The sequence below is a fragment of the Luteibacter sp. ME-Dv--P-043b genome (assembly GCF_030209605.1).
GTDB lineage: Bacteria > Pseudomonadota > Gammaproteobacteria > Xanthomonadales > Rhodanobacteraceae > Luteibacter.
Map to the genome: position 1 here is coordinate 1 of NZ_JARVRT010000018.1, position 57671 is coordinate 57671.

At 67.8% G+C, this 57671-nt stretch carries 45 protein-coding genes, 1 pseudogene and 1 riboswitch (1 of these 47 running past the window's edge); of the genes and pseudogenes, 29 read left to right on the forward strand and 17 right to left on the reverse strand.

The window, feature by feature from the left end; genetic code table 11:
• Positions 1–290: 290 nt before the first annotated feature.
• On the reverse strand, positions 291–710 hold the full coding sequence (locus QRN34_RS11435) for a rhodanese-like domain-containing protein (protein ID WP_285404593.1): 420 nt from the start codon (positions 708–710) through the stop codon (positions 291–293).
• A gap of 62 nt (positions 711–772) precedes the next feature.
• On the opposite strand from QRN34_RS11435, the gene ftrA reads away from it, so the two are divergent.
• Positions 773–1807, forward strand: a complete 1035-nt coding sequence (gene ftrA, locus QRN34_RS11440) for a transcriptional regulator FtrA (RefSeq protein WP_285404594.1) — start codon at positions 773–775, stop codon at positions 1805–1807.
• A gap of 43 nt (positions 1808–1850) precedes the next feature.
• Positions 1851–2615, forward strand: coding sequence for a DUF4339 domain-containing protein (locus tag QRN34_RS11445; protein ID WP_285404595.1), 765 nt, complete (start codon positions 1851–1853; stop codon positions 2613–2615).
• On the opposite strand, the gene QRN34_RS11450 is transcribed toward QRN34_RS11445, so the two are convergent.
• The 4 genes and pseudogenes from QRN34_RS11450 to QRN34_RS11465 form a co-directional block, all read right to left on the reverse strand.
• The gene (locus QRN34_RS11450) at positions 2608–4476 is read right to left on the reverse strand and encodes an asparagine synthase-related protein (protein WP_285404597.1); all 1869 of its coding nucleotides are present in this window, start codon (positions 4474–4476) and stop codon (positions 2608–2610) included. The genes QRN34_RS11445 and QRN34_RS11450 overlap by 8 nt on opposite strands.
• Before the next feature lie 114 nt (positions 4477–4590).
• Complete coding sequence (locus QRN34_RS11455) at positions 4591–6060, reverse strand: hypothetical protein (RefSeq protein WP_285404598.1); 1470 nt, start codon at positions 6058–6060, stop codon at positions 4591–4593.
• Positions 6061–6117: 57 nt separating this feature from the next.
• Positions 6118–7275 carry a glycerophosphodiester phosphodiesterase family protein gene (locus QRN34_RS11460; protein ID WP_285404600.1) on the reverse strand — a complete coding sequence of 386 codons (1158 nt, stop codon included), beginning with the start codon at positions 7273–7275 and terminating at the stop codon, positions 6118–6120.
• Between the two features lie 201 nt (positions 7276–7476).
• A pseudogene (locus QRN34_RS11465) lies at positions 7477–8274 on the reverse strand (class III extradiol ring-cleavage dioxygenase); the annotation flags it as partial.
• Positions 8275–8402: 128 nt separating this feature from the next.
• On the opposite strand from QRN34_RS11465, the gene QRN34_RS11470 reads away from it, so the two are divergent.
• Entirely contained in the window at positions 8403–8654 is a 252-nt protein-coding gene (locus QRN34_RS11470; RefSeq protein WP_285404602.1) for a hypothetical protein, read from the forward strand.
• Positions 8655–8662: 8 nt separating this feature from the next.
• Here the strand turns inward: QRN34_RS11470 and QRN34_RS11475 are convergent, their stop codons facing one another.
• The gene (locus QRN34_RS11475) at positions 8663–10537 is read right to left on the reverse strand and encodes an alpha-amylase family glycosyl hydrolase (protein ID WP_285404603.1); all 1875 of its coding nucleotides are present in this window, start codon (positions 10535–10537) and stop codon (positions 8663–8665) included.
• Between the two features lie 97 nt (positions 10538–10634).
• Positions 10635–10940 carry a DUF3761 domain-containing protein gene (locus QRN34_RS11480; RefSeq protein ID WP_285404604.1) on the reverse strand — a complete coding sequence of 102 codons (306 nt, stop codon included), beginning with the start codon at positions 10938–10940 and terminating at the stop codon, positions 10635–10637.
• A gap of 175 nt (positions 10941–11115) precedes the next feature.
• Positions 11116–11222, forward strand: a riboswitch (TPP riboswitch).
• 65 nt (positions 11223–11287) lie between these two features.
• On the opposite strand from QRN34_RS11480, the gene thiC reads away from it, so the two are divergent.
• Genes thiC through QRN34_RS11500 form a run of 4 tightly spaced genes read left to right on the forward strand, consistent with a single transcriptional unit; the run spans position 11288 to position 15063 of the window.
• Positions 11288–13111 (forward strand): phosphomethylpyrimidine synthase ThiC, encoded by a 1824-nt coding sequence (gene thiC / locus QRN34_RS11485; RefSeq protein ID WP_285404605.1) that lies wholly within the window; start codon positions 11288–11290, stop codon positions 13109–13111.
• Complete coding sequence (locus QRN34_RS11490; protein WP_285404606.1) at positions 13095–14090, forward strand: FAD-dependent oxidoreductase; 996 nt, start codon at positions 13095–13097, stop codon at positions 14088–14090. Before thiC ends, QRN34_RS11490 begins: the two co-directional genes overlap by 17 nt.
• Positions 14087–14281, forward strand: coding sequence for a sulfur carrier protein ThiS (gene thiS, locus QRN34_RS11495; RefSeq protein WP_285404607.1), 195 nt, complete (start codon positions 14087–14089; stop codon positions 14279–14281). Before QRN34_RS11490 ends, thiS begins: the two co-directional genes overlap by 4 nt.
• A 2-nt stretch (positions 14282–14283) precedes the next feature.
• The gene (locus QRN34_RS11500) at positions 14284–15063 is read left to right on the forward strand and encodes a thiazole synthase (RefSeq protein WP_285404608.1); all 780 of its coding nucleotides are present in this window, start codon (positions 14284–14286) and stop codon (positions 15061–15063) included.
• A 16-nt stretch (positions 15064–15079) separates the two neighbouring features.
• Here QRN34_RS11500 and QRN34_RS11505 read toward each other — a convergent pair whose 3' ends face one another.
• The 7 genes from QRN34_RS11505 to QRN34_RS11535 all read right to left on the reverse strand — a co-directional run bounded on the left by QRN34_RS11505 (position 15080) and on the right by QRN34_RS11535 (position 25409).
• Positions 15080–16183, reverse strand: a complete 1104-nt coding sequence (locus tag QRN34_RS11505) for an endo-1,4-beta-xylanase (RefSeq protein ID WP_285404609.1) — start codon at positions 16181–16183, stop codon at positions 15080–15082.
• On the reverse strand, positions 16170–17396 hold the full coding sequence (locus QRN34_RS11510; protein ID WP_285404611.1) for a TCR/Tet family MFS transporter: 1227 nt from the start codon (positions 17394–17396) through the stop codon (positions 16170–16172). The genes QRN34_RS11505 and QRN34_RS11510 overlap by 14 nt, the downstream gene beginning before the upstream one ends.
• A 28-nt stretch (positions 17397–17424) precedes the next feature.
• Complete coding sequence (locus tag QRN34_RS11515; RefSeq protein WP_285404612.1) at positions 17425–18813, reverse strand: alginate lyase family protein; 1389 nt, start codon at positions 18811–18813, stop codon at positions 17425–17427.
• Positions 18814–18876: 63 nt separating this feature from the next.
• Positions 18877–20136: an MFS transporter gene (locus tag QRN34_RS11520; RefSeq protein WP_285404613.1), complete on the reverse strand. Its 1260-nt coding sequence runs from the start codon at positions 20134–20136 to the stop codon at positions 18877–18879.
• A gap of 52 nt (positions 20137–20188) precedes the next feature.
• On the reverse strand, positions 20189–21352 hold the full coding sequence (locus QRN34_RS11525; RefSeq protein WP_285404614.1) for an ROK family transcriptional regulator: 1164 nt from the start codon (positions 21350–21352) through the stop codon (positions 20189–20191).
• A gap of 48 nt (positions 21353–21400) precedes the next feature.
• Positions 21401–22657 (reverse strand): phosphodiester glycosidase family protein, encoded by a 1257-nt coding sequence (locus QRN34_RS11530; RefSeq protein WP_285404615.1) that lies wholly within the window; start codon positions 22655–22657, stop codon positions 21401–21403.
• A 22-nt stretch (positions 22658–22679) separates the two neighbouring features.
• Positions 22680–25409: a TonB-dependent receptor gene (locus tag QRN34_RS11535; RefSeq protein WP_285404616.1), complete on the reverse strand. Its 2730-nt coding sequence runs from the start codon at positions 25407–25409 to the stop codon at positions 22680–22682.
• 222 nt (positions 25410–25631) lie between these two features.
• Between QRN34_RS11535 and QRN34_RS11540 the strand changes: the two genes are divergently transcribed.
• The 10 genes from QRN34_RS11540 to QRN34_RS11585 all read left to right on the forward strand — a co-directional run bounded on the left by QRN34_RS11540 (position 25632) and on the right by QRN34_RS11585 (position 38592).
• Positions 25632–26717 (forward strand): glycerophosphodiester phosphodiesterase family protein, encoded by a 1086-nt coding sequence (locus QRN34_RS11540; RefSeq protein ID WP_285404617.1) that lies wholly within the window; start codon positions 25632–25634, stop codon positions 26715–26717.
• A gap of 78 nt (positions 26718–26795) precedes the next feature.
• Positions 26796–27569, forward strand: a complete 774-nt coding sequence (locus tag QRN34_RS11545) for a hypothetical protein (protein WP_285404618.1) — start codon at positions 26796–26798, stop codon at positions 27567–27569.
• 35 nt (positions 27570–27604) lie between these two features.
• Positions 27605–28525: a peptidylprolyl isomerase gene (locus QRN34_RS11550; protein ID WP_285404619.1), complete on the forward strand. Its 921-nt coding sequence runs from the start codon at positions 27605–27607 to the stop codon at positions 28523–28525.
• Between the two features lie 171 nt (positions 28526–28696).
• Positions 28697–29836 (forward strand): metallophosphoesterase, encoded by a 1140-nt coding sequence (locus QRN34_RS11555; protein WP_285404620.1) that lies wholly within the window; start codon positions 28697–28699, stop codon positions 29834–29836.
• A gap of 29 nt (positions 29837–29865) precedes the next feature.
• Positions 29866–31110: an MFS transporter gene (locus QRN34_RS11560; RefSeq protein ID WP_285404979.1), complete on the forward strand. Its 1245-nt coding sequence runs from the start codon at positions 29866–29868 to the stop codon at positions 31108–31110.
• Complete coding sequence (locus QRN34_RS11565) at positions 31107–32351, forward strand: arsenic transporter (protein WP_285404621.1); 1245 nt, start codon at positions 31107–31109, stop codon at positions 32349–32351. Before QRN34_RS11560 ends, QRN34_RS11565 begins: the two co-directional genes overlap by 4 nt.
• A 405-nt stretch (positions 32352–32756) precedes the next feature.
• Positions 32757–35456 (forward strand): TonB-dependent receptor, encoded by a 2700-nt coding sequence (locus tag QRN34_RS11570; protein WP_285404981.1) that lies wholly within the window; start codon positions 32757–32759, stop codon positions 35454–35456.
• A gap of 60 nt (positions 35457–35516) precedes the next feature.
• Complete coding sequence (locus tag QRN34_RS11575; protein ID WP_285404983.1) at positions 35517–36431, forward strand: glycerophosphodiester phosphodiesterase family protein; 915 nt, start codon at positions 35517–35519, stop codon at positions 36429–36431.
• The gene (locus tag QRN34_RS11580) at positions 36421–37233 is read left to right on the forward strand and encodes a DUF1868 domain-containing protein (RefSeq protein WP_285404622.1); all 813 of its coding nucleotides are present in this window, start codon (positions 36421–36423) and stop codon (positions 37231–37233) included. The genes QRN34_RS11575 and QRN34_RS11580 overlap by 11 nt, the downstream gene beginning before the upstream one ends.
• Positions 37234–37356: 123 nt before the next feature.
• Entirely contained in the window at positions 37357–38592 is a 1236-nt protein-coding gene (locus tag QRN34_RS11585; RefSeq protein WP_285404623.1) for a GGDEF domain-containing protein, read from the forward strand.
• Positions 38593–38608: 16 nt separating this feature from the next.
• On the opposite strand, the gene QRN34_RS11590 is transcribed toward QRN34_RS11585, so the two are convergent.
• The 3 genes from QRN34_RS11590 to QRN34_RS11600 form a co-directional block, all read right to left on the reverse strand.
• On the reverse strand, positions 38609–39661 hold the full coding sequence (locus QRN34_RS11590) for a LacI family DNA-binding transcriptional regulator (protein ID WP_036141736.1): 1053 nt from the start codon (positions 39659–39661) through the stop codon (positions 38609–38611).
• A 71-nt stretch (positions 39662–39732) separates the two neighbouring features.
• The gene (locus QRN34_RS11595; protein WP_285404624.1) at positions 39733–39912 is read right to left on the reverse strand and encodes a CsbD family protein; all 180 of its coding nucleotides are present in this window, start codon (positions 39910–39912) and stop codon (positions 39733–39735) included.
• Positions 39913–40019: 107 nt separating this feature from the next.
• The gene (locus QRN34_RS11600; RefSeq protein WP_285404625.1) at positions 40020–41543 is read right to left on the reverse strand and encodes a helix-turn-helix transcriptional regulator; all 1524 of its coding nucleotides are present in this window, start codon (positions 41541–41543) and stop codon (positions 40020–40022) included.
• Positions 41544–41665: 122 nt separating this feature from the next.
• On the opposite strand from QRN34_RS11600, the gene QRN34_RS11605 reads away from it, so the two are divergent.
• From QRN34_RS11605 to QRN34_RS11660, 12 genes are all read left to right on the forward strand, one after another.
• Complete coding sequence (locus tag QRN34_RS11605) at positions 41666–42631, forward strand: hypothetical protein (protein WP_285404626.1); 966 nt, start codon at positions 41666–41668, stop codon at positions 42629–42631.
• A 184-nt stretch (positions 42632–42815) separates the two neighbouring features.
• The gene (locus QRN34_RS11610; RefSeq protein WP_285404627.1) at positions 42816–44654 is read left to right on the forward strand and encodes a protease modulator HflK; all 1839 of its coding nucleotides are present in this window, start codon (positions 42816–42818) and stop codon (positions 44652–44654) included.
• Positions 44651–45607, forward strand: a complete 957-nt coding sequence (locus QRN34_RS11615) for an SPFH domain-containing protein (protein ID WP_285404628.1) — start codon at positions 44651–44653, stop codon at positions 45605–45607. The genes QRN34_RS11610 and QRN34_RS11615 overlap by 4 nt, the downstream gene beginning before the upstream one ends.
• A gap of 5 nt (positions 45608–45612) precedes the next feature.
• Positions 45613–46644, forward strand: a complete 1032-nt coding sequence (locus QRN34_RS11620) for an SPFH domain-containing protein (protein ID WP_285404629.1) — start codon at positions 45613–45615, stop codon at positions 46642–46644.
• Positions 46641–48530, forward strand: a complete 1890-nt coding sequence (locus QRN34_RS11625) for a cation-translocating P-type ATPase (protein WP_285404630.1) — start codon at positions 46641–46643, stop codon at positions 48528–48530. Before QRN34_RS11620 ends, QRN34_RS11625 begins: the two co-directional genes overlap by 4 nt.
• Before the next feature lie 56 nt (positions 48531–48586).
• Entirely contained in the window at positions 48587–49111 is a 525-nt protein-coding gene (locus QRN34_RS11630; RefSeq protein WP_051938834.1) for a DUF2796 domain-containing protein, read from the forward strand.
• Entirely contained in the window at positions 49108–50403 is a 1296-nt protein-coding gene (locus QRN34_RS11635; RefSeq protein WP_285404631.1) for a GTP-binding protein, read from the forward strand. Before QRN34_RS11630 ends, QRN34_RS11635 begins: the two co-directional genes overlap by 4 nt.
• Positions 50404–50670: 267 nt before the next feature.
• Positions 50671–51795, forward strand: a complete 1125-nt coding sequence (locus tag QRN34_RS11640; RefSeq protein ID WP_285404632.1) for an efflux RND transporter periplasmic adaptor subunit — start codon at positions 50671–50673, stop codon at positions 51793–51795.
• On the forward strand, positions 51792–54881 hold the full coding sequence (locus QRN34_RS11645) for a CusA/CzcA family heavy metal efflux RND transporter (protein WP_285404633.1): 3090 nt from the start codon (positions 51792–51794) through the stop codon (positions 54879–54881). The genes QRN34_RS11640 and QRN34_RS11645 overlap by 4 nt, the downstream gene beginning before the upstream one ends.
• On the forward strand, positions 54878–56278 hold the full coding sequence (locus QRN34_RS11650; protein ID WP_285404634.1) for an efflux transporter outer membrane subunit: 1401 nt from the start codon (positions 54878–54880) through the stop codon (positions 56276–56278). Before QRN34_RS11645 ends, QRN34_RS11650 begins: the two co-directional genes overlap by 4 nt.
• 127 nt (positions 56279–56405) lie before the next feature.
• Positions 56406–56963, forward strand: coding sequence for a DUF4142 domain-containing protein (locus tag QRN34_RS11655; protein WP_285404635.1), 558 nt, complete (start codon positions 56406–56408; stop codon positions 56961–56963).
• Between the two features lie 226 nt (positions 56964–57189).
• Positions 57190–57671, forward strand: the 5' end (the start) of a protein-coding gene (locus QRN34_RS11660; protein ID WP_285404985.1) for a histidine kinase famiy protein. Its footprint extends 1081 nt past the window's final position; only the first 482 of its 1563 coding nucleotides appear in the window; it begins with the start codon at positions 57190–57192; the stop codon falls past the right edge of the window.

A 57671-nucleotide genomic window follows, 5' to 3' on the forward strand; every position in this document is an offset into this window, starting at 1 on the left:
GAGCGAGTTCGGCCGCTTGCGGCCGCTGCTCGAGCGCAGAGTGTGACCACCCAGCGCCTCGTCGCCGTGCCATCCGAGCCACGATTGCTTCGGCTTCGGCTTCGACTTAAGGCGAGCAGGCCCGGTCATGGCGAGCGCCCATTAAAAAGCCCGCGGAGGGGACCGCGGGCTCAGGGACATCCATCGATGCAAAGGCAGCAGGGGAACTGCCAGATATGCGTGGGACCGGTGCCTCTCGGCAACCTTGGGAGTAAATTTAAACCCCCGCAGATGAATCGGTCATGAGCCGATTAGATCGATTGAGTCCGGTCCATTTCGGCGGTGACCAGGGCGAACCCTTCGTCCAGCCAGCCCGTCACGCCGCCCGCGAGCAGCTTGACCGGCCGGCCGAGTCCGGCAAAGCGGATGGCGGCGCGTGTCGCCCCGTTGCAGTGCGGTCCGGCGCAATAGGTGACGAACAGCGTGTCCGCGGGAAACGCGCCGAGGCGAGATGCGATGATTTTTCCGTGGGGCATGTTGACGGCACCGGGCAGGTGGCCCCTGGCGTACAACGTGGGGCTGCGCGCGTCGACGAGTACGAAGCCCGGCTGGCCCGATGCGATCGCCTCGTGGACATCCCAGCAGTCGGTCTGGAAGGTCAGTTCGACGGAAAAGTGGCGAAGCGCCTCGGCGGAAGCGGCGGCGGGTAGGGCGGTGACGGCGTTGGACATGGCCTGCTCCTTGGGTGTGGCCGTATTGTTTACGCGTGGCGGGGTTGCCACAATTGGCGGATATGCCACCCATCGATCAGATCACGCCAAAGCAGGCAAGCTCCTCGAACACGACGCTCGTTCCCAGCTCCCCTGCCGGCCCGCTCGTCGTGGCCCTGGTCTACGACGGGCTGTGCACGTTCGAGTTCGGCTGTGTCGCCGAGGTGTTCGCGCTGCCACGTCCCGAATGTGGCCCCGACTGGTATCGCTTCGCCACGTGCGCGGTCTCGCCCGGTCCGCTGCGCGCGCTGGGTGGGCTGATGGTTACCGCCGAGGGTGGCCTCGCATTGCTTCGACGGGCCCACACCATCGTGGTGCCGGGCTGGCAGGGGATCGATGTCGAGGTACCGCCTGCGCTGGTCAGGGCGCTGAGGCGTGCGCATGCCCGTGGCGCGAGGCTCGTCTCGATCTGTTCCGGAGTCTTCGTGCTCGCGGCCACCGGTCTGCTGGACGACACGTCGGCGACGACGCACTGGCGCTACGCGGAACGGCTTGCCGAGCGCTATCCGCGGATCGACGTGAAGCCTGACGTACTCTACGTCGACGAGGGCAGGATCCTGACCTCGGCCGGCAGTGCGGCAGGGCTGGACCTCCTGCTGCATGTGGTACGCAGCGATTTCGGTCCCGACCGGGCCAACGAGGTGGCCCGGCGACTCGTCATCTCGCCCCACCGGGACGGCGGGCAGGCGCAGTTCATTTCGCAGCCCGTGGTCCGGCGCGAGGCGGACCACCGCTTGCCCTCGCTGCTGGACCGGCTGATGACGCAACTGGACCGGCCTACGACGGTGAGCGACATGGCCGCCTCGGTCGCCATGAGCGAACGGAGCTTCCTGCGCCGCTTCCGCGAGTTCACCGGCGTCTCGCCCGCCGACTGGCTGGTGCGTGCCCGCGTGGAGCGGGCCAGGGTGCTGCTCGAAGGCAGCACGTTGCCGGTGGAGGTCGTTGCGGCCCGGAGCGGCTTCGGCAGCGCGATCACGCTGCGCCATCACTTCCGGCGCCGGATGGGGGTCAGTCCGCTGGTCTACAGGCGGCGTTTTTCACTGGACGCCTCTGTATAGTATCGGCGCGGTGTGACGCATCACACGGACTAGGGGGAACGCATTGGAAGACGCACAGACCTGGCTTGGCCTGAATGGCCAGCGTTTCGGGCCGTACGCGATGGACACCGTCCGGCGCTGGCACCGGCAGGGCACGCTCGACAGTGCCGCGCTGTGCTGGCGAGAGGGCATGAGCGAGTGGCTGCCGCTGGACACCTTCCTGAGAGAGCATCCCGCACCTGACGCCGCCTATGCCGAACCGCCCTCGCTGGAGATGCCGCCGCCGGGCCTGACGCCCCGCGCCACTACCGTGGCGGCAGCCTCGCCCCGCAACGCCGACCCCATCGCACCGAGCCTCCACTGGGGCTGGGTCGCGGTGCTGACTGTCGTCACGCTGGGCATCTTCGCGCTGGTGTGGATGTTCGTGCAGTCGGTGTGGGTGAAGAAGATCGATCCGCGCAGCAAGGTCACCGTCTACTTCATCATCGCGCTCGCGTGCGGGTTCGCCGCCGGTTTCATCGGCGACCGCTCGCCGATCGCGTTCCTTCTGCAGGTGGTCGACATCGTCTTCATCTACATGGGCTATTACTCCATGTCCGCCTCGCTGAAGCGCTTCGGCGCCGAGCGCGGCCTGCCCATGGAGATCGGCGGGGTCACCCTGTTCTTCTTCACCACCTGGTACCTGCAGGGGCAGATGTCGCGCATCGCCCGCTGGCAGCAGACCGGCGTGATCGAGGACGCGCCCAAGGGCATCTTCTGGGCGATCTACGGCGTGCTCATGGTCCTGCTGGTCCTGGGGATCATCGTGGCGGTGCGCCTGTTCAGCTGAGCCGGGTCGTCATCCAGGCCTGAAACATCAGGATGGGCCACAGGTGGGTGTGCCATTTGTTGCAGCCGGACTGGAAGTCGCGCCACAGCGCGGTGACCTTTCCCGCATCGAAGATGCCCTGGCTTTCCAGCGTCACCGGATCGAGATGATGTTCCGCCCAGTCGCGCAGCGGGCCACGCAGCCATCGCGACACCGGGGCGCCGAAGCCCACCTTCGGGCGGTAGACCAGTTCGCGCGGCAGGTAGTTTTCCAGCACCGCCTTGAGCACGGCCTTGTGTTCGCCGCCGGCGAAGAGGTGCCGGGCCGGGATGCGCCATGCCGCCTGCATCACGTCCGCATCCAGGAAGGGGTGGCGCGCGACGATGCCGTAGGCGGCCGCGCAGCGGTCCACCTTGGTCATCAGCCCTTCGGCGAGGTCCATCTTCAGGTCGAGGTACATCACCCGCTGCATGTCGCTGCCGCCGGCGAACTGCCGGACGGGATCGGTAAACACGGTGCCGGGCTCCGTGCTGTTGCGCACGACCTGCTCGGGATGGCGCCATTTCGACACACGCTGCATGTAGCACTGCTCCAGCGTGGACAGCGACGCTTCCGCGATCACCGCCGGCACGCCACCCAGCCGCGAGCGTTCGCCGCGTGCCGAGGTATACCGCCCGGCGGCACGCCGTAGCGGACCCGGTATGCGTTGCGCCATCCGCGCGTTGCGCATGGCGCGGCTGTAGGACGAATGGCCGAAGAACAGCTCGTCGCCACCGTCGCCGGTCAGGACCGCGCCGACGTCGGACGACGCGAGCTGGCAGGCCAGCAGGGAGGGAATCTGCGAGGAGTCGGCAAAGGGTTCGCAGAACGCCGCGGGCACCTTGCCCAGCAGGTCCAGTACCTGGTGCCCCGCCAGCGTGGCATGTGTGTTGCGCACGCCCAGGGCGGCCACGACCTTGGCCGCCCAGGCGCTCTCGTCGTGGCTAGGATCGTCGAAGCCCACCGTGAAGGTGTCCACCGGCGTGGCGCTGTGCGATTGCAGGACAGCGGTGACGATGCTGGAATCCACGCCGCCGGACAGAAACGTGCCTGCCCCGAACGACCGCCGCGCGACGGACTGGTCGATGGCGCGGTGCGTGGCACCGACGCTTTCGTCGAAGGTGAGCTGCCGGCCTTCCTGCTCGGAGCGGGCGATGTGCTCTCGCGTATCCCAGTAGGGGATCTCGTCGACCTGCGCCAGGTACGCATGCCCCGGCGCACCGGTCGGCTCGAACCGTTTCAGCGTCCCCGGCTCGAGTTTGTAGACGTCACGGTAGATGGACAACGGCGCGGGAACGTAGCCGAAACGCAGATAAGCGCATACCGCATCCGGTGAAATCGTCGCCATGTCGCCCGGGCATTCGGCGATGGAGCGCAGGCAGGACGACACGGTGAAATGCCCCAGGCCGGGCCTGTAGTAGAGGCTTCGCTCGCCGGCGCGATCGCGGAACAGCCACAGGCAGCGTTCGTCTTCATCCCACAGGCAGCCGACACCGCCGGCGTCCATGCCCCGCACGGCATCGACGATGCCAAGGCGATCCAGTGCCTCGGCGAAGGTCTTCAGGCGGCAGCGATAGGGCACTACGCCACCGTCGGCCGGGTGCCCGCGCCGGCCGTAGATATCGCCGGAAAGGGTAAACAGGTACCGTCCACTGGGGGAGCGCAGCGTTCCCCCGTCGGCCCGGCGAGACGACGAGAACGACGACAGCGACAGCGATCCGCAACGGGACAGGACCTGGGGTTCGCGTGTCGTCGACGCATCGGCATGCGTCCTTGCAAGGATGCCGTCGGCGTCTTGTGCGGACGACCCGAGCGACTTCCAGCATCCCAGCAAGCCAGACATGTAACACCTTCCCGTTGAGGAGAAGTAACGCCTTCTCCGTGAGCGGGATCACGATATGGCGTCGTCGCTTTCGCGCTCCTTACGAAATTGCGGATGTCGGCATGGTTCTTGCGATCACTGCGCGAGCAGCCCCGCCGCCCCCAGTTGCGCGTAGACGGACAGCCGCAGGTCGGGATCGCGTGCCAGACTGGCGAGGCGTTGGGCACCGTCGGGCCACGCGCCCATGCCGCGCAGGAGGCCCAGGGTCTCCCCCCACCACAGGTCGTCGTCCTGTTCGATGGCGGGGCTGACGATGGCCTTTCGTACGAGCCCGAAGGCGCGGTCGCGTAACGCACCGGCAGGCATCGATTCCAACGCCGGCGCCAGTTCGTGCAGCACGGTCCGCGGCATGCGCGCTTCGGCATCGTGTTCGTCGGCCTGGGCTAGCGCCGCCTCGCTGCGATCCAGCAGCGCCACGATGGCCGACGTCGTCGCCGCGGTGCTTATGGGCGGCGTGCCGTCCGTGGAAACGAGCGCCTGGCGCACGACAAATCCGGCCTTGCGCAGTTCGCTGGCGTCACGATTGTGTGCATCCGGTGCGGGAATCGCGGTGTCGGCATCCGGCGTGCCTTCCACGCCGGCCATGAAACGTTGCTCGAGCAGCCAGTGCTCGCCCTTCGTGCTGGATTCGCAACGCGACGATGCGAGGTGATCGGTGACATAGCGGATGTACGCGTCGTTGAGCCGCTTCTGCAGCTCGGGTGTGGCGTCGAGCCGGGCGACGACCAGGGGAAGGTCACCGGCCATGCTGAGCGACGTCAGGGAGAACGAGGCATCGTCGCTGCGGGCACGATCCATCAGCGCGACGAGGGCGGGCACCATGCGCGGCACGGCGGCTTCGGGCACCTTGGTCAGCACGTGCAGGGCGGCCGCGGCTTCCGTTTCGCGCCGCGCGGCGGCGAGGCGTGCATCCCATGCCTGCTGCAGCGGGTCGCCCGGGGATGCGCCCGCCGTGATTGCCTCGAAGGCGGGTTGTGGGTCGTCGGCGTAGTAGGCCGTGCAGGTGGTGGCGTCGGGAAGGGGCAGGGCGCGCCACGCATCGGCGAGTGCGGCGCCCTGCAGTCCACGCTGGTGCGCGTTGCGCAGCATCAGGTGGGTGGTGTCCAGGCCGGCCGTGAACGGGCGGTGCAGTGGGTCCGCGGTTTCGTCGTTCACATAAGCCAGCGTGGCCAGCCCGGGCAGGCGGCGCTGCGCATGGGCCGCGGCGATTCCCGCGCGGTCGAGCAGGCGGTCGATACGCACGGTGTCGCCACCGGGCAAGGCGGCGGCGAGGCGAAGCAGCACATCGGCTTCGAGGCCGGGGGGCAACTGGCGGGCCCGCGCGGCGAGATCGTCGGTCCAGGCGCCCAGGCGATCGGCCGCGATGCCTGCCACGGGCCGGGCTGGCGAGGCATCCCAGGCGGGCGGGGTCTGTGTCGCTTGCGGGCTTTGCTTCGACGCGGGGCCGGCTTCGGCGGCAACGGCAGCCGACGGGTGATGGAAGACGATAAGACCGGTGATGATCAGCGCGGACAGCAGTCCGGCGGCCATGAACGAATAGCGCATGAGGGGGCATCCGGTGGGGGGTGGCCGGGAGCACGTGTTCCCGGCCACCGGTAACGCTTACTGGTAACGCGACGTATCGCGGTGAACCGCCGGGATGACGCTCAGCGGATCGTCCGTGATGACGTTGGTGGCGCCGGCGAACACCTGCGCCGTGAAGTTGGGACGGTCGTCCCGCGTTTCGTTGCCGAAGTAGCGGGTGCGGCTCAGGTAGTCGTTCAGCGCCGCGCAGCAGGTACCGTTGCTACGGACGAAGTGGTACCCGTCGTGCATGTTGACGCGGTACTCGATGACGGGCGAGAACGCACCCACGGGCCGCTTCAGGCCAGCCTCGGCACGCAGTAGCCCGAAGGTCGGGTCACCCGAGACGGGCTGCTTGTTGCCGATCTCGACCCAGGAGGCACCGATGCCCTTGGCCTCGTTGACCCATGCGTTCACGCGGCACTGCGCCGATTCCGGTGAGATCGCACCGCACAGCCCGTTGTAATGCGTCGCGATGTTGTCTTCGTCACCCGCGTAGACCGTGGGGGCGAAGGCGACGCCCTTGGTCGCGCCGAGCATGGCGTTGGGATTGCTGGCGAACAGCGACGAGCTGAACTTCAGCACGACCTGGTTCTGCATGCCCAGCTGCTTGGCGAGGTTGGCCGCCTGATTCACCGCGGTCACGGTCTTGATGTCGAGCACGACCAGCATGTGGTTGGCCTCGGTCTTCACCGTCGCCAACGCGCGCGCCACCGTGACCGGGTGGTACCCGGTCTTGGAGAAGTTGCGGTCACGGAGGAAGGAGCCGAGCAGCTCCTGCGATGACAGGGTGCGGATGTCCGGGTCCCAGCCCTTCGGGTTCTGCGCGGGCTGGAAGATGTCGAAGTTGGGCAGGTGGAAGAGCATGCGGCCGGCATTCTGGTCGTGGAACAACCAGAGCGCACCGTCGGCGTCTTCCTTCACGTCCAGTTCGATGGCTTCGACGTTGTGGTTGTACGTGTTCAGGATGGAGCACGACGAGTTTTCGGGGCAGCCGTTGTCGACGATGCCGCGGTGGGAAATGACCCCGACATCCTTGGTGTTGCCGACGTAGGGATTCTCGAACGCTGCGAGGATGCGGCTGGGGTTCCAGTTGTTGGCGGCCATGGCCGTGATGGGGGCGACCAGTGCGGCGACCGAGAGGGCGACGCAGAGGGGAAGGGTGGAGCGGCGTAGCGATCTGCTGAAACGACTCATGTGTGTGTGTCCTAAAAGGCAGAACGAAGACCGTGGGGCATGCGCCGGCACGGGTGTATCCATGCGGAAGCACCGCAGGATGCGTGGCGGCGGATGTCGGTCGTGGATGCCGGATCGCGCCAAAAGCCCTTATGCAATCGTTTGCATAGTAAGCCAGAGCGATATGACATCCAAGCGACCGCAGAGTTACCGGGGCGGCGCGCCGAAGCGGAAGCTGGACACGGTGATCGCACCCATGAAGTCGCGCTCGTGATAGATGCGTGTGCCGGAATCGTCGCCGGCGGCGCCGATGGCGACCATGAGCGGCAGCAGGTGGTCTTCGCGTGGATGGGCCGCGCGTGCCGCCGGTGCATCCGCCCAGTGCAGCAGTTGTGCATGTCGCATGGCGGGCGGCGCATCCACCAGGACATCGTTCAACCATCGGTCGAACAGGGCCGACGCGGTACCGCCCCTGCCGTTCATGAAGTTGCGCAAGTCATGGAAGCTGAGGCCACTGCCGACGATCAGCACGCCCTCGTCACGCAGCGGGGCAAGCAGCTCGCCCACGCGCAGATGCATCGCCGGGTCGAAGTCCGCCCGTAGCGACAATTGAACCACGGGCAGCGCCGCTTCCGGATACAGCGTGTGCATCAGGGAAAACGTGCCGTGGTCGAAGCCACGGTGGGGATCGAGACCCGAAGGCACGCCACCATCCGCCAGCAGTCGATACACGCGTTCGGCCAGTACCGGATCGCCCGGCGCGTCGTAGCGGATGCGGTAGGTATGCTCGGGAAAGCCGTGGTAGTCGAAGATCATCGGCGGCTGGGTGCCCGAAGACACCAGGAACCGGCTGGCTTCCCAGTGGCCGGAGACCATCAGGATGGCGCGGGGCGCGTCGCCCAGTTCACCGCGAACGGCGAGCAGCGAGGCTTCCAGGGCGTCGTAGGCTCCGCGTTGGTCGTCCTTGAGCCAGGGCCAGGGGCCGCCGCCGTGGGAGAGGAAGTAGGTGGGAAGTCGCATGCCGGCCGTCTCGCGTCGAGGCTGATCGGGCTATCGTAATCCCCGCGCTGCACCCCACGTAGCATTTCCCTTGACGCGGGTTGTGGCCCACTCCGGTCGGCAGCACAGCCAAGACGAGGTAGACCAGGATGGAAGCGCGCGATTTAGGGAACACCATTACCCTGTACCTGCCCCAGGGCGGCACGGGAGCGGAAGCGTACGCAGTGCTGCAGGAACGCGAGCGCATAGGCGGCTTCGCCAGCCGTGCCGAGTCGGTTCAATTCGCACTGGCGCTCGCCCTGACCCTGCACCGCAGCCGCAACGTGCCGGTGCGCATGCGGGTGGAGGACGATTCGGGCATCTGGCAGACCACGGATGCGCTGGCCGGCGCGATGCCCTGACGCTGGCTCTAGCTACCCCTTACGACCCATAGCATGCCGCAAGGCATCAATCCCGCCCCTCGCTGGCCGTGCAGCACTTCGTCGCGCGCCTTCAGCCGAACCGGCAGATCGTCCAGCGGGATACGCGATGCGCTGAAGTTGAACACCGCCCAGGCATCCGGGCCACGCTGCAAGGCGAGTACGGCGGGGTGACCGCTGTCGATCACCGTGACCGGTGCCAGTGGGTCCAGTCGTGTGTCGGCGCGTGCATCGAGGATGGCGCGTATGGCGGAGAAGCTCGATGCCGGCAGACCGTCACCGATCTCCATGTCACGCAGACGGGTTTCGTCGAAGCGGGGACGCCCGGTCCATCGGCTGTCCGCCATGATGGAGTCGACATCGCGCGCATCCTCGTTGTTGCCTTGGGCCAGTTCGTCGCCCATGAAGATCATCGGCACGGCGCCCGCCCAGCAGGCCAGGCCGTAAAGCAGCTGGAACCGGGCGAGGGCCAGGCGCTGCGCCGCGGGATCGTTGCCGGGCAGGCCCACGAGCGCGGCGGTCATACCGTTGGTGCCGTGCAGGGTGCGCTCGCGTCCGCGCTGGAACGCGACGCCGCGTGCATAGCTGCCCGGCACGCAACCTTCGAGGAAATCCGCGACGAAACCGATGCGTTCGCGAAAGCGCCGGCCACCGGCCGCCACGTCCTGCTTCAGCACGCTCCACACGATGTCGTCATGGCAACGCACATAGGTCATCCAGCCGGTACCGGGCGGCGGTGGCGGGGTGGCCTTCATGACCGTTTCCACCATGTCCGCGCGCTGTTCCACCAGCGCCGTCCACGAGGCGGCCATGAGGCCGCTGTGGTATGCCAGATGACATTCGGGATGCTGCGCGTCGCCCAGGTAGCGCGACACATCGGCCGGCGGCATCACCGCCTCGGCCTTCAGCAGCACGCCCGGTGCAACCAGCTCGATGACCGCGCGCAACGCCTGCAGGATGACGTGTACTTCCGGCTGGTTGGTGCACGCGGTGCCGGCGCGTTTCCACAGGAACGGCGCGGAGTCCAGGCGAAACACGTCGACGCCACGGTTGGCCAGGCCCAGCATGGTCTCGGCCATCGCGGCGAACACGGGGAAGTGGGCGTAGTTGAGGTCCCACTGGTAAGGATAGAACGTGGTCCAGACCCAACCGCCCATGGCCGGCACGTGGGTGAAGTTGCCCGGCGCGGCTTCGGGGAACACCTGGTCCAGCCCGACCTCGTAGGCGTCGCATGCCTGCCGGTCGGGCAGAGTGTGGAACCAGGCCTGGTAACGTGTGTCGCCCGCGGCGGCGGCGCGTGCCCATGCATGGTCGTCCGCGACATGGTTCAACACCAGGTCCGAGCACAGCATGATGTCCGCCGCATGCAGGTCGGTGCACAGCGCTTCCAGGTCGGCCATCGTGCCCAGCCGCGGTTCGATCTCGTCGAACGCGCGCACGGCAAAGCCGCCATCGTTCTCGCCATTGCGCCCGCGCAGGAACGGAAGCAGGTGCAGGTAGGTCACGCCCAGCTTCTGCAGGTGCGGTATGCGTGAGCGCACGCCGTTCAGATCCCCGGCGAAGCGGTCCACGTAGGCCATATAGGCCACGGGGCGTTCCTCCAGGAACCCGTCGGGCCGCACGGCGCGTCGTTCGTCACGGGCACGCAGGGCCGCGGGGCGCGCGTTGGCGAGGTGGCCGAGGCGATCGCAAAGATCGGCGAAGTGGTCCGCGAACCCTTCGCTACGGCCGTAGAGTGCCTCCAGCAGCCGATAAAGACGGCGAATCACCTCCGCGCTTGCCTGCCGACCTTGCCGGGGCGTGCCGCCCAACGCTTCGTGGAACGCATCCGCACCGGCTTCCGCGGCGTCGCACAACATGCTCATCGCTACTCCGTCGGCCCCGGGCGCCTGTCGATTCAGGCGAGGCCCGTGCCGTAGCCCTCGATCGTGCCGCGAGGTGCAACCGATTGCAAGGCCGCGATCAGAGCCAGCGCGTCACACCGCCATGATGGGAGCAGGTGCCGCGGCGGTTCAGACTGAAGCTGAAGGAGCCGTCGCCGCATTGTGCGGATGCACCAGCGGGCGGCTGGTCGTTCGTGGTGTGGGCGGGGCGGTGCACCTGGATGCCGTCCCGGTTCGTGTAATAGCCGTCCTCAACCAACGCGGCACCCGGTGCGGCGCGGTGATAGGAGGAAGGTCGCGCCTGTTGGGGAACGGCCTGCTGGGCCAGCGCGGACGTGGCGAAAAGCGCGGTGGCGGCAAGGGACAGCAGTAGACGGGCAAGCATTGGCGTTTCCTTGGTCGGGCGGTGATTCCGCCCGGAACGACGAGCAAGCACCATGCCGCGCGCGTCGCGGAGGGCTGGTTCTTGTGACGACGTGCCGTATTTGCCTGCAGGTCGGCGGTGCTTACGCCGCCGCGGCAAGCACTTGTTCCCTTCCATCGAAACTGGGTAGGCTCTGACCCGTTCCGAGGGGTGTCCTGCGATGGCAGGGCTGAGATGGCAGCGGCCGGACCCTTCGAACCTGATCCGGGTCATGCCGGCGAAGGGACGGGAATGCCAGGCACGCCATGGGGCGTGCACCCCCTGTTTATCGTCGCCCCGGGTCTCCCATCCTCCAGGAGAAGAGATCCATGCTTTCGAACACGCCTGTCAACGCGGATGCGCCCGCGACCGTGACCACCGGCCCGATACGGGGCTCGCGCAAGGTCTACCTTTCCCCGCCCGGTCATCCCCACCTGCGCGTTCCCTTTCGCCAGGTCACGCTGAGCGACCCCCGCGAAGCGCCGCTCAACCTGTACGACGCCTCGGGCCCCTACACCGATGCCGAAGCGGGCATCGATCTCGCTCGTGGCTTGCCGCCCGTGCGTGAAGCTTGGCTGGCGGCCCGTGAGCTGGTCCGCATCGACGGTCGCGACGTGCGGCCCGAAGACAACGGCAACCTCAGCGCCGACGCCGTGGTGCCAGCCTGTCCCGCGCCGGTTGCGTTGCGTCGTGGGCTGCCCGGGCGCCTGGTGACGCAATACGAATTCGCCAAAGCCGGCATCGTCACCGAAGAGATGGTGTACGCGGCTTTCCGCGAAAACCTCGGCCGGGAACACGCCTTGAGCGATGCCGCGGAACGGCGCGCGGACGGCGAGAGCTTCGGTGCCCAGATTCCCGACGTCGTCACCCCCGAGTTCGTCCGTGACGAGATCGCGCGGGGGCGGGCGATCCTGCCCGCCAACGTCAACCATCCGGAACTCGAGCCGATGGTCATCGGGCGCAACTTCCTGGTGAAGGTCAACGCCAACATCGGCAATTCCGCGGTCAGCTCCGGCGTGGCCGAGGAAGTCGAGAAGCTGGTGTGGTCCACCCGCTGGGGCGCCGACACCGTCATGGATCTTTCCACGGGCCGCAACATCCACAACATCCGTTCGTGGATCATGCGCAACGCGCCGGTGCCCATCGGTACCGTGCCGATCTACCAGGCCCTGGAGAAGGTCGGCGGCGATCCGCTGAAGCTCACCTGGGAGGTGTTCCGCGACACGCTGATCGAGCAGGCGGAGCAGGGCGTGGATTACTTCACCATCCACGCAGGCGTGCGCCTGGCCCATGTGCCGCTGGCGGCACGGCGTGTCACCGGTATCGTCAGTCGCGGTGGCTCGATCATGGCGCGCTGGTGCCTGGCCGGCCATCGCGAGAGCTTCCTCTACGAGAAATTCGAGGAGATCTGCGCCATCTGCCGGCAGTACGACGTGTCGTTGTCGCTGGGCGACGGCCTGCGTCCGGGGTCCATCGCCGATGCGAACGACGCGGCGCAGTTCGCCGAGCTGGAAACGCTGGGCGAGCTGACCCGCATCGCGTGGGACCACGGCTGCCAGGTGATGATCGAAGGGCCGGGCCATGTACCGATGCACAAGATCAAGGTGAACATGGACAAGCAGCTGGCGTTGTGCGGCGAGGCACCGTTCTACACGCTGGGGCCGTTGACCACGGACGTGGCACCCGGTTACGACCACATCACCTCCGGCATCGGCGCGGCGATGATCGGCTGGTTCGGCACCGCCATGCTCTGCTATGTCACGCCGAAGGAACACCTCGGGCTGCCCGATCGCGACGACGTCAAGGTGGGTGTCATCACCTACCGCATCGCCGCGCATGCCGCGGACCTGGCCAAGGGCCATCCGGCCGCGAAGCTGCGCGACGATGCGCTGTCGCGCGCGCGCTTCGATTTCCGCTGGGAGGACCAGTTCAACCTGGCGCTGGACCCGGACACCGCGCGCGCTTACCACGATGCCACGCTGCCCAAGGACGCGCACAAGGTGGCGCATTTTTGCTCCATGTGTGGCCCGAAGTTCTGCTCGATGAAGATCTCGCAGGACCTGCGTCGCGAAGCGGAAGCCATGGAGGGCATGGCACAGAAGTCGGAGGAATTCCTGGCCGGCGGGGGCGCCTTGTATGTCCCGGCCGCTTGAGGGCAGGGAGGTCGCGGTGATCGGTGCGGGCGTGGCCGGACTGACGGCCTCTCTGGCGCTGGCCGAACGTGGCGCGAGGGTGGTGCTGTACGAGCGATCGGCGACGTTGGGTGCGCAAGCCTGCTCGTGGATGGCAGGTGGCATGCTGGCGCCGTATTGCGAGCGTGATGGCAGCGAGCCGCGCGTGAGCGAGCGTGGCATGGCGGCGCTGGACTGGTGGCCACGGCATGTGCCGGGCGTGACGCGCGGCGGTTCGCTGGTGGTGGTGGTGCCGCGCGATCGTGCGGACCTGGCGCGCTTCGCCGCGCGCACCGAACGCCACGAGGCGCTGGATGCCGACGCCCTTGCTGCGCTCGAACCCGACCTGGCCGGCCGCTTCGGACAGGCCCTGTGGTTTGCCGATGAAGCCCATCTCGATCCGCGGCACGCCCTGGAGGCACTGGCTCTTGCCCTGCGCCGCCTCGGTGGCCGCCTCGAAATGGACGCTGACGTGCGTTGCGACGACTTCGCCGACCGGCCGGTGATCGACTGCCGTGGGCTGGGTGCGCGCGACGCGCTGCCCAGCCTGCGTGCCGTCCGCGGCGAGATGATCCTGCTGCGCAGCAGGGATATCCGCCTGCATCGACCCGTTCGCTTGTTGCATCCCCGTACGCCGGTCTATGTCATTCCCCGCGCGGACGGGCTGTTGATGCTCGGCGCCACCTCGATCGAGAGCGAGCACGCAGGCCCGGTGAGCGCGCGTTCGGCCATGGAACTGCTCAACGCCGCTTACCTTTTGCACCCGGCCCTGGCCGACGCCGAGATCGTCGAGCTCGGCGTCGGCCTTCGGCCAGCGTTTCCCGACAACCTGCCGGCGGTGGTGCGCGACGGCCAGGTGCTGCGTTTCAACGGCCTGTACCGGCACGGTTTCCTGCTGTCGCCGTGGTATGCGGAACACCTGGCGGATGGCCTGGCCGATCACTATGCGGAGGCGGCATGAGCATCACGGTCAATGGAGAAACACAGGACGATGCCGCCGACCTGCTTGCGCTGCTCGCGCGGATGGGTCTGCGCGAGGCGGTCGTCGCCACGGCGTTGAACGGCACGTTCGTGCCGGCGGCGCAGCGCGGCTCAACGCTGTTACGCGCGGGGGACCACGTCGAGGTCCTTGCGCCGATGCAGGGAGGCTGAGCATGGATACCCTTGTGCTCTACGGGCACGAACTGCACTCGCGGCTGCTGCTGGGCACGGCGCAATACCCGTCGCCCGCGTGCCTGGCCGAGGCGGTGCGTGCCGCCGGCAGCGAGGTCGTCACGGTGTCGCTTCGCCGCGAATCGGCCAGCGCGCAGAGCGGTCAGCAGTTCTGGCAGCTTGTGCGCGAACTCGGCTGCCGGGTACTGCCGAACACGGCAGGCTGCCATTCGGTGAAGGAGGCGGTTACCACCGCGCGCATGGCACGCGAGCTGTTCGACACGCCGTGGATCAAGCTGGAGGTGATCGGCGACAGCGATACGCTGCGCCCCGACGTCTTCGGCCTGGTGGAAGCGGCACGCATCCTCGCGGCCGAAGGCTTCGAGGTGTTTCCGTACACCACCGACGACCTGGGCGTGGCCGAGCGCCTGCTCGATGCCGGCTGCCGCGTGCTGATGCCTTGGGCGGCGCCGATCGGCAGCGGGCGTGGCCTCAGCCACCCCTACGCCCTGCGCACCCTGCGCAGCCACTATCCCGGCGTACCCCTGATCGTCGATGCCGGCATCGGGCTACCGTCGCAGGCGGCCGCCGCCATGGAGATGGGTTACGACGCGGTGCTGCTCAATACGGCCGTGGCCAAAGCCGGCGATCCCGTCGGCATGGCCGGGGCCTTCGCCCATGCGATCACCGCGGGCCGCGCCGCGTGGCGGGCCGGGCCCATGGAAGCACGCGACATGGCCACACCGTCCACGCCCGTGTTGGGGATGGCGCAGTGGGGGTAAGGGTTTACCTGTCCGGCTAAGCGGTCCGTCGTGCCAGGCAATGCGCCACGACCCAGCTTGCCGGCTTGATCTGTCCTTGCGGCCCGAACACCAGCGGCCGTTGCGCGGCCGGCCCTGCGGCGGGCGTGGCACCGGTACGGTGTGCGGTGTCCCACACGCCCCAGGTCAGCACGGCCGATACGGTGCCCGTGCCCAGCACCAGGTCGAGGTAGCGCTTGTAGGTACCGGCGACGATGGCATCGCGCTCGGTGACGGTGCCGGTCAGGTGGCTGTCGTCCACGTCCAGTTCGGTGACGTAGACGCGAAGACCGAGGTCGTGCACCTGCCGCAGGAACGCGGCGAGGCCGGGACCGAAGCTTTGGGCGTCCGCGGCACGCAGGTGGGACTGGATACCCAGCGCATGCACCGGCACGCCGCGTCGCTTCATCTCCCGCAGCAGGGTGAGCACGGCGGCGCGCTTGCGCATGCCGGACGGGGAGTCGCTCTCCAGGCCGTAATCGTTGTAGCAGAGTACGGCGTCCGGATCGGCGCGATGCGCTGCCCTGAAAGCCACGTCGAGGTAGCCGGGGCCGAGCATCCGGTACCAGAACGCGTTGCGCAAACCGCCGGGCTGGCCGTCGTCCACCTGGATCGCCTCGTTGACGACGTCCCACGACACGATCCTGCCCCGGTAGCGACTGACCACCGCGGCGATATGTTGCGTCAACACGCTTTCCGCGTTGGCGGGCGTGACGCTGCGCTCGACCCAGTCGGGCAAGGCGCGATGCCAGCACAACGTGTGACCGCGCATGCCTTGATGGTGGGCGGCGGCGAACGCGGCGATGCGGTCGGCCGGTGCAAAGTCGTAGCGGTCCTGCGCGGGATGGACCTGGGCCCATTTCAACGCGTTTTCCGGGACCACGATGCCGGCTTGTTTCGCCACGATGTCCTGGTAGGCCGGGTCGTTCGCGAGCGGGGCAGGGTCCACCGCGAAGCCGAACGACAGCCCGTGCTCCGCGGCCACGGTGCGCAACGGACGGAAAGCGTCGTCCGCGACGGCGGGACCCACACGCAGCAGCGGCGCAACTGCCAGGGCCCGCAGGGCGGTGGTGATGAAGCGGCGTCGATCAAGCGGTGTCATGCGTGGGCTCCGGGGGTATGGCAGTAACGCGCACGCGCGTCATCACGATCACGGCACAGGCCAGCGCGAGTACGCCGGCGATGAGGAACGACACACCCGGGAAGCGATGGTCGATACCCCAGGCGAGCACCTGTGTCAGCAACAGCGGACCGATGATTTCCGTCACGCTGCCCATCGCGCCCAGGCCACCCTGGAGTTGCCCTTGCCGCGTCGCATCGACCATGCCCGACAGCATGGCCTGCATCGCGGCCATGGCGAGTCCGGACAGCGCGCTGGTGCAAAAAAGTACATAGACCTGCCAGCTGGCCGTGACCACGGAAAACGCCAGGAACGACAGGCCGCCGGCAACCACGCCGATCAGCACCGCCTTGCGTTCGCCGAAGCGTGCGATCGCCGGCCCGGTCAACCCGCCTTGCACGATGGTGGCCGTCAGGCCGACGAATGCCAGGCTCCAGCCGATGGCCGTGGCATCCCAGCCGAAGCGTGCCGTCGCCCAGAAGCTCCACGTGGCCGGGTAAACCATCTGCGCCAGTTGCCAGAGGAAAACGGCCACCAGCAGGGGTGCCGCATGGCCCGCATGGAAGAGCGGCCGGAACGCTCCGATGACATGGGCGTCGCGCAGGCGGAAGGGACGGCGATGCTCGCGGGCCAGCGTTTCCGGCATCGCCACGAGCATGACCAGCGCGTTGACCAGTGCCAGCGTCGCGGCGGCATAGAAGGGCGCGCGCGGCCCCCATACCGAGAGCAAGCCTCCAATGGCCGGACCGATGATGAAGCCCAGGCCGAACATCGCGCCGATGAGCGCAAAGGCGCCGCCACGTTTTTCCGCCGGCATCACGTCCGCGACCACCGATCCTGCCGGACCGTACACCGCACCTGCGGCGCCGGCGATCACGCGCCCCAGGAAAAGCCATGCGATGCTCGGCGCCAGCGCCATCACCGCATAGTCGATACCGAAGCTCAGCATCGAGGCGATCAGCACCGGTCGCCGTCCGAACCGGTCCGACAGGTTTCCCAGTATGGGACCGGCGATGAACTGCGCTCCCGCGTAGGCGACAAGCATGTAGCCGGCGAGTCGCGTCGCGTGCTCGATATCCGTGTGGCCGAGGCTCGTGAGCAGGGCAGGGAACACCGGGATGACGATGCCGAAGCCGATCGTGTCGATCAGCACCGCCGCCAGGACCATGCCTATCGCCTTGTTCTCGATGCGCATGCGGTCTTCCGGTAACGGTGCGGGTCGATCAGCGCTGAACGGAGCACGTGGCGCCGGCGGTCGCGGGAGCCGGACCGAAGGACGCGGCGGAGCAGTCGACCACCTGCCCGACGCCCACCTCGCGGTAGTGCCACAACCCCCTGGCCCCATACGCTACCAGACCCGTCCCCTCGGCGACGTGGCAGACCGCGCCCTCCGAGGCGCAGGCGGCAAAGCCCAGCGGTACGTCACCCGTGCCCCTCGGCGCCATCTTGCGCGTGAGATCCTGGGAGAACATCAAGGTGCCGAATCCGTTATTGTCGGCATTGGGCGTGCGCCCCTCCGGGCGAAGCTTGAGCGCGGCCTTCTGCGTGTACGGTGCGGCCACGTCGCTTCGGTGGAGGTAATGATTGGCCACCATCTCGTACACGGGGCGCAGGTCGCCCCGGTCGATGTTGGAGATCGTGTCGTGGCGGTATTTGCCGGTGGTATCCACCATCGGGGTGAAGATCACCTCGTTGAAGAGGTTGTACGACGCGACGTATTCGAAGCCGGCGAGCAGTCGGTTCCCGTGCGCGGCATACAGGTCGAAGCCCTGGGCCCAGGCCACTTCGGCCACCTCGGCGAGATTGCCGATGCCCAGCTGGGTATGCGTCTGGTCACGCCCGCTCTCCTGGGTCTCGCCCTTTGTGTCGATGACGTAATGCGTCAGCGATCCGTTGGACGGTCCGTTGTAGTAATAGTCCAGCGCGCGGTTGAACATCGGCCAGTCGTTCGTATACACGCCGATGGCCATCATGGTCTTCATGCAACTCGAATCCCAGTTGCCGTTGGCATAGGGAGCGAAGTTGCCGATGACCGGATAGAAGACGCGGCGGAACATGTCTTCCGACGCCTTGACGTCGGCGGCCGACCAGTGGGCGTCGCTGTGGCGAATCAGTTCCGCGGCGGCAACGAACTTGAAACCGTCCAGGCCGGCCGCCAGCGGCGCATCGGCACCCTCGATCGAGACCAGGTTGCCGGACCACGCGTTCAGGATGTTGATGGCGTTGGTGGCGTAGCGCGGATCGTCGCTGAGCACCCACATCACCGCTTGCTGATAGGCCGCATTGGCATCGTCGTCGAACTCGATCATGCACATCGCCTTCGCCGGCACGTCGCGCACCACATGTGGACAATGGCCGCCCCGCGCACGGTAGGTCGGCGACGAAAGCCTGTCGTCGCGCAACACCGCATAGCCGCTGGCCCACGGCTCCTGCGAAAGATGCGATTTGATCCGCGCGATGTCGCTCGCGGTGTGCATGACGCCCGGGTGGACGAAGGTAGCTGCGGCCTGGGCCTGCGCGGTGCCGGCGGCGCAGGCCAGCAACACGGCGGTCAGCGAGGCGAGGTATCGCGGGGCGTCGCTAGGGAAACCGTTGGAACGGTGGCGAGTCATGATCTATCCGATGGGATCGCTGGAAAGTTGCGGAAAATCGTTGTTTATTGCGCTCGCAGCCGTCTAAATCGCAAGGGCGTGCCGGCGTGTCTTCACGGTCAGGCAGGCGAGGGCGCCGACAATGACAGCGCCGGTCATCGCCTGCAAGACGCCGTGATTGTTCGCGGCGTGGTAATCCGATCCATGCAGCACCCAGCCGCTGGCCAGCGCGGAAGCTACCAGGCCGAGCTTGGCGGTGAAGGTCAGCCACGCCATCGTCGTTGCCGGAGCGACACGGGTCGCTCGTTCCGCCGCCATGCCCGCGGCCAGGGACCATAACCCCAGTAGCACGCCGCCGCACGCCGAGCCGTAGACGAATCCGGCCAGCAACAGCGCGTCGCCACCCTGGGCGGCAACGCCACGAAAGACCAGGACGGACGCCAGCATGGCGCCGGCAGCGATGCGCAGCATGCCGGCCAGCGTGGTGCGGCGGGATAACCAGACCCACGCCGGTTGCGAGATGGCCGTTCCGGCCGCGATGGCCAGCAGCAGGTAGGCCACGTGCCCCTGATCGGATGATGCGACGAAGTAAACCTCGAGACGGCCAAACAGTGAGGTTCCTGCGGAGACGACGAACATCGCCGCCAGCATGCGTGATGGTTGCATGCCATAGCGCGTGGGCGACATCGCCGGTCGCGACGTCAAGGGCACGGCCGCCCCGCCGACCTCGGGTATCCGCGCATCGAGGTGCCGACGCAGCAGCATGGCGGTCAGCGTGGCGACCAGGGACACGGCGACGGTGAAGCAGGCGAAGATCGCGCGTGCCGATGCTTTTTCGTGGACCAGTAACGGCGCAAGCACCCCGGTGACCAGCATGGCCGCAACGCCGCCGGTCACGTAGCGGGTCGAGGCCAGCGCGGTGCGCTCGCGGTCGTCGAGGGTCAGCATGGCCAGCAACGCGTTCTGCGGCACGTCGATGAAGACGTAGGCGAGACGAACGCAGACGACGCCTGCGACAGCCAGTGCGCCGTGGGCGAAGGGCGGCAGCAGCCCCGACAGGCCGAACGCCACGAAGGCGGCACCGCAGGCGAGCGTGGCCCACGCCTGGACCTGGCCGGCCTGTCGCACACCCAGACCCCATCGGGTCAGGAACCGCGCGGCGACGATATCCAGAACGGCAGACAAAGCCATGCTGACCGCGAGGACGCGCCCGGCATCCAGCGGGGGCATTTGCCATGCCTCGGTCAGCACGTAGCCGAAAAGCAGCTCGGCCGCGTGCCAGAACAGGCTTTTGCCGCCATGCGCCCCGCCGTAGGCGATCAGCCGCTGTCGATCCTCGTGCACCCGACACCCCACTTGCCGTGTGGAAAGGTGACCATGTTAGGGCCCTAGTGTTTCACCAGAAAAAACATTCCTTGAAGGGCAGGCTGGCCGCACCGAGCGCCACGGGGTCGTGGGGGGCATCGGCCAGCACCACGGCCGGCAATGGGCGCCCATGGCCGCGGCGCGACACGTTGTCGATGACGATGCGCGCGGCCAGCCGTGCCGCCAGGTCGGCCGGGGCACGTCCACCGAGCACGATGGCGGCGGGGTCCGCGATGGCGACCACGGCCGAACTCACGGCGGAAAGGCCCGGCGCCACGCGGTCCAGCCAGTGTTCGATGCCGGGCCACGCCGGGTCGTAGCCGTCGATCAGGGCCTGCACGGTGGGCAGGTCGTGGCCGTCCTCGACCAGCATGCTTCGCAGGGTTTCCAGGGCGGCGCGCTCGTGCCCCAGCGCGGGCAGCATGCCGGCAAATTCACCCGAGTTGCCGTGATGACCGCGGTAGCAGCGCCCATCGAGGATCATGCCGCCGCCGAAACCGTGGCCGAAGAAATAATAGGCGAAGTCCCGATAATCACGGCCGACGCCGTAAAGGCTTTCGCCGATGGCCGCCACGCTGCCGTCGTTGTCCAGCCAGACCGGATAGCCGGTAGCCTCCGACAACAACACGTCCAGTTCGATCAGCGCGATATCGTCGAGCGCCGAGGGCGGGTTCATCCGCGATCCCTCGCCGATGAAGAAGCCCGTGGTGCCCACGCCCACGCCCAATACCCGTTCGACCGGCACGCCCGTGCGCCGCACCAGCCGGCCCAGCAAGGTGTCGATGCGTTTGACCAGTGCTTTCCGGCCGGTCGTGGCTAGCGTCTCGTCGTGGCGGATCAGCACGTTCCCCGCGAAATCGATCAGGCACAACGACATCGAGTCGGTGGTGATCGATACGCCGACCGAATAGGCGAACGCCGGGTCGAGGGTTATGGCCACCGCCGGCTTGCCACGTCCTACCGAGATGGTTTCGCCCATGCACAGCATGCCGCGCTCGACCAGTTCGTCGACCAGCCGCTTGATCGACTGGGCCGTGAGTCCCGTGGCCCGGCCGAGATCCGCCCGCGTGGTGGTGCCATGGTGGCGGACGAGGTCGAGCAGGTCGCGCTCGTTGTGGGAAACCGTATCGGCGGAGTCCGGCGCACGCAGGAACTGCGGCGCCACCTGGCTGGCAAGGGGAGTGGGAGCGGGCATGGGTGGGCAGGGTTCCTCGTTTCGGCGGCGCTGGCCGCATCGATTATGTCACTGCGGATCGAAGCGCAGGCCGAGGTGGTTGCCCACGGGTCGCTCGCGACCGGGAATGCCGGTGTGGATGGGACTGTTGACGATCGCGGCCGCGCCGTTCCGGCGCAGCACCATCGTCGACGAACCTCCCCCGTCCAGGTTCATGGCCGAGCTGGCCCCGAGGTCGCGGAGCAGCGCGGTCATTTCCTGCAACGGCATGCCTTCGCTGTAGCCGGTCTGGCGACCGTCGACGATCACCAGCCACAGGCGTCTGGCGGCCTTGTCGATACCGATCGCCGTACGTGGCTCGTTGTCCCTGTAGTAGTCCAGGCGGGGGCCTCCCAACGGACGTGCCTTGCCGTCCAGCATCAGGATCGGCCCGGCACCGACCGCCTCGGTGGTGCCTGCGGGACACGTCTTCGCCGCGATGGACAGATGGGCGCCATGGATGCACAGCGAGCCGTCGGAGCGCGCGTCCGTGCTGGCGTAGCCGGAATCCAGGTGACCCTGCGACATCGACACGCCATCCACCGTCACCGGCTGGCCGGGCTGTGCGACATACGGTTTATCGAGCAGGTGGCCGCCATCGAAAGGCAGGAAATAGGTGGCGTTTACCGCGGCGTCCAGGTGCTCGCGCTCGGCGAAGTCCGATGTCCGGGTGGCGACGAACTCGGTCGGCTTACCCTCGTCATCGTGTCCCGGTTGCCCGGGCGTGACGACGAAACGCAGGCCGGGCCGGGTCAGGTCGACCTCGAGGATATGGACCATCATCGGTCGCGGCGACGACAGCTGCCGGCGCGTGTAGACCAATCCGGGGCGTATCGTGGTCGGCGCCACGTCGCCTGCTGGTCGGTCGATCATCGGCTGGACGATCACACGATCGGCCGCGGCGTGCGCCGCAACGATGCGCTGGACCCTGTCGAGCAGGTCAGGCGACACCTGGAGCACGACATGCGGCGCATCGGTCAGGTCGAGTACGTCGCCCAGCGGTACGCACGCGGCACCCTGCGCGCATGTCGCCGTGGCGCGGTTGTCGGTGGCCATGGGCTCCCCGTTGGCGTCCGCGCGCACCGGCAGCACCAGCCAGGGCACGTGGCGGTGGCTGCACTCGGCGACAGCGGCACGCACGTCGTCGGGCTGTGCGCCCCAGCACCCGGCCGTGGCCAGGGTGGGTAACGGGACGAATGGCACGGCGGGGGCGCTACCGGCAAAGGCCACGCCGGCGCCGGCAACGCAGGCCACGGCCATCGACACGGCAAGCGCCCGTTGGGCCATGCCATGGCCGGGTGAAACACGCTTAGAAGACATAGTTGACGCCCACGAAATACGCACGACCGTTATCCAGTTCTTCCTTGACCAGGTCCTGGCCCGGCCCGATCAGGCGCGTCGGTCGTGCATTGGTGAGGTTCTTGCCCTGGACCAGTGCGCTGAGGTGCGGCGTGAAGGCATAACGCACCTGGGCGTCGTAGGTCAGTGTACGGGCGTAGTACACGTCGTTCACCGCGTTGTCGGTGGCGAAGCTGATCGGCATCTTGCCGGTGCGGTTCGCGCTCAGCTGGGCGTTGAACGCGCCGGCCGTGTACAGCAGCGAGGCGTTGAACACCGTTTTCGCGGCACCGGTGAGTGCGGGCAAGGTGCGCTGGCTGCCGTCACTCATGGTGATGGACGGGCCGGTCATGTCCAGCAGCGTGGCATTGAACGTACCGCCCAGTCCCTGCAAGGGCTCGGGCAGGAAGTCGAAGCGCAGGTCGACCAGGCTGAACTCGAGGCCCTTCACCCGCGCGCTGGCCGCGTTCTGCGCCTGCGTGGTCGTGACCAGGTAGGTACCGGCCAGGCCGGCCGGATTCACCTGCGACTGCGTACTGGAAAGGTTGATGATCTCGTTGCGGATGTGCTTGTCGAAGGCGGCCAGGGAGAGCATGGCGTCGGGCGTGGCGTACCACTCCAGCGACAGGTCGTAGTTGCTCGACTCACGCGGTACCAGCGACGGATTGGCGAGGGTTTGCGAGATCGTTCCGCCGGCCAGGCTCACCGTCGGCACGCCGTTCTGGGCCAGCGCGGCGTAGGAGGGCCGCGCCAGCGTCTTGCTGGCCCCGCCACGCAGCACCAGCGTCGGGTCGATCTGGTAGGTGAATACGGCGGACGGCAGCCATTTACCGTAGCTGCTGTCGCTGGTCTGCCGCACGGTATGGGTCAGGCTGTTCGCCGGCTGCGGCACCGCGTTGACGATGGTCTGCGCGGTGTGTTCGTAGCGCACGCCCGCCGTCGCGGAAAGTGCGTCGCCGCGATAGCCCGCCATGCCGTAGGCATTTTGCGTGGTCTCGTCTAGGTCGAAATCGCTGAGGGCGCTGTTGCGCGCATTGGTCGAGGCCAGGGCGTAGTTGCCGGGATGGGCGAGGAAATAGGCGGTCGCCTTCGCCGGATCGATCAGTAGCATGGTCTGTCCCGCGCCGTCATAGGGACGGTACAGCGTGTCTTCGACGCCGAGGGTGCCGAGCGTGACCGGGCGGGTCGGGACATAGCCCAGTTCGTCCAGATCGTAGCGCTGCTGGCGATGGATGGACTGCACACCGGTCTTGTAGCCCCAGCCGCTCGCATCCTCCTGCAGGTTGTGCGTGAAATCCGCCTTGAGTGTGCCGGTGCCCAGGCGACTGTGCTCGTCGCGCGACAGGTAGCTGGTCTGCGCGTAGTTGGATGGGTTCATGAAATACGTGGTGTTGGTCGGCGTGAACAGTGCCGTGTCGCCGGGCGACGCGTCGTAGCCGAAGCCGAGATTGGGCGACGAGGCGCTGGTGAAGACATCTTCCTGCGTGGTCTGCCGGTAACTGCCCGCGGCGTAGTTGGCCGTGACATCCAGCTGGCTGCGTTCCGCCGGTTCATACGTGCCGCCCAGCTCCGCGTACTTGAGGCGACGCACCTGGTCGTAGTGGTCGTAATCCGCCTGGGCCGCACCGCGCGCAAAGCTGCCGGTGGTCGGTGAGGTGAGTGTGGCGGGGCCCACGCGGGAAAGGAACTGCGAGCGCCGCTGCTCGTCGTTCTCGTGCTGGAAAAAGCCGCCGGTGAGGTGGGCGCGGGCGTTTTCCAGGTTGTCCCACTCCAGCTTGCCGAACACCGACTCGCGCGTGCGGACGTTGTCGTAGCTGAGCCAGCGGTGACGGTCGGGCACGGCGACCAGATCGTCCACGTTGTCGGACGGCCGCAGCACCGAGCCCGTGCCGGCGGCGTTCTGGCGCAGCGAGGCCAGCCGTTGCGTGCCGCCCGTGTACGGATAATAGCCATTGCTGTCCATGGCCGTATCCAGCGAGGACGAGTCCCGCCGGAAGTAGCTGGACGACAGCACGAAACCGAAGTGCTTGTCCGGACCGAAGCGATCGGTCACGGTGACCTCTGCCTGGCCCGAGGGCTTCGAACTGCCGACGACACGCTGGTTGTCCCAGCGCGACAGGTTGGCGCGCGTGGAGGCGAACAGGCCCGGCACGTCGAAGGCACTGCGTGTGCGCAGGTTGGTAATGCCACCGATGGCGTCGGCGGGAAGGTCGGGGGTCACCGACTTGTAGATGCTGACCTGTTGCGCCAGCGACGAGGGCAGCACGTCCAGCGATACGTTGCGCGTGGTGGTTTCCGTCGAGGGCAAGGCGATGCCATCGACCGTGACCGTGTTGTAGTCCGGGTTCAAACCGCGCAGGTTGAGGAACTGCGCTTCGCCGCGACCGTTGTTGATCGTCATCGCCACGCCGGGGATGCGTTGCACCGCCTCACCCAGGCCGAAATCCGGGATGGAGCCGATCTCATCGGACGAGATGCCGTCGGAAATGACTGGCAGGGAGCGTTTTTCCGCGACGGCTTTCTGTAGCGACAGCGCCTTGCCCGTGACCTGCACGGCTTCCAGCGACGTGCTGCCCGTGTCCTGGACCGCTAGCGGCGCGCCTTGCGCGATGGCCTGCCCGATAGCGAGCGACAGCACCGTGACGACCCACGGTGCGCGCACGGGACGGCGGCGTCCCGTGCGCGAAGATGACTTGGTCATGCGATTCCCCTGTGACAGTCGGCGCAGCCAACCCGCGCCCTGAATCGAATGTTACTAACGTAAAGTTACTTAATTCTTACGGAGGGCGTGAAGGGCTGTTTCCGCGCATTCGACCAAGCGTCATGGATAGTTCTCCATAATGTAACTAAAGGTGATTAATATACGCGGGCTCGCGCTCCTGCTTCCGTCAAGGAAGCCCATCCTTCCAACCAGGTAACCGATATGAAAACAATGCTTTCCATGCTCTGCATGGCCTCGCTGGGAACCGCCGCGTTTCTCGCCGCGCCGTCGGCTCACGCACAAACCTCCGCCTGCAACTTCAACGCGCATGCGGCGGCGGTTGCCGGTGTCGGTCCCACCGGCAACATCGTCGTACTGGCTCACCGTGGCGTCTGGGGGTTGGTAAAGGGAGCGCACAACGACCCGGAAAACTCGCGCGGGGCGATCGAGACGGCCCGCGACAGTTGCCTCGACGGCATGGAACTGGACGTGAAACTGACCAAGGACCAGGTGCCCGTGCTGATGCACGACTTCAACCTGGGCCGCACCACCAACGTCTACGCACGCAACAGCCCTGCGGCACAGAAATACGATCCGTACAAAAACACCGGCGACAATCCGACGGTGTCCTTCCTGACCGCGGCGCAGGTGACCGCACTGCAGCTGCTGGACAATCGCAACCGTGACCTCACCGGTTACCACGTTCCCACCGTCGAAAGCGCGTTGGATTATTGGTCGATCAGTCCCAAGGGTACCGTCGTATTCGACGTGAAAGACGTTCTGACGATGCAGAAGGTGATCGCTGCCGCACGGGCGTCGCTGGGAACACGCCTGGCTCCCCTGGGCGCGGGACTGTTCTACAAGCTCAATGCCACGATGTTCCCAACGTATGCCGCCTATCTTTCGGCTGCAGGCGCGAATGCGCATATCACGCCGATTCCTGTGTACACGCCCAACATGCTGGTAAAAATCGATGTCCCGGCGTCGTACGCGGACTGGGCCAAGCACGTGCACCATATCGAAATCGACATGAAAACCACCAACGGTCTTCTCAGTGACATCTACAACAGCGCGGAACGGAACCCGGGCATCAAGGTAGGCGTGTTCAACGCCATTCCGGATGCCGATCGCTCCACCGGGGAGTTCTTCAAGAATAACGGCCAGTGCTGTTACAAGCTCAACGACCTGCTCGTGGTCAGCCCGACGCTGCGCGACAGCACCGACCAGCGCGGTAGCTTTGGCTACGTCACCGACAACTTCGACATCATCACCACCGACGATCCGTTCGGCCTGCTCGATACGCTGTGAGCTGACGAACCTCGCGGCACTGCAACGGCGCGAGCCGTTGCAGTGTTCCGGTGCCACCCTGCGAAGGACGAATCGACGATGTCTCCCTTGCCTGGTCGCGGCCTTGCCTTGTTCTGTCTGGGCGCCGTGGTCGTCGCCTCTTATCTCCTGCACGTCGACGCCGTCGCCGTGCACGCCACCGATCCGGTCCGGGTCCGTAACGTCGACCCTCGCCATGCTTCCTTTTCTCGCGCGAACGACACGGGGCTGGCCCGTGCCGATCGTGCCCAACGGGTATACGCCGACACCGAGCGCCTCGCCGTTTGTCAGGCCATCGCCAACCAGTCCGCCGACGACGCCGTGCCCGTGGAAACGCCGGAGCCCGCGGCACGCCGGGTCGTCGAGGGATGTCGCGCACATCTGGCCGCGAGCAACGCGGATATCGTCTCGCGCCTGCAGTCCGCCGCCGATGCGGGCAGCCAGGCGGCGTCGCTGGATCTCGCCCAGCGACGCATCGACAGCGACGCGGCCGATCTGGATGCCGTCAAGGTGGACGTCAGCCCGGAGGAACTGGCCATGCTACGGGAACGCTACGCGGCCGATGTGCGCGCGCTGAGCGACCTGGCCCTGCATGGCGATGCCGCCGCGGCCCGGCAGTTCGCCGAACTCCAGTCGGCAGGAACGCTGCTGCCCCCCGATCCCGTGCGCGCTGCCGGCTGGCAGCTTTACGCCAGCATGATCGACCAGTCCGGAACGCTGGCCGATACCGACCTGATTCGCGACCCCGCCCTCGACGACTTGGGCCAGGACGACGCGCTGGCTGCCGTGGCCTACGCGCACGCGCTCCAGGGCGCTGCCAATCCCTCGCCGTGACATTTTTTTCATTGCTACCCACAAGGATTTCCCGCATGAACCTCAAGGCCCGCACGGTCACGATGTACAGCGTAGCCATGGCCTGCGCACTGGCGCTCGGCACCTGTGTTACCGCGAAGGAACTCGCCGATGCCGCCGCAGGCACGGCGGTGCCGCATGCCGTGACAGCGTTGCCGGCGGGGCAGATGCTGCGCTTCGGCGACACGGTGATGACCGCCGATGCATATCATCGCCTGGTGTCCGAATTACCGCCCCGGTTTGCGGAATACGAGCGTCGCCGATCACCCGAATTCGCCCTGAACTACGCGAAGAATCGCGTGCTCGCCGATGCCGCACGGCAGCAGCACCTGGAGAACGATCCGGGTGTGGCGGCGCGCCTGCGCATGGCGCAGGATGAAGTGCTCGCCGCCTCCCTGGCGCAGCACCTGGCCGATGACTACCACCCTGACGACGCCACGCTGCATGGTTATTTCGACAGTCACAGGACGGACTACACGCGCTACCAGCTCAGCCACATCCTGGTTCGCTGCGATGACGGCTGCAAGGATCCGGCAGCGAAGGCCAAGGCATGGGCGAAGATCACCGAGATCCAGCGTGCCCTGAAGGCGGGAGGCGACTTCACGGCACTGGCCACCGCTCGGTCGGAAGACCCGCAGACCGCCGGGCAGGGCGGCGCGATCGACCAGACGCTGGGTCGCTTCATCGCGCCCGAGTTCAAGGCCGCGGTGCTCGCGTTGAAGGAGGGGCAGATCACCGCGCCGCTGGCCAGTGCGCACGGCTTCCACCTGATCCGGCTGGACAACATCGACGCGCCGGACTTCGCTTCATCGCGCGACTGGGTACTGAAGGAAATGCAGGATACCCATGCCAGCGACCGTCTGCGGCAGCTGGAGACGCAAGCCGATATCCGTCTGAGCGCCGAAAGTTTCGACGAGACCGCCCCGGCGTCGCGCTGACCGTGCTTGCGATGCGGTGTCCGCTTTGAGGACATCGGTTCGTCCCGGTAAGGGACACCCGTGGGAACGAGGAACGCCGCGGCGGGTGCCGGAAGGACGCCGCGGCGCCTGGCACGTTTGCTGCACTGCGATCCGGAGCGGATCCCCACCGCGTCCCAACGGAGCAAGTTCATGCGAATGCTGACCTGGATTCATGTAGGCGACCTGCACGCGTCCGACGAAGACGGTTACGAAAGCCTCTCCCACCTTTCCGCCGTCGTGGACGATGTCAACGTGCGGATGAAGCACGGCGTCGACTTCGCCTTCCTGCCTGGCGACAACGCCAACCACGCCACGGCCGAGCAATACGCGCGCATCCGCGAGGTGCTCGAAGGCATGCCGTTGCCGTTGCACGCCATTCCGGGCGACCACGATTTCGAGGATGGCGACCTGGTGGCGTTCTACGAGGGTCTGGGTGGCGAGACGTTGCCCCGTCGCGTCACGGTGAACGGTCGGGCCTGCCTGTTCCTGGATGTCGTGTCCCAGGGCACGGGCGGCCCCGACTTCCGGCTCGGCGAGACCCAGCAGGCCTGGCTGGCGAACGAACTGACGCAGGCACGGGCGACCGGTGTCGCCCCGCTGGTCTTCATGCATGCCTACCCAGGCGACCTGGCCGACGAGGGCGAGGCGCTGGGGCGCATGTTCGCCGAGGCGGGCGTGGCATTCGTCGATACCGGACACACCCATTACAACGAACTGCTCAACGACGGCACCGTGCTATATGGCGCCACGCGGTCCACCGGGCAGATCGAGGAAGACGAAGGTACGCCGGGGTATACGGTGGTGAACGTCGACGAAGGCGTGGTGAGCTGGCGCTTCTGTCGCCTGCGCGACCCACGCCCGTTCGTGATGATCACGCAGCCGGCGGATGTACGGCTGGTGACCGATCCGGCATCGCCGCAGGTCGTCGATCCGTTCGGTGTGGTGCACGTGCGCGCCAAGGTATTCGGCGAGGACATCCGTTCGGTGACGGCCGGCGTGGCCGACGGCCCGATGGTGGCGATGTCGCCGGTGGCCGGGGAGGCCTGCGTGTGGGAGGCACGGATCCACGGGCCGGCCATCGATACGCAGGTCGCCGTCAGGGTGGTGGCGACCGACCGGCACGGCGTCGTCGGCGACGATGCCATCCTCGCCGTGACCCCGACGGAAGCCGCCCGGCGCGAGCGGCAGGACGCGGCCCCGGGCAGCGATGCACATGCCGTGGAGGCGTGGCCCGCGCACGGCATCCTGGGCAGCCAGCTGGGTCCGAACAAGCACGGGCGGCACTGGTGAGCGCCGCACCAGGCGCGCCCACGGCGCGCATGCCCGGGCAGCGTCCCCTCGAAGCGCTGAACTTCTTCATTGCCGATGTGCAGGCCGGCATCGGCCCGTTCCTCGGCGTGTTCCTGCAGTCGCTGGGCTGGACCACCGGGGCGATCGGCAGCGTCATGACGATGGGCGGCGTCGCGGGGTTGCTGGTGACGGCACCCGCGGGCGCCGTCATCGACGCCACGCGTGCCAAGCGCATGGCCGTGGTGCTCTCCAGCCTGTGCACCGTGCTTGCCTCGAGCATCGTCTGGTTCACGCACTCCTTTACGATGGTGGCAATCTCGCAGGTGGCTACGGCGATCGCCGGTGCGTTGATCGGCCCCGCTATCGCCGGCATCACTCTGGGCATGGCGCGTGCGCGCGGTTTCGACCGGCAATTCGGCCGCAACCAGGTGGCCAATCACGCGGGTAACGTCATCGGTGCGGCCTTGTCCGGCTTCATCGGCTGGAAGTTCGGCTTCGGCGGGGTATTCGTCGTGGCCGGCGTGTTCGCCGCGCTGTCCATCGGCGCGGTGCTGCTGATCCCCGCCAAGGCGATCGACCACCGTGCCGCGCGCGGCCTGGAGACCGATACCGACGACGACCATGCGCCGTCGGGCTTCTCCATCCTGCTGACCTGCCGGCCCTTGCTGCTGTTGGCCGCGGCACTGGCGTTGTTCCATCTGGGTAACGCGGCGATGCTGCCCCTCTACGGCCTGGCCGTGGTCGCGGGCGGGCAGGCCGATCCCAGCGCCTTCACCGCGCTGACCATCATCATCGCCCAGCTGGTCATGGTGGTGGCTTCGCTGGTGGCGATGCGGATGATCCGGACCACGGGTTACTGGTGGGTGATCCTCATCACCTTCCTGGCGTTGCCGGTGCGTGGCCTCGTGGCCGCGTTGTTCATCGGTCACTGGGGCGTGTACCCGGTGCAGATGCTGGACGGCATCGGCGCCGGCCTGCAGAGCGTCGCGGTACCGGCGCTCATCGCGCGCCTGATGCAGGGCACTGGTCGCGTCAACGTCGCACAGGGCGCGGTCATGACCATGCAGGGCCTGGGCGCGGCACTCAGCCCGTTGCTGGGCGGCATGATGGCCCAGTCGATCGGCTACCGCGGCGCGTTCCTCGTCCTGGGTGCCATCTCGATCGGTTCCCTCGCATTGTGGTTCCTCAACCGCCACCAGCTGCACGAGGCCTGCGGTCATCCAGGTAGCGGAAAAAGCGATCCGCGGACGGTACCCGCCGGGGGTGCGGCATGAGCGCGCCGTGGCTCGCCTGGGCGATCGTCGGCATCGCGACCGCCGGCGTGGTCGGCCGTCCGTTCAAGTGGCCCGAAGCCATCTGGGCCGTGGGCGGCGCGGTGGCCGTGGTCGTCTTCGGCTGCCTCTCGCCTGCCGCGGCCGGCTTGGCGGTCATGAAGGGGATGGATGTCTACCTGTTCCTGACCGGCATGATGCTGCTGTCCGAACTGGGTCGGCGCGAAGGCCTGTTCGACTGGATCGCCGCCGTCGCGGTCAACCACGCGCACGGGTCGCCCGTGCGCCTGTTCGTGCTGGTGTACCTCACCGGCATCGTCACCACCACGTTCCTGTCCAACGACGCGACGGCGGTGGTGCTGACGCCGGCGGTGTTCGCCATCGCACGGCGGGCGAAGGCGGAGCCGCTGCCGCTGCTGTTCATCTGCGCGTTCATCGCCAACGCCGCCAGCTTCGTGCTGCCGATTTCCAACCCGGCCAACCTCGTACTGTACGCGGGCCATGTACCGTCGCTCGGCGCGTGGCTGGCACGGTTCGGCCTGGCGTCGCTGGTCTCCATCGCGGTGACCTTCGCCGCGCTGTACCTGACCCAGCGCGACAAGCTGCGCGGATCGTGCGAGGCGCAGGTGGACGTGCCTCGCCTGTCGGGCCACGGCAAGCTCACGCTCGTCGCCATCGCGGCCACGGCCGTCGTGCTGATGGCCGTATCGGCATGGGACGGCAGCCTGGGCCTGCCGACCGCGATCATGGGTGTGCTGGCCCTGGTAGCGGTGTCATGGCGGAAGCGGGAAAGCCCGCGCGCCACGATAGCCGGCGTGTCGTGGGGCGTGCTGCCGCTGGTGGCCGGCCTGTTCGTGCTGGTCGAGGTGCTGGTCGCCACCGGCGTGGTCGGCCTGCTGGCGCACAGCCTGCAAGACCTCGCCTCGCGCAGCGTCACGCTCGCCGCCTGGGCCGCCGGCGCGGCCACGGGGCTGGGCGGCAACCTGGCCAACAACCTGCCGGTGGGCCTGCTAGCCAGCGCCACGCTGGCCCAGGCGCATGCCGCGCAGCAGGTCGTGGACGCCACGCTGGTGGGCGTGGACCTGGGCCCGAACCTGTCGATCACCGGCTCGCTGGCCACCATTCTCTGGTTGCAGGCAATCCGGCGGGAAGGGGAGGCGGTGGGCTTCTGGCAGTTCCTGAAGACCGGTAGCGTGGTGATGCTGCCGGCGCTGGTGCTGACGCTCTGGTGCGTGATCCGGTGAAGCGGGCCGCCGGCGCATGATGGGTCGGCGGGGCGTGTAGGAGCGCACGTACGTGCGCGACATGTTTTCGCGTCGATCCATGGGCTCACGCGCCAGGATGGGGGCATGGCCTCAACACATGTCGCGCACGTGCGTGCGCTCCTACATCCGCTGGGCCTAATCATCCCCCGGGCGCAACGGGCACGGAAATAATTCCGCAACATCCCCTGGATAATCTTGATGCAATCGGTTGCATTACATTTCATCCAGGGGCTCTCCGTGAACGACACTCGTATCCTCCGCAAGACCGTGCTGGCCTGCCTGGTGGCTGCCTGGTGCCAGGGCATCGCCGCGCAGTCGGCACCCGTGCCGCCCACCCCCGTCGCACCGGGCGACGACACGGCCCAGGCCGGGGATGCGCAGAAGATGGATGGCATGGTGGTGACCGGTATCCGCCGCGCCAACGACGCGGCGATCGACAGCAAGCGCGCCAGCACCAACATTTCCGACGTGGTCAGTGCCACGGACGTGCGTGCGCTGCCCGATGCCACCATCGTGGAGGCGCTGCGCCGCGTGCCCGGCATCTCGGTGTTGCCGGCCACGGACAACGAGCACCCGCGCGACGAAGCGGCCACCCCGGTCATCCGCGGCCTGGGTCCGTCCTACAACAACGTGACCATCGACGGCCTGACCATCGCGTCGCCGGGTACGCCCAACGGCAACCTTGGCTCCATCACGCGCGGCGTGCGCCTGGATATCCTGCCGTCCTCCATGGTGAGCGAGTTGCAGGTGGTGAAGACCTTCACCCCCGAGCTGGACCCGAACGCGACCGGCGGCGCGATCAACCTGAAGACCCGCAGTGCGTTCGAAAACGGCGGCAAGCCGTTCTTCACGATGGAGACCTCGGCGGGACATGCGAGCGAGAACGGCCGCCCGAGCGACCAGAGCGATCCGGGCTACCGCTTCAACGCCACGGGGAGCACCACGTTCGGTGACGAGCACCAGTACGGCTTCACGCTGTCCGGCAACTACCAGACGCTGAGCAGCTACACCGAAACGCACATGACCACCGACACGATCCACGAGAGCTACTACGACAACGGCGGTCATCTGCTCTCGGGAACCAACCTGGGCAACGGCTACGCGGTGCCGCAGCAGGACAAGTACTGGTATGTTGACGACAAGCGCGACCGCTACGGCCTCACCGGCAAGTTCGAGGCGAAGTTCAGCGACGACGTGCAGGGCTATGCCACGGCGGGCTTCTACTCGTTCAAGGACGACATGCAGCGCAACGAGCTGCTCATCGATCCACGCAATCGCAACATGGTGTACAACCAGACCCCGACCTCGGGCACCTATCCGGTGGGCGATGTCGAGGTGGGCTATTCCCACCAGGTGACCACCACGCGTACCAAGCTGTTCCAGACCGGCCTGGACTGGCATGTGGACGATCGCCAGGTGCTGAGCGCGAAGGCGTCGTGGTCGGATGCGACCTACGACGAGCCGATCCAGATGTACAAGTACATCACCGGTGCCGTGCGTCCTGCCGCCGTGCCCACCGGCACCACCGGCCCCGGCGTGACCGTCAACCCGACGTCGGCCTATGGCTTCACCTACGACACCTCGCAGTTCAACCAGCGGTTTCCGGTGTCGCCGCAGTCGTTCTACAACTACGGCAACTACAGCCTGTTGTACTGGCGTCCGGACTACAAGCGCACCGCGGAGGACAAGATCCTGACCGGGCGGCTGGACTATGCCTTCAACCGCGACGAATCCGATCGCGGGTTCGGTTTCGGCGCCGGCGTGGCGTATACGACGGACAAGCCGGGCTACAGCGTGTACCGCGACGAGTTCCAGCCAAACGCCACGGCGCCCGCGCTGAACATCGCCGATGTCCTGGCACCGTCCAACGCGCCCATGCGTTACCTCGGGCTCAACCTGATCACGATCGATCCGAAGAAGGCCAATGCCGCGTTGCGTGCGGTGCCGCTCAGCGCGTTCAACGCGACCGACCAGTCGTCCTTCAGCAACCAGGACAACTTCTCGCACCAGGAGAAGATCTTCGGGGCCTACGGTGACGTGGGCTACCGCTCGGACGACCTGGATATCCTGGCCGGCCTGCACTACGACGGCACGCGCCAGTCCACGGTGGGTCGCCAGCGCCAGCTCGACCCGACCACGGGCCTGTACGGCTACGTGGATGCGCCGACCCAATCGCGATACAGCTACCTGCTGCCGTCCGCGATCATGACCTACCACATCAACGACAACCTGGACCTGCGTGCAGCTGCCAGCCGCACGCTCGGTCGCCCGCCGTACGATGCGTACGCGGCGCGCACCTCGATCGGTTTCGTCAACACGGGCGATGTCGGCAACCCGAACGCCCAGGGCATCACGGTCACCATCGGCAATCCCCAGATCAAGCCACGCGTGTCGACCAACCTCGATCTGGCGCTGGACTGGCAGCTGCCGGGCGACTACGACGGCATGCTATCGGCGGCGGTGTTCAACAAGCGCATCCAGAACGAGATCTTCACGCTGTCCAACCTGGGCACGTTCGCGTACAACGGCACCACGTACAACAACGTGTTCATCAGCACGCCGTCCAATGCGTCGAAGGCGCACATCCGCGGGCTGGAACTGTCCGGTGTGCTCAACTCGCTCGAACCGATCGTGCCGTGGCTGTCGTCGTTCGGCGTCAGCGGCAACGTCGCCATGCTGGACGGTGGCCTTGAGGTGCCGTACAGCACCGGTACGACGACCATCGCGCAGCAGAGCCGGCATATCGACCGCCTGGTCGGGCAGCCCAACTACACGGCCAACGCGTCGGTGTTCTACACCCATGACGGCCTGGAACTGCGCGCGGCCTTCAACCGGCAGGGCAAGGCGCTGCGCTCCGTGGTCAGCAACATCGCCTGGCAGGACCTGTACTGGGCGCCGCGTTCGCAGCTGGACCTGTCGGCCACCTATGCGATCACCCCGTCGCTGAGCGTCCTGGCGCAGGTGAGCAACGTGACGCATACCCGCATCACCAGCTTCGTCGGCCCCCGCGAGAACCTGCTGAAAGACAGCTACTCGGTTCCCACGACATACTGGTTCGGCGTGCGTTACACGCCCAAGCTCTGATCCCGAGGAAAGACACCCATGCATCCCATGTTTCCGGCCCTGGGCATCGCCCTGTTGGCGATGGCCCTGCCGCTGCAGGCCACCCCCACGTCCATGCAGGCGACCCAGGCGCGGCTGGCACGCCCGGACGGCGGTCTCATCGTCGTGGCCCACCGGGGTTGCCACAACCCCGCGCCCGGGCACGGGTTTGCCGGCCATGCGCCCGAGAACTCGCTGGCGGGGTTGCAGCGCTGCATCGCCATCGGTGCGGACATGATGGAAACGGACGTGCGCAAGGCGGCCGACGGCACCCTGGTGATGTTCCACGACGACACGGTGGACCGGACCACGGATGGCCATGGCAAGGTGGCCGACCTGACCTGGGCCGACCTCTCGAAGCTGCGCCTGAAGGACGACGAGGGCCAGCCGGACATGGCCCTGACCGACCTGCATCCGTTGTCGCTGGCGCAGATCCTGGCCGCGGCGAAGGGGCGCATCATGCTCAACCTCGACGTGAAGGCGGCCGTCTATGTCGAGACGGTGGACGCGGTGCGCCGCGCGGGCATGGAGCGGCAGGTGGTGGTGAAGACGGAAGTGGGCGTGGACAGCAGCCCGGTGGCGGCGATGTCGCCGTTCGACCACGTCAACTTCATGCCCATCCTCATGAATGCCCACGGCGATGCCGACCTGGCCGCGATCGCGACGAAGCAGGGCGAAGGCGGCGCTCGACCGGTGGCGTTCGAGCTGCCGCGCATGCAGGCCGCGCAGCTCGCACCCGTGGTGGCCGCCGCGCGCCGCCTGCACGTGCGGTTGTTCGTCAACACGCTGTGGCAGGGCTTCGTGGCCGGCTACGGTGGCGATGCCGATGCCCTGGCGAATCCGGATGCCGTGTGGGGACGCCTGTTCCGCGAAGGCGTCAGCATCATCCAGACCGACGAGCCCGAGGCCGTGCTGCGCTACCGCGATGGCCTGGAGGGCGCGGCCCATGCAGGCTGACACCCCGGCGGCCACGGCGGACGACCTGCCGGATGCGACGCGCCGGAACTGGATAGCCCTCGGCGGCTCGGCCCTGGCCGGGTTGTCGTTGCTGGCGCCGATGGCGCCCGTGCGGGCCACGCCGCGCACGGTGGGCCACAAGTTCCTGGCCAACCGCCAGGTGCATGCCTTCGCCGGCAATACCGTCATCTGCCATGTACCGCAGCAGGATGCCGGCTTTGCCGCGTTCGACGCGTTGCTGGATATCTACCGCGAGTTTCCCGCCCAGGCCTTCATGGAAAAGGTGGCGGTCCTGCCGCCGTCGAGCTACCACATGACCGTGCTGGGCTGCGCGGACGACGAGCACCGCACGGCCGGGGTCTGGCCCCGGGACGTGCCGACGGACGCCACCATGGCGCAGTGCGACGCGGCGCTGGCCGGGAAGCTCGCGCTGTTCGACCTGGGCTGCGCCTTGCCGCTGCGGATGCGGGTGGACACGCAGCGGGCCGGGCCCACCGAGGGCCTGCGCATCGAGATGGTGCCCGTGGATGCGGCGGAGGAGGCGAAGCTGCGCCGGCTACGCGACCGGTTGTCGGAGGCCACCGGCATCCGCGCGCCCGACCACGACAGCTTTACCTTTCACCTATCGCTCGGCTACCTGGTGGCGGACCTGACCGCCGACGAGCGCAAGGCGTTCGAGGCGGCCCGCCGGCGCTGGCATGCGGACCTGGCACGCAAGGTGCCGGTATGGAACCTGGGCGCACCGGAGTTCTGCACCTTCAGGGACATGTACGCCTTCCGGCGGCGCTTCTACATCGCCTGATGACGAAAACCATCCAGAAACGGGTACGGCGGCCGATACACGGGGTGTAGCCTTGGTAAAAAGGGCTCGCTCTATACTTCGCGCCGGGCGAACGCCCGTCACTCGTCAGGGTTGGTGATCTAAGTGGAATGGCTCGCGGCGCAGGCGCATGCCGGCACCTTGCTCATCATCAATGCGTTGTTCGCGACGCTGTCCGCCATCATGTTCGCGGCCCTGCACGTCGCGCTGCGCAAGCGTCGCTACATCCAGGGCATGCTGTGGATGGCGGCCAGTCATGCCGGCATAGCCGCCGGCTTCATCGTGTTGATCGTGCCCGCGTTCCGTGTCGTCGTGATCGGGTCGAGCGTGGTGGGCAACCTCCTGATCGACCTGGGCACGACGTTCTCGCTCGTTTCGTTCTGGCTGTATCTCGATCGCCCGTTCCGGATCTGGCCTCTGATCGTCCTGGTCTCGCTGATGGGGCTGCTCGAAGTGATCTACGTGGGCGTGGTGGGCCAGTACTACCAGTTCATGATTCCGGCGGGCACCACGCTGCGGGGCATCCTCACCGTGACGGCCGGCGTCATGCTGTGGCAATGCCGTGACGAATCCCGGCGCGTCGCGGCCCGGGTGGGCGCCGCGTTCCATTTCCTCTGGGCGCTGGCGCTGCTGGCTCGTTGCCTGTGGTGGCTGGCCCATGCCGACATGGCTTTCCGGGTCGATCCCACCGCGAACTTCGGCCTGCTGACCCGGCTGCTCCTGACCTGGGTCATCACGCCGGGCTTCCTGTGGATGCTGACCCGGCAGTTCGATGCCGAACTGGTCCGGTATGCCAGCCAGGATGCGCTGACCGGCTTGTCCAATCGCCGTGTGATCTGGGAGGTGGGCCAGCGCGCCGCCGTGGATGCAGCCCGACGGCGCCAGCGGATCGCCGTGGTGATGATCGACGTCGACCATTTCAAGGGGATCAACGATCGCTGGGGCCATGTCGGCGGCGACGAGGCCCTGGTCGCGATCGCCGACCGGCTGCGCTTGCATGTGCCGCCACCGCACCGGCTGGGCCGCGTGGGCGGCGAGGAATTCATGGTGTTGCTGCTGGATGCCGACGAGTGGGCGGCGGGACTGGTCGCCGAGCGACTGCGCCAGGCGGTGGAGGGCGAACCCATCCTGCTCAACGCGCGCGACAGCCTGGCCTGCACGGTCAGCGTGGGGCTGCACGTGGCGCAGCCGGGCGAGGCCTGGAACGACATGGTCATGACGGCCGATAGCGCCCTGTACGCGGCCAAGCGGGGCGGGCGCAACCGGGTGGTGGTGTCATCGGCCGGCGGGTCGCCCACGGTGGCGATCGAGTCGAGGACCGCGACGGGCCAGGGTTACTGAGGTCGCGGCGGCAGCTTCAACTGCTGGCGCGCGCGACCAGTTCCGTCGGCAGCATGGGCTCGTCCGCTACGGCTTCGCCGGCGATGAGCCGGGTCAATGCATCGACCAGCGCCACGCCGCCGGCATGGATGGGCTGTCGCACCGTGGTCAGCGGCGGATTGAAGTGCGCCGAGATGCCCACGTCGTCGTAGCCGATGACGGATACGTCGCCAGGTACAGAGATGCCGTGCTCGTGCAGGACGCCCACGGCCGTCATGGCCAGGAGGTCGCTGCTGGCGAAGATGGCATCGATGGCATGGCCTTCTTTCATCACCGCCTGCATGACCTCGCGCCCCGAGTCCGGCAGGAACGACGTCGCCTTGATCCGGCGCGCGCCGAGGGATGCGCCGCCGGCCTTGAGGGCCTCGGTGAAGCCCTTGAGGCGCAGGGCCACTTCCGGTAGCTCGCGGTCACCCAGGAAGATGGCCTGCGTGCGGCCCTTCGCCACCAGATGCTCGCCGGCAAGGCGGCCGCCCAGCCGGTTGTCGCCACCGATGCTGCAGTATTGCTGCCCGGGAAGGTGGGCACCCCAGACCACGAACGGTACGGACCGGGCGGCCAGTTCGTTCAGCGCCTCGTGCTGGCGCCACTGGCCGATGAGGATGACGCCCGCGGCGCGGCCGCCGTCGACGATGGCGGCGATTGAATCGATGTGGTCGGCGGGAACGCGCGTGAGCAGCATTTCCAGCCCGCGCTCGGTCAGCGCGTCGGCCAGGCTGCCGATCATGGCGTGGAAGAAGGGGTCGGCGAAGGTCTGGCGGCAGTGGTCCTCGTAGGGCACCACGACGGCGATGGTGCGGTTGGTGCCGGAGCGCAACTCCACCGCCATCCGGTTGATCGTGTACTTGAAACGGGAGGCGACCTCGCGGACGCGCTCCCGGGTTTCCTCGCTGATGAGCGCGCTGCCGGCCAGTGCGCGCGATACGGTGGACTTGGACACGCCGCTCAGGCGGGCGATGTCCGCCATCTGCATCTTCTGTCTTGCCTTCGCTGGAGCGGTCTTCTTCGGCGTGCTTTTCTTGGGCGGCATGGCGGGCGCGTAGGGAACCTGACGGGAATACCCCGGATAGTGACCGCCCAGCCCGCTAAACTCAATTGTGCTTACTTCGTGGCGTCACGAACCTTGTCGGCCACTTCGCCCGCCTTGCGCTGCACCTTGCCGACGTTCTTCTCGGCGGCGCCTTCGACTTCGGCCTGCTTGTTGCCGGTGACCTTGCCGATCGCTTCCTTGATCGAGCCCTTGGCCTGTTTGATGCCGCCTTCGACGCGGTTCTTGTCCATGCGCTGATGCCTCGTTGTGGGTGTAGGGCCATCGTCTACCGGAGCGGATGTGCAGGCCACGTGCGGATGCATCAGGCGACCTGGTGCATTCGCATCGGCGGCACGGGTCAGCGCTTGCGTGGCTCGCGCCTGGCGTCTCGCCCGTGTACGCCGCGCTCGCGTGCCCAGACGATGGCCTCGCCACGGCTGTGCACGTCGATCTTGGAATACAGCGCCGCCACGTGGTTGCGCACGGTGTTGTGCGACACGCCCAGCTCGAGCGCGATGTCCTTGTCCGCGCGGCCTTCGGCGAGAAGGCCCAGCACGTCGCGCTCGCGTGCGGTGAGTTCGGCGATGCCCAGGCTTTCGGCCTGCAGCGGGCGGTTGCCCCGTTTCACGTTGGCGAGTTTCTCCAGCAGCGTCTGGCTGAACCACGAGGCGTCCTGCATGACGGCCTCGATGGCCGCCACTAGCTCCATCTCGGTGCGCTTGCGATCGGTGATGTCCATCAGCGAGACCAGGTAGCAGCGCACGCCGTGGATGCTCACGGTGTCCGCCGAGACCAGGCAATCGAGCGCGTCGCCATCCTTGCGCTCCACCGCGTATTCGACGTTGAGCAGGCTGCCGCTTTCTTCCAGCGCCCGGCAGAACTGGTTATAGGCCTGGTGCGTGGCGAACAGGCCGATCTCCTTGAGCGACCGGCCCATGATGTCCTCGGCGGCATACCCGGTGGTCTGCGTGACCGCGTCGTTGATCTCCACCACCTGCAGGTTGTCGGCATTGCAGATCAGGGTGGGCACCGGCGCGATGCGGAACGCCTTGGCGAAACGTTCCTCGCTCTGGCGCAGGGCTTCCTCGGCGCGCCGCCGAGGTTCCAGGTCCATGAAGGTGAACAGCATGCAGGCTTCCTCGCCGATCTCGATCGGCTGGCCCGCCACCACCACGCACTTGGTCGAACCGTCGGGAAGGCTGAGCTGCGCCTGCATCTGCGGCACGGTGGCGCCCTCGTTGAGGCGCTGCAGGCCCAGTTCGCGCCGGTCGGCCAACTCCAGCACGTCCACGTCGGCGACGGTCTTGCCGATCACGTCCTCGCGCGTGTAGCCGGTCATCTCCTGGAAGCCCTGGTTGACCTTGATGTAGCGCTTGTCCTCCAGCCGGCAGATCACGGCGGGCGCCGGGTTGGCGTTGAACGTGCGCTCGAAGCGTTGCTCGGCGCTGGCCCAGTCGCTGGCATCGGCGACGATCAGGGCGAGGCAGTCCGGCGCGCCGTCCGCGTCCGTCAGCACCAGGCTGCGCACGCGATGCACCCATCGGCGTTCCTCGTCGCTGGCCAGCACCACTTCGACGACCACGTCGTCGAAGATTTCGCCGGCGATCACCCGGTCGATCGGGTAGTTGCCTTTGGTCAGCCGGTGATTGTTGCGATAGCGCAGCCGGTAACGGTCTCGGTACTCACTGACCGTGGCGCCCAGCTCGGCCACGTCGCCAGCGCCGTGCATGGCGAGGGCGGCTTCGTTCGCCCAGGTGATGGACTGGTCGGGCTCGACCAGGATCACGCCCTCGGTCAGCCCGGTGATGATCTGCTGCAACTGGCGACGGTTGGTGGATCGGGGCGGGGCGGGCGGTGCCTCGCTGGGTTCAACGACCGACATCGAAGGTTTCCTCAGGAGCGTCAGGCGAATGCACTAGGCCGCATGATGCATCCGGATCAGGCGTCAAAGCGAGGGCATCCCCAGACTTGCCAACCTTTCCCCACAGTAACGAGGTAACGGTCATGGCTCTGGTCATGCGTGACAGGCTGGTTCCCAGGATGTCCTGGGGTGCGGCAATCGCCGGCTGCGTGTTTTCACTGGTGACCTATCTGGCGCTGGGCGTGCTGGGCACCGCCATCGGTGCGTCGACGATCGACCCGCTGCGCGAGGCCAGTCCGGTCAGCGGGCTGGCGACCGGCGCCGGCATCTGGGTAGTCGTCACCTCCCTGGTTTCCGTCATCGTCGGCGCGTTCGTGGCCGGTCGCCTTGCGTCGGTCGGCGGCGGCATGCATGGTCTGCTGACCTGGGCGCTGACCTCGTTGATCACCACCTGGCTGCTGGCCAGCCTGGCCGGTAGCGCCGCGGATGCCGCGGGTGCGGTGGTCGGCAAGGGGCTGTCGCTGACGGGCGCGGGCATCGCCGCCGCGGCGCCGGGTGTGGCCGATGGCCTGAAGGACCAGCTCGACAAGCAGGGCATCCATATGGACTGGAAAGACCTGCAAGGTCAGCTGGAGACCACGCTTCGCCAGACCGGCAAGCCGGAACTGAATCCGGAGACGCTCAAGGACAAGGCCGCCGATACGGCCGATGCGGGCAAACAGGCCGCGGTCAACGCCGCGCAGACCCCGCAGGGTGCTACCGACGACCTGGCCGCCTGGTTCGATCGCGTGCGCAGCGAGGGCAAGCCGGCGCTCGAGGCCGCCGATCGCGATGCGCTGGTGAACATCATCGCCGCACGTACTGGCAAGTCGCACGACGAGGCCGCGCAGATCGCCGACAACTACATCTCCACGTATCGCCAGGCGGTGGCGCGCTACGACGCGCTGAAGGCCACCGCCGAGCAGAAGGCCCGTGAAGCGGCCGACGTCGCCGCGCGCGGTGTCTCCCGTGCCGCCTGGATGACCCTGGCGATGCTGGTGCTGGGTGCCATCGCGTCGTTCGTCGCGGGTATCTTCGGTCGCCGCAGCGCCCCGGTCGTCGATGCCTGATCGCGCGTTCGCAAGTTCCTGAGGAATGACGCGTGGGACTTGATTGCGATAGACGTTATAACATAACGTCGCGGCCGGACGCCTCGTGGGGTCCGGCCCTTTTCGTTTCCAGGCGTCGCTCATGCTCCCGTATTCGCACGCTGGTGACCGACGTCCGTCGCCATCGGTCCCCTGGATCATGCCGGTGGCCGGCACGCTTGCCTTCGTCCTTTCCCTGGTCGCCCTGTCGGCCGACGCACTGGCGCTCCGCCTGGCCGGCCTGTCCCTGCTGGCCGCCGCCACGGGGTGGTTCGCCGAAGGTCTGGTAGCACGCGTGCGTGCACGGCCGGACGGTTGGGTCGGCCCGGCCCGGGCCATGGCCTACCCGAAGCTGCCGTCGTCGCCCTGGCTCGCACAGGCCACGCTTGCCTTACGCCGGCTTCGGGCACGGTTCGACGCCATCGACTGGACCGGCGACTGGTTGCCGGGGATCGTGGCCGTCGCGGGCAACCTCGTCGTGCTGCTGGGCGTCGTCGGGTTCCTCCGCGTGCCAGGCTGGATGGATACGCCGCCGCCCCTGTGGACCGCGGTGGTTCTGCTGCTGGCCACGCTACCCGCCGTATTCCTGCAAAGGCTGGCGGCGACCTGGTCGCCTGGAGACGGGCCGGGCGTGGGCGATCTGCTGCGGGCGCCGCTGCTGTCCCTGGCCGCGGGCGGCGTCGCCAGCCTGTTCGCCGCGCAGGGCTACCTGTGGGCCAACGGCGTGCTTTACGTCGTCGGTGGCGTCATCGGCGCCTGTGCGGTCGAGTCCATCCTGCGCGCGGCGCTGCAACTGTTCATGCCGCTGGGTGCCACGTCCACGCGGCGCAATCCGGCCCTGCCGTGGCTGACCTCCGTGCTGCGCATGGCGTGGCCGCGTCCGGGCCGCGCGGCACGCTGGTTGCGCGATGCCTACGGGATCGATCTCGCGCGCAGTTGGGTACTGGCTTTCCTTGCCCGTGCCGCGCTGCCGACCGGCCTCTTCGTGCTGCTGCTGGCGTGGCTGTCCAGCGCCGTGACCGTCCTGGGCGTGTCGCAGCGCGCGGTCGTCGAGCGCTTCGGCGTGCCGGTCGCCGTCGTCGGACCGGGCCTGCACGTGCACCTGCCATGGCCGCTGGGGCGCGCACGCACGGTGGAGTTCGGGGTGATCCATCCGTTGCCCATCGTGTTTTCCGGCAAGCCGGGCGGTCGCCTCATGGCCGAACTGGCCAGCGCGGGTGCCGCCGATGCCGAGGGCGCCATGGGCGCGGAGGCGATTCCGGCCGCGACGGCGGACCGCCTGTGGGATGGCTCGCACCCGGGCGAGGCCAGCTACCTCATCGCCAGCCGCTCCGGTGACCGGCAGGGCTTCCAGGTGGTCAACGTCGACCTGCGCGTGGTGTTCCGCGTGGCCGACGACGACGAGGGCGCGATGGCCTCGGTGTACGGCGCCACCGATCCGGCCGCGCTCGTCCGGGCGGAGGCGGGACGCATGCTGGTGACCCATTTCTCGTCGTCCACGCTGGACGAACTGCTGGGCGAAAACCGCGCCGGTTTCGTCGAGCGCTTTCGCGACGACCTGCAACGGCGCGTGGCCGCTTTCCATGCGGGCATCGCGGTGGTCAACGTGGTGGTGGAGGCGATCCATCCGCCCAGCGGCGCCGCCTCGGCGTACCACAACGTGCAGGCGGCGGGCATCCGCAGCGACGCGATGCGTTTCCAGAGCGAGGCACGCGCGTTCGCCCTGCGCGGCAGTGCCGCCCAGGACGCATCACGAACGGTCAACCAGGCCCGCGCCGAGGCCAGCGAGAAGATCGGCGGCGCGCAGGCCACCTTCGCCACCTTCCAGGCCAGCACGAGAAGCCTGCATGCCGGGCCGGACGTGTTCGTTTTCGAATCCTGGCTGACGCACGTGGGCGACGCGCTCAACCGTGCCCACCTCACCATCATCGATCACCGCCTCGACAGCGAGAAGGCCACGCTCGACCTTCGACCCGTCGCGGCCGGACCAGGGGACACCTTGTGAGCATTACCGAAGCATCGGCCACCTCGTCGCCACGCGCCCGTGCCGTCCGCTGGTCCGTGGCGGCGGCCATCGTGCTGCTGGCCGCGGTCTGCGCGTGCATCGTCATCGTCAGCCCGGGCGAGGGCGTGGTGGTCACCCGGTTCGGCCGTCCGGACCGCGTCCTGCTGGCACCGGGCGCGGCCTTCAAATGGCCTGCGCCGGTGGAGGCCACCACGCTGGTGGATCTCCGGCTGCGCACTACCTCGAGCGGCCTGCAGGACGTGGGCACGCGCGACGGCCTGCGTGTCCTGGTGCAGGCCTATGTGGTCTGGTCGGTGCCGCATCGCGCCGACGACGTGCAGCTGTTCCTGCGTGCCGTGCAGAACGATCCGGACGTGGCCGCGTCGCAGCTGCGCAGCCTGATGGCGTCGTCGCTGGAAATGACGGCCAGCAGCTTCGACCTGGCCCAGATGGTCAACACCGATCCCGGTCGCATCCGCATCGATGCGTTCGAGGCGCGGCTGCGCGAGCGCGTGGGTGAGCAGGCCCGGCGTGTCTACGGCGTCGACATCCGCCAGGTGGGTATCGAGCGCCTGACGCTCTCCAGCGAAGCCTTGCAGGCGACGATCGACCGGATGAAATCCGAGCGTGACACGGCGGCCGCGCAACGTTCCGCCGAGGGCCAGCGGCAGGCGGCGCAGATCGTGTCCGAAGCCGAGCGCGACGCACGCATCGCCGTGGCCGGGGCCAAGGCCGAGGCGGCAGGTATCGAGGCGGACGCGCAGACGCAGTCCACCGCGATCTACCAGAAGGCGTACACCACCGATCCGAAGCTCTACACGATGCTGCGATCGTTCGACACGATGGATGCCGCGGTCGGGCCGGGCACCCGGATCATCCTGCGCACGGATGCCGCGCCGTTCCGCATGCTGGTGGACGGTCCGGCGGCCGGGCAGGGCGCGAAGAAGCCATGAGGGCCGTGCGTGCACCCGTCCTTGCCGACACGCTGACCTGGTCGTTCCGGTTGCTGTTCGCGCTGGTCGCCCTGCTGGCGGGCGCCTGGTTGCTGCACGGCGTGCAGCGCGTGCCGGCGGACAGCCGCGCGGTGGTCACGCGCTTCGGCCAGGTGGTCCGCACGGCGGGCCCTGGCCTGCTGCTGACCTGGCCCGCGCCGATCGATGCCGTGATCCTGCTGCCTTCGCAGGGCCGCCAGGTGCAGTTCGCGCCCGACGTGCTCGAGACGCGATCGCCCATGGACGAAGGCATGCAGGACGTGCCGGGGCAGGGTGCCGCCACGTCGCCGAACGCGCGCGACAACACGTGGTTCTTCATGACCGGCGACGGGGCGCTGGTGCACCTGCGCACCATGCTGTTCTACCAGATCGACGATCCGGTGGCCTTCGTGACAGCGGGCGACCATATCGAGCCCCTGCTGCGGCGTGCGCTCATCGCCGCCGCCGTACACCTGTGCGCCAGCCGCTCCCTCGACGGCATCCTGGTGGCACGGCCGGAGGCGGCGGGCACGCCACGACTCGCCATGCAGCGCGAACATTTCGCACTCGACCTGGTGAGCGAGGTCAACCGGCGCCTGGCCGCCGCGGCCGATACCCATGGCGGCATGGGCATCCGCGTGGCGCGCATCGACGTGGTGCCGTCGATCCCCGCCGGGGCCAAGGAGTCGTTCGACAGTGTGCTGACCGTCGGCCAGCAGGTGGAGCGCTCGCTGGCCGATGCGCGGACCACTGCCGAGAACCGGCGCCAGATGGCCGAGCAGAATCGCGCGCGTGCCCTCGACGAGGCGCATGCCCGCGCGCAGGAGACGGTGCACAAGGCCGAGGAGCGTTCGGCCGTGGTGCTCTCGCTGGGCCGCGACCCTTCGCTGGACCGGCGCACCGTGGTCGATCAGATCTATCGCGAGCGGGTCAGGTCGATCTTCGACATTGTCGGCCGGGTCGATACGGTACCGGCGGGCGATCGTACGCATGTCCTGATTTCCGGAGCGAGCCCATGAGCGCCACCACCACTGTCGCCTCGCCGGGCGCGATGCTGCTGACCGGCAGCGAGCGTCGCCGCTGGCGCCTGCGCATCGTTGCGGTGTTGCTGGCCGCGGGCCTCATCGCCTTTTCGTTCGTGCTGGCCGCACTGTTTCCCGAGCGCACGGTCGAGGTGGGCCTGCTCCAGGCCATCGCCGCCGTGCTCGTGGCGGGGCCCGCGTTCGCCTCGGCCCTGCGCAGCCTGCACCAGCCCGACCTGCATGGCGTGGTCGACCAGCTGGTGGCGCTGGCGATCCTGGCCTGCCTGGTGTCCGCCAACTTCGTCACCGCCACGCTGTTGCCGGTCATCATGCTGGTCGGGCAGATGCTGGAAGACCGCTCGTTGCTCGGCACGCGCGAAGCGGTGGAAGCCCTGACCGCCCTCACGGCCAGCACGGCGCGCGTGGTGCGCGAAGGCCAAGTAGACACGGTGCCTGCCGAGCGGCTGGTGGCCGGCGACGTGATCGAGGTGCGGCCTGGCGATCGCATACCCGCCGATGGCGTGGTGGTGACGGGAACGGCCAGCGTGGACACCGCATCGCTCACCGGCGAATCGCTGCCCGTGGAAGTGGCGGTGGGCGACACCGTGCTGGGCAGTTCGCTCAGCCTCAACGGCCTGCTGCACGTACGCGTGTCGCGCGTCGGCGCGCAATCCGCGCTCGGTCGCGTGGTGGCGCTGATGCAGGATGCCGAGCGGAGCAAGCCGCCGATCACCCGGCTGCTCGAGCGCTATGCGGGACGCTACCTCGTGCTGGTGTTGCTCGTCGCCCTGATCCTCTGGTTCACCACGCAGAGCATGGGCGCCGTGCTCGCGCTGCTGGTGGCCGCGTGCCCGTCCGCCATGGTGTTGGCCGCGCCATCCACCGCGCTGGCCGCGGTGAGCGTGGCCGCGCGCCACGGCATCCTGGTCAAGAGCAGCATCGTGTTCGAACGCCTGGCCGAAGCCGATGCGCTGGTGGTGGACAAGACCGGCACGGTCACCACCGGCCGCCTGCGTGTGGTCCGGCTGGCGCCATCGCGCGAGGACGATCGCGCCAGGCTGGCGTCGGTCGCCATGGCGCTCGGCGCGGCCAGCACCCATCCGGTCGGGCGTGCCATCGCGCAATGGCCGGGCACGCCGGCCGCGCTCGACGATATCCGGGAGGAAGCCGGCTTCGGCATGCGCGGGCAGGGCCCCTCGGGACCCGTGTTCCTGGGTCGCGAAAGCCTGCTCGGACAGCATGGCGTGTCGGTGTCCGAGCCGCCGGATCATGACGGGCCGGTGGCCGCCGTGGCCGAGGCGGGTCGTCTGTTGGGCTGGGTCTGCCTGGCCGACGAAGTGCGCGAGGGCGTGGCCGATACCTTGCTCGCGCTGCGCGGGCTGGGCATCCGCCGGCAAGCCTTGCTCACCGGCGATCGTCCGTCGGAAGCCGCCCGGGTCGCCGCCATCGCGGGCCTGGAGGATGTCGTCGCCGGGGCGTTGCCACCGGACAAGCTGGCCTTCGTCCAGGCGGTGGTCGCCGCGGGTGGCAAGCCGCTGGTCGTGGGCGACGGCATCAACGATGCCCTGGCGTTACGCGCGGGCCTGGTCGGCATGGCGATGGGCGGGCAGGGCAGCGACATCGCCCTGGCCTCGGCGGATATCGTGCTGGCGGGCGACGACTTCTCGCGTATCGCCACGGCGGTGCGCCTGGCGCGTCGCACCCGTCGCACGCTGCGGGTCAACCTGGGGCTCAGCGCGGCCTGGACACTGGCCCTGGTCGGCATGGCGCTCGGCGGCGGATGGGCCGGCAACGGCGCCCTCGCCGCCGCGATGCTGCAAAACCTCGGCGCGTTCATCGTCATCGCGAATGCAGGAAGACTGCTCAAATTCAACGAAACCTGACGCCATCGCTCGCTTCGAGTGTTATATTATAACAATACTCACCCGGAGACGAACCCATGAATATGTCGATGATGGTCTTTCCGTTCCTGCTCGCGCTGTTGCCCGCCGCCGCCGGCGCCGAGGAACGTCACCTGGGGCCCCATGTGCATGGCCAGGCCAGCGTCGGCGTGTCGATGGAAGCCGACGCGCTCGACGTGCAGTTGAGCCTGCCCGGCCATGACGCCGTCGGCTTCGAGCACCCGCCGGGCTCGGCGCAGGAGCACGCGGCGCTGGACAAGGCCCTTGCCACGCTGAAGGCGGGAACCTGGTTCGTGCCCGCCGCGGCGGCCAGCTGCACGCTCGTGTCCGCGACGGTGTCGCCGCACGGGTTCGGCGGTGCGACCGAGCCCGGCGGCCATGCCGATATCGACGCGGCGTATCACTACACCTGCCACACCGCGGCGCGGCTGGATCACGTCGACGTTCGTCTGGCGGCGGCGTTCCCGGGGCTGCAGAAGATCGTGGTCGACACCATCGGTGGCTCGGGCAGCAACCAGCAGACCCTGCAGGGCACCGCCAGCCACGTGGACCTGCAGCCATGAGCGCGCCCTTCGCCGCCACGCGCGCGAACCGGTTGCCCGTCACCGTGTTGTCGGGTTTCCTCGGTGCGGGCAAGACCACGTTGTTGAACCACGTGCTGCATAACCGAGACGGACGACGGGTGGCGGTGATCGTCAACGACATGAGCGAGGTGAACATCGATGCGTCGCTGATCCGCGACGGCGGTGCCGATCTCAGTCGCACCGAGGAAAAACTGGTCGAGTTTTCCAACGGCTGCATCTGCTGCACGCTGCGCGACGACCTGATGCAGGAGGTGCGCCGGCTGGCCGATGAAGGCCGCTTCGATTACCTGCTGATCGAATCCACGGGCATCGGCGAGCCCATGCCCGTGGCAGCGACCTTCCACGTGCGTGACGAGGACGGCTTCTCGCTGTCCGACCTGGCGCGGCTGGATACGATGGTCACGGTGGTCGACGGCCCCAGTTTCCTCGCCGATTTCTGTTCCACCGATTCCATCGCCTCGCGTGGCCAGTCCAACGGCGACGACGACGATCGCTCGCTGGTCACCCTGCTCACCGAGCAGGTGGAATTCGCCGACGTCATCGTGGTGAACAAGTGCGACCGGCTGGACAGCGTGGCACGGCGGCAGGTGCGCGCCGTGCTGCGTGCGCTCAACCGTGACGCGCGGATCGTCGAGGCGGCGTTCGGCGAGGTGGACCTCGCGCTGGTGCTGGATACCGGCCTGTTCGATTACGACAAGGCGCAGACGGCGCCGGGCTGGGTCAAGGAGCTGATGGGGGCGCACACCCCCGAGACCGAGGCCTATGGCATCACCAGCTTCGTCTATCGCGCCACGCGGCCGTTCCATCCGGCACGTCTGCAACGGCTGTTCGACGAGGGCATCCGCGGCGTGCTGCGCGCCAAGGGCTATTTCTGGCTGGCCTCGCGCATGGACTGGGTAGGCAGCCTGGCCGTGGCCGGCGGTGCCACCGAGGTCGCCGCCGCCGGTCATTGGTGGGCCAGTCGTCATCGCGTGCGCGCCGGCCTTCGCGCGCCCTTCGTCGAAGGCGATCTCGGGGTGTCCCCGCCGGACGCCGACGAGCTGCCGGGCGACGACCAGCGCCGGGCGGTGCTGGCGCTGTGGGACGCCCGTTACGGCGACCGTCGGCAGGAACTGGTGATGATCGGTGTCGACCTGCCTGAGGCGGCGGTGCGCGAGGCACTGGATGCCTGCCTGCTCACCGACGAGGAAATGGCCCTGGGTACCGTCGCCTGGCGATCGTTGCCCGATCCGTTCCCGGGCTGGTCGCTGTCGCGCGAAAATAATTCGTAAAAAACGCCCTTCGGAAAGACGACCGAAAGACGGCTCGGCGTTAATCGCGCTGCTGCAGTGCAGCGACCATCCCTGGAGCGGCGCGATGTATCCAACGAGCTATAAACGCAGGGGCATGCAACCGCCACCATCGGCCTGACCGCACGGCCATGCCACGGGTGGCCCGCTGTCGCGGGTGCCCTTCGTTTTCCATGACACGTATCGCGTCGCACGCCCGAGCCTCCGCATCGGGCGGTGCACGTCTGCGTGTGCGCTCGAGATCGCGCCATGACATCCCTTGCCCTTCGCCTTGCCCTCGTCCCGTTCGCCCTGGTCGCCCTCGCCGGCGCTCTCGCCGGTTGTTCGCACCCGCCGTCGGCTGCCGCGCCGGTGCCCGCTTTCACCGTGGAACACGGTGTGTTGAAGGTCGGGGCCGGATCGCCGTTGCGTCGGGCCCTCACCATCGCGCCGGTGCGGGTGGATGCCGCCGCCGCGCATGTCACCTGGCCGACCACGGTGGAAGCCGATCCGGTGCACACCGTTGCCATCGTCTCGCCCGGCACCGGCCGGATCGCACGGATCCGGGTGGGCCTGGGCGATCGTGTCGAAAAAGGCCAGGTGCTGCTCACGCTGGCGTCGGTCGACATCGCCGATGCCCGCGCGGACGAACGCAAGGCGGTCGACGCGCTGGCCCTGGCTCGTGAGGCCCTGGATCGTGCGCAGAAAGTCAGCGACGCCGGTGGCGCGTCCACCCGTGACCTGGAAGCCGCGCGCAGCGCCTCGGCCCAGGCGACTGCCGAGGAAGTCCGCGCACGGGCACGCCTGGCCGCCCTGGCCGGCGGGGCGGATGCCGTAGCGAAAGACGGCAGCGTCGCGGTCAGGGCGCCGCTGGCCGGCGTCGTCACCGCACTCGGCGTCGCGCCGGGTGCGCTGGTCGCCGATGCGACCACGGCGCTGCTGACGATCAGCGACACCGGCCATGCCTGGGTAACGGCCTACGTGCCCGAAGACCAGGCCGGCTGGGTCCATCGCGGCAGCACGGCGGCACTGACCTTCATCGGCTTGCCGGGCGTGGTGCTGCAGGGTCGCGTGGAGGCGATCGATCCGGCACTGGACGGCGACACGCGGCGGCTGAAGGCGCACTTCGTCGTGGCCGGACAGGAGGATCGCCTGCGTCCCAACATGTTCGGACAGGCCACCTTCGACGCGCCCGATAGCCCCCACGTACTGGTGCCGCAAAGCGCACTGGTCATGGACAACGACCGGCTGAGCGTCTTCCTCGAACGCGCGCCCTGGTGTTTCGAACGACACACGGTGGAGGCCGGCCGCGAGGTGGGTGCCGACGTGGAGATCGTGCAGGGCCTGAAGGCCGGCGATGCCGTGGTCACGCGTGGCGGAGTGCTGCTGCAATGATCGCGCGCCTGATGACGTTCTGCTTCCATCGCCTGGGCGTAGTGGCCGCGGTGATGTTGCTCACGCTGGGCTACGGCTATTACGCCGCCACCCAGATCGCCATCGAGGCCTACCCGGAGCTGAGTGACGTGACCGCGCAGGTCACCACGCAGGCGCCCGGCCTGGCCGCCGAGGAGATCGAGCAGCAGATCACCACGCCGATCGAACGCGCGCTGGCCGGTGTGCCGGGCCTGGCCACGATGCGGTCGAGCAGCTCGTTCGGCCTGTCGCTGATCACGCTGACCTTCAAGGAAGGCAGCGAGGACTACTGGGTACGCTCGCGCATCCGCGAGAAGCTGGCCGACGTGTCGTTGCCGTCCGGCGTGTCCGCCGGGTTGGATGCCGTGTCCGGCCCTGCCGGCGAGATCTACCGCTACACGCTGGAATCGCCGTCGAAGAACCTGATGCAGTTGTCCGAGTTGCAACGCTGGGTGGTGATCCCGGCCCTCAAGCAGGTACCCGGGGTGGCCGAGGTGGACAACTTCGGCGGCTTCACCAAGGAGTTCCAGCTCACCGTGGACCCGGCCGCCCTGCAACGACTGGGCGTCGGCATGAACGACGTGATCGCCGCGATGGCCGCCAACAATGCCAACGCGGGCGGCGGGCGCATCTCGCGCGGCGAGCAGTCCTACGTGGTGCGCGGCATCGGGCTGGTCCGGTCGCTGGACGACATGGGCGCCATCGTGGTCGCGCACAACCACGGCGTGCCCGTGATGCTGCGCGACGTCGGTCGGCTGTCGTACGGTCACCAGACCCGCGAGGGCATCCTCGGCAAGGACGGCAACCCCGATGCGGTCGAGGGTATCGTCGACATGCTGCTGCACGAGAACGCCTCGCGCGTGCTGCAGGGCATCCACGCGACGGTGTCGTCACTCAACCGGAAGCTGGCCGCGGAAGACGTGCGGATCGTGCCTTACATCGATCGCGACGACCTGGTCCAGGCCACCGTGCACAAGGTGCAGCACACGGTAGTGGAAGGCGTCGGCCTGGTCTGCCTGGTGCTCATCCTGTTTCTCGGCAGCCCGCGCAGCGCGCTGATCGCGGCCGTCACCATCCCGTTTTCGCTGGTGGTGGTGTTCATCCTGATGCACCTGACGAAAACGCCGGCGAACCTGTTCTCGCTCGGCGCGATCGATTTCGGCGTGATCGTCGACGGCGCCATCGTGGTCACCGAGACGATCCTGCGACGTCGCGAGGCGCATCCGACCACCACGCTGTCGCCGGAGGAAGTGCTCGAGGCGACGGCCAAGGTGGCCCGGCCGATCTTCTTCGCCACGCTCATCATCATCACCGCCTACCTGCCGCTGCTGGCGTTCGAGCACGCGGAAGGCAAGCTGTTCGCGCCGATGGCCTATACGGTGGGCTTCGCGCTGATCGGCGCGCTGCTGACCACGCTGGTGCTGATTCCCGGCCTGGCGTACCTCGCGTTTCGCAAGCCGCACAAGCTGTTCCACAACAAGCCGCTGGAGTGGCTGCAGAACCGTTATGCGGGTGCGCTCGGCCGGTTGCTGGTCAGGCCATGGATCGCGGCGGTGGCCGTGCTGGTCACCCTGGCGTGTGTCGCCGTCATGGGCAGCAACGTGGGGCGGGAATTCCTGCCGGATCTCGACGAGGGCGCCCTGTGGGTGCAGGTGCAGCTGCCCTCCGGCCTGTCGCTGGAGAAGGCCAGCGCCATGGCCTCCGATTATCGGGCGGCCGTGCGTGCCTTCCCCGAAGTGTCTTACGTGGTCACGCAGCTGGGCCGCAACGACGACGGCACCGATCCGTGGACGCCCTCGCACATCGAATCCGGCGTGGGCCTGACCCCTTACGACACTTGGCCCGCCGGCGAGACCAAGGCCAGCTTCGTCGCCCGGCTGAACCGACGGCTGAGCGCCATGCCGGGTATCAGCGTCGGTATCAGCCAGCCCATCGTGGACGGCGAGAACGACAAGATCGGCGGGGCGCACAGCCCGCTGGTGCTGCGCATCTACGGCGACGACTTCAAGGAACTGCGGCGGATCGGCAACGGTGTGGTCGATGTGCTCAAGGGTATCGACGGCACCGCGGACGCGTCCATCTTCCAGGAGTCGCCCGTGCCGCAGATCGCCATCGAGGTGGACCGCGAAGCGGCCGCGCGCTACGGCATCAACGTGGCGGACATCGATGCCCTCATCCAGACCGGCCTGGGCGGTGCGCCCGTGTCGCAGGTTTACGTGGACGACCGCGTCTACAACATGACCGCCAAGGTGCCGCGCGACGTGGCCGCCGACCGCGACCGGCTGGGCACGTTGACGCTGCGCAGCGCCGATGGCATGCAGGTGCCGCTGTCGATGGTGACGCATATCCGCGAGCAATCCGGCGAAGCCACGGTGGCGCACGAGATGGGCCGACGCAACCTCATCGTGCGCGTGGACAACGAAGGGCGGGCCCTGTCCGATTACCTCGCCGAGGCCAACCGGAAGATCCAGTCCGATGTGCATTTCGACCGCAGTCGTTACCGGCTGGAGTGGGGCGGCCAGTTCGAGAACCAGCAACGCGCGCAATCGCGCCTGGCGCTGGCGCTGTGCATGGTGGTGGCGGTGATGACGATCTTCCTGTTCGCCGAGTTCGGCAAGCTGCGCCAGGCCGCGCTGGTCCTCGGCGTGGTGCCGCTGGCCGCGCTGGGCGGCATGCTGGCCATCGTGCTGCGCGGGGAGACGCTGAACATCGCCACGGCGGTGGGCTTCATCGCGCTGTTCGGCGTCGCGGTACAGAACGGGGTCATCATGGTGTCCAACTTCAACCGGGTACGCGAGAAAGGCGTGGGTATCGTCGATGCCGTGATGGCCGGCGCGACGCAACGTTTCCGACCCGTGCTGATGACCGCGACGGTCGCCACCGCCGGCATGCTGCCCGCCGCGCTGGCCACGGGCATCGGTACCGACGTGCAGCGTGGGCTGGCCACGGTGGTGGTGGGCGGGCTGGGTATCGCCACGCTGCTGACGCTGTTCGTGCTGCCTGCGCTGTATTGCCTGATCGAAGCGCGCGCGGAGCGCCGTGCCGGCCGCCGGAGGAACGACGCATGATGCCGTTGCATTCGTACGTACGCCGCATGGCGATCCTGGCCTGGCCGCTGTTGGCTGCGGGCTGCGCCGTCGGGCCCGACTTCCGGCACCCCGACCTGGCTCGGGACTACCCGTCGCCGGATGCCCCGGCCGCGCCGGTACGGGACCTGCGTGCCGACTGGTGGTCCGGTTTCGGCAACGCGCAGCTGGATGCGCGCGTGGCGCGCGCCCTGCGCAACAACCCCGACGTGCAGGCCGCGCAGGCGGCGTTGATGGCGGCGCGTGAAACGGCCGAGGCGCAGCGCGGCAGCTTCTTCCCTGCCGTGAGTGCCGAGGTGAACCCCACGCGGCAGAAGACCTCCGGCGCTCTTTCCAGCGTGCCTGCCGACGGCAGTTACGTGTACAGCCTGCACACCGCCAGCCTGACGATGGCCTATACGCCCGACCTTTTCGGCGGCAACCGCCGGAGCGTCGAGGCGCTGGTCTCGCAGGCCGATGCGCAGGAAGCCCAATGGCAGGCCACGCGGCTGACCCTGATTGCCAACGTGGCCGTCGGCTTCATCCAGGAGGCCGGGCTGGCCGCGCAGTTGCACGCGGTCGATGCCGCGGTGCAGACGCAGCAGCATTCCCTGGAGATCGTGCAGAAACGCCTCGCGCTGGGTGACGCATCGCGCGGCGACGTGCTGTTGCAGACCGCGGTCCTGGCCGCCGTGCAGGCGCAGCGTCCCGCGCTGGAGAAGCAGCTGGCCCAGCAGCGCGACCGCAATGCCGTTCTCGAGGGCCTTGGCGCGGCGGCTCCGGCTGCCGATCCCGCCACGCTGGCATCGATCCAGATGCCCGCCGACCTGCCTGCGAGCGTGCCCTCGGCATGGCTGGAAGACCGGCCGGATATCCGCATGGCTGAGGCGCAATGGCATGCCGCGCGGGCCCAGGTCGGCGTGGCGACGGCGATGCGGTTGCCGTCACTGACGCTGACGGCCGGGGGCGGAAGCTCCGCGGCCAGTTTCGGCAGGCTGTTCGGGCCAGGCACGGCGTTCTGGAACCTCGCCGGTGACCTGGCCGCGCCGATCTTCGACGGCGGGGCACTGCGGCACAAACAGCGGGCCGCGGAAGCGACCGACCGTCAGGCCGCCGCGACGTATCGCAGCACGGTGATCAATGCCTTTGCCAACGTTGCCGATGCCCTGCATGCGCGCGAGGCCGACGAACGGGGATACCAGCTGGCGCTGACCGCACGTGACGCGGCGGCGCAGAGCTACCAGGTGGCGCAGGCGCAGTCCGCCGCCGGTGACATCAGCACGCTCACGCTACTTGCCGCAGAGCAGACACTGCGCAACGCCGAAGTCGCCCTCGCTAGCGCGCAAACGCAACGCCTTGAAGATGCCGTAGCCCTCCTGCAGGCCATCACCCCTGGGTAGGAGCGCACGATGTGCGCGATCCCCGTTCCCCCCCGACGCCAATCCCCGCCGTCAACGACGATCCCTGCACAGCCTTTTCATGACACGCGTGAGACACCACCGGGTACCTCATCCCGCTGGAACCGCCATGACCCGTCTCGCCCCTCGTTACCTCGCCCTTGCCCTCGCCTTGGCCGTTGGCACCACCGGTATGGCTTTCGCACAGACCAATGAAGCCCAGGCCGACCGTGCGGCCCCTAATCCGGCGACGATGACCAACGCGCCGGACGCCAAGTTCGTCGAAGCCGCCAGCGCCGCGGGCCTTGCGGAAGTGTCGCTGGGCAAGCTGGGCGCGCAGCAGGGCCAGTCGCAGGACGTGAAGGCCTTCGGCCAGCAGATGGTGGACGATCACACCAAGGCCAACGATGAACTCAAGACCATCGCCGCCGGCAAGTCCATCCCCGTGTCCACGTTGCCGATGGCCCAGGACGCGAAGGCCGCGACCATGATCGCCAAGAAGCAAGGTGCGGCATTCGACGCGGCCTTCAAGAAAAAGATGGTGGCCGACCACGAAAAGGCGGTGATGCTGTTCACGAAGGAATCGAAAGGCGGCAAGGATCCCGACCTGAAGGCCTTCGCAACCAAGACCCTGCCCACGCTGCAGCATCACCTGGAGATGGCGAAACAGCTGCCCGCGGGCAAGTAAGCCGCGCTCCTGACCACGTATTCACGCCCGACCCCGGGCCCGCTACGATAGATGCCGTAGCTTCGCCCGGGGTCTGCGCGTTTCACGGCATCCGATCGACATTTATCCATGCACGCTGCCTGGCAGGCCCGGCAGGTCAAAGTACGAGATCCGAATGAGCGACGAACCCCAGTGGCCTGCCGACACGGCAGGCAGCGGTAACCGCGTGGCGTTGGGTTACACGGGAATGGACCATCCCGAGCACGACATCTTTTTCGCCGCGGTGCAGACCACCCGCATGCCGATGATCGTGACCAATCCCAGCCTGCCGGACAATCCCATTGTCTTCGCCAACGAAGCCTTCATCCGCATGACCGGCTATTCGTCGGCCGAACTCATAGGCCAGAACTGCCGCTTCCTGCAGGGCAAGGACACGGACATGGACACCGTGGCCGAGATCCGCAAGGCGGTTGAGGAGCGGCGCGAGATCGCCACCGAGATCCTCAACTACCGCAAGGACGGCGCGACGTTCTGGAATGCGCTGTTCATTTCCCCTGTCTACGACCGCGCGGGCAAGCTGATCTATTTCTTCGCGTCACAGCTGGATATCAGCCGGCGGCGCGATGCGGAAGATGCCCTGCGCCAGGCGCAGAAAATGGAAGCGCTGGGACAGCTCACCGGCGGCATCGCCCACGACTTCAACAACCTGTTGCAGGTCATCACCGGTTA

Excerpts from the sequence above, each read along its gene's own strand:
- QRN34_RS11435 (WP_285404593.1), bottom strand. The coding sequence starts at position 710 with ATGTCCAACGCCGTCACCGCCCTACCCGCCGCCGCTTCCGCCGAGGCG.
- ftrA (WP_285404594.1), top strand. The coding sequence starts at position 773 with ATGCCACCCATCGATCAGATCACGCCAAAGCAGGCAAGCTCCTCGAAC.
- QRN34_RS11450 (WP_285404597.1), bottom strand. The coding sequence starts at position 4,476 with ATGTCTGGCTTGCTGGGATGCTGGAAGTCGCTCGGGTCGTCCGCACAA.
- QRN34_RS11455 (WP_285404598.1), bottom strand. The coding sequence starts at position 6,060 with ATGCGCTATTCGTTCATGGCCGCCGGACTGCTGTCCGCGCTGATCATC.
- QRN34_RS11460 (WP_285404600.1), bottom strand. The coding sequence starts at position 7,275 with ATGAGTCGTTTCAGCAGATCGCTACGCCGCTCCACCCTTCCCCTCTGC.
- QRN34_RS11470 (WP_285404602.1), top strand. The coding sequence starts at position 8,403 with ATGGAAGCGCGCGATTTAGGGAACACCATTACCCTGTACCTGCCCCAG.
- QRN34_RS11475 (WP_285404603.1), bottom strand. The coding sequence starts at position 10,537 with ATGAGCATGTTGTGCGACGCCGCGGAAGCCGGTGCGGATGCGTTCCAC.
- QRN34_RS11480 (WP_285404604.1), bottom strand. The coding sequence starts at position 10,940 with ATGCTTGCCCGTCTACTGCTGTCCCTTGCCGCCACCGCGCTTTTCGCC.
- thiC (WP_285404605.1), top strand. The coding sequence starts at position 11,288 with ATGCTTTCGAACACGCCTGTCAACGCGGATGCGCCCGCGACCGTGACC.
- QRN34_RS11490 (WP_285404606.1), top strand. The coding sequence starts at position 13,095 with ATGTCCCGGCCGCTTGAGGGCAGGGAGGTCGCGGTGATCGGTGCGGGC.
- thiS (WP_285404607.1), top strand. The coding sequence starts at position 14,087 with ATGAGCATCACGGTCAATGGAGAAACACAGGACGATGCCGCCGACCTG.
- QRN34_RS11500 (WP_285404608.1), top strand. The coding sequence starts at position 14,284 with ATGGATACCCTTGTGCTCTACGGGCACGAACTGCACTCGCGGCTGCTG.
- QRN34_RS11505 (WP_285404609.1), bottom strand. The coding sequence starts at position 16,183 with ATGACACCGCTTGATCGACGCCGCTTCATCACCACCGCCCTGCGGGCC.
- QRN34_RS11510 (WP_285404611.1), bottom strand. The coding sequence starts at position 17,396 with ATGCGCATCGAGAACAAGGCGATAGGCATGGTCCTGGCGGCGGTGCTG.
- QRN34_RS11515 (WP_285404612.1), bottom strand. The coding sequence starts at position 18,813 with ATGACTCGCCACCGTTCCAACGGTTTCCCTAGCGACGCCCCGCGATAC.
- QRN34_RS11525 (WP_285404614.1), bottom strand. The coding sequence starts at position 21,352 with ATGCCCGCTCCCACTCCCCTTGCCAGCCAGGTGGCGCCGCAGTTCCTG.
- QRN34_RS11530 (WP_285404615.1), bottom strand. The coding sequence starts at position 22,657 with ATGGCCCAACGGGCGCTTGCCGTGTCGATGGCCGTGGCCTGCGTTGCC.
- QRN34_RS11535 (WP_285404616.1), bottom strand. The coding sequence starts at position 25,409 with ATGACCAAGTCATCTTCGCGCACGGGACGCCGCCGTCCCGTGCGCGCA.
- QRN34_RS11540 (WP_285404617.1), top strand. The coding sequence starts at position 25,632 with ATGAAAACAATGCTTTCCATGCTCTGCATGGCCTCGCTGGGAACCGCC.
- QRN34_RS11545 (WP_285404618.1), top strand. The coding sequence starts at position 26,796 with ATGTCTCCCTTGCCTGGTCGCGGCCTTGCCTTGTTCTGTCTGGGCGCC.
- QRN34_RS11550 (WP_285404619.1), top strand. The coding sequence starts at position 27,605 with ATGAACCTCAAGGCCCGCACGGTCACGATGTACAGCGTAGCCATGGCC.
- QRN34_RS11555 (WP_285404620.1), top strand. The coding sequence starts at position 28,697 with ATGCGAATGCTGACCTGGATTCATGTAGGCGACCTGCACGCGTCCGAC.
- QRN34_RS11560 (WP_285404979.1), top strand. The coding sequence starts at position 29,866 with ATGCCCGGGCAGCGTCCCCTCGAAGCGCTGAACTTCTTCATTGCCGAT.
- QRN34_RS11565 (WP_285404621.1), top strand. The coding sequence starts at position 31,107 with ATGAGCGCGCCGTGGCTCGCCTGGGCGATCGTCGGCATCGCGACCGCC.
- QRN34_RS11570 (WP_285404981.1), top strand. The coding sequence starts at position 32,757 with ATGGATGGCATGGTGGTGACCGGTATCCGCCGCGCCAACGACGCGGCG.
- QRN34_RS11575 (WP_285404983.1), top strand. The coding sequence starts at position 35,517 with ATGGCCCTGCCGCTGCAGGCCACCCCCACGTCCATGCAGGCGACCCAG.
- QRN34_RS11580 (WP_285404622.1), top strand. The coding sequence starts at position 36,421 with ATGCAGGCTGACACCCCGGCGGCCACGGCGGACGACCTGCCGGATGCG.
- QRN34_RS11590 (WP_036141736.1), bottom strand. The coding sequence starts at position 39,661 with ATGCCGCCCAAGAAAAGCACGCCGAAGAAGACCGCTCCAGCGAAGGCA.
- QRN34_RS11595 (WP_285404624.1), bottom strand. The coding sequence starts at position 39,912 with ATGGACAAGAACCGCGTCGAAGGCGGCATCAAACAGGCCAAGGGCTCG.
- QRN34_RS11600 (WP_285404625.1), bottom strand. The coding sequence starts at position 41,543 with ATGTCGGTCGTTGAACCCAGCGAGGCACCGCCCGCCCCGCCCCGATCC.
- QRN34_RS11605 (WP_285404626.1), top strand. The coding sequence starts at position 41,666 with ATGGCTCTGGTCATGCGTGACAGGCTGGTTCCCAGGATGTCCTGGGGT.
- QRN34_RS11625 (WP_285404630.1), top strand. The coding sequence starts at position 46,641 with ATGAGCGCCACCACCACTGTCGCCTCGCCGGGCGCGATGCTGCTGACC.
- QRN34_RS11630 (WP_051938834.1), top strand. The coding sequence starts at position 48,587 with ATGAATATGTCGATGATGGTCTTTCCGTTCCTGCTCGCGCTGTTGCCC.
- QRN34_RS11635 (WP_285404631.1), top strand. The coding sequence starts at position 49,108 with ATGAGCGCGCCCTTCGCCGCCACGCGCGCGAACCGGTTGCCCGTCACC.
- QRN34_RS11640 (WP_285404632.1), top strand. The coding sequence starts at position 50,671 with ATGACATCCCTTGCCCTTCGCCTTGCCCTCGTCCCGTTCGCCCTGGTC.
- QRN34_RS11645 (WP_285404633.1), top strand. The coding sequence starts at position 51,792 with ATGATCGCGCGCCTGATGACGTTCTGCTTCCATCGCCTGGGCGTAGTG.
- QRN34_RS11650 (WP_285404634.1), top strand. The coding sequence starts at position 54,878 with ATGATGCCGTTGCATTCGTACGTACGCCGCATGGCGATCCTGGCCTGG.
- QRN34_RS11655 (WP_285404635.1), top strand. The coding sequence starts at position 56,406 with ATGACCCGTCTCGCCCCTCGTTACCTCGCCCTTGCCCTCGCCTTGGCC.